The sequence below is a fragment of the Microvirga sp. HBU67558 genome (assembly GCF_018069605.1).
Taxonomy (GTDB): domain Bacteria; phylum Pseudomonadota; class Alphaproteobacteria; order Rhizobiales; family Beijerinckiaceae; genus Microvirga; species Microvirga terrae.
The window spans coordinates 1-56951 of sequence record NZ_JAGPUP010000537.1 but is presented as its reverse complement, the minus strand read 5'-3'; the positions used below and the strand labels follow the sequence as shown (position 1 = coordinate 56951).

Here is a 56951-nt window from a genome sequence, read left to right as displayed (position 1 = left end):
GATCATCTCGGCCAGCAGGCGGCCAGTGACCGGCCCGAGGGTCAGGCCGTGATGGGCGTGTCCGAAGCCGAACCACAGGTTCTTGTGCTTCGGGGCGGGACCGATGATCGGCATCATGTCCGGCGTGCAGGGCCGCATGCCCATCCACGGTTCCGGATCGACCCGCTCGCCCAGGGGAAAGAAGTCGCGCGCGATCGGCTCGGCACGCTGGAGCTGGACCGGCGTCTTCGGCGCGTCGCGGTTGGCGAATTCGGCGCCCGTGGTGAGGCGGACACCCTTCGACATGGGGGCGAGGAAATAGCCCCGGTCGAAATCCAGGGTCGGCCGGTTGAGCACCGCATTGCCCTCGGGCTTGTAGTGCATGTGGTAGCCGCGCTTGACCGCCAGGGGCAGATCGTATCCGAGCTTCGTCGTCACCACGTCCGCCCAGGCACCCAGGGCGATGACCACGGTGTCGGCGTCCACGGGCCCCTTCTCGGTCTGGATGCGCCAGCCGGTCGGCGTTTCCTCCAGCGTCCGGGCATCCCCGGAGGCGAGCTCGCCTCCGAGACGCTCGAACAGTCCGACATATCCCATGGTCAGCATGTGAGGATCGGACACCGAGGCCGGATCGGTCCAGTGGATGCCGCCCTTCGTCTCCACCTTGAGATGCGGCTCCCGCTCGGCGACGGCCCGGGGGTCGAGCGCATCGAAGTTGACGCCGAAATCGCGCTTGACCTCTTCCGCGTCCTTGAACTGCTCGTCGCGGCTCTTCTCGTCCCGGAACACCTTCATCCAGCCGGTCGGGCGGATCAGGTGCGTGGAGCCGGATTCCTCGGCCAGCGCCATATGCTCGGTGACGCTGCGCTCGATGAGCGGCGCATACATCCGGGCGATCGCCTTGTGCTGGGCGGGACGCGAATGCATCCAGTACTGCCACAGGAACGGCGCGAGCTTGGGGATCGCCGCCCAGTGGTAATGGGCGTCGATGGTGTTGTTGAGGGCATAGCGCAGCAGGGCGCCGAAATCGTGCGGAAAGCCGTAGGGGTAGACGCCCTCGCGCTGGATCAGGCCGGCATTGCCGAAGGAGGTCTCCTCGCCGGGCTTGCGCCGGTCGACCAGCAGGACCGAGCGTCCGCGCTTCTGCAGATGGACGGCAATCGACACGCCGACGATCCCGGCCCCAAGAACAACCACATCCTTACGCATGAAGGCTCTGCCCCGTTCAAAGTCGCGTCCGGCCCCGGACAGCGAGTTCGTATCCTTGTGACGAGGCCATCTTTACTCCCGTTGGATCGAGGCCGTCCATGGAATTCCTGCTGCAACCGGGCCTCTCCCCAGCCAAGTGGTCTTCAATTGGTTCGAACCGGTGGCGCGATGCCCCGTTGCGGCCGGAAAACGCCCGTGCTACCGGCGCGGCATGACACGCCCCCTTCTCATCGCCCCCTCCATCCTGGCCTCCGATTTCTCGAAGCTCGGCGAGGAGATCCGCGCCATCGACGCCTCCGGTGCGGACTGGATCCACATCGACGTGATGGACGGGCATTTCGTGCCGAACATCACCATCGGTCCCGACGTGGTGAAGGCGCTGCGTCCGCACACCTCGAAGCCTTTCGACGTCCACCTGATGATCGCGCCGGTGGATCCTTACCTCGAAGCCTTCGCCAAGGCGGGCGCGGACATCATCAGCATCCACGCCGAGGCGGGACCGCACCTGCACCGCTCTCTGCAGACCATCCGGAGCCTCGGCAAGAAGGCCGGCATCGTTCTGAACCCCGGCACGCACGAACGGGCCATCGAGCCGGTGATCGACGATGTGGACCTGATCCTCCTGATGACGGTCAATCCCGGCTTCGGCGGTCAGGCCTTCATCCCGTCCGTCTGCACCAAGCTGCGGCGGATCAAGGAGATGGTCGGCGACCGGAACATCGACATCGAGATCGACGGCGGCGTGACACCCGAGACGGCGCCCCTGGTGGCCGAAGCCGGCGCCAATGTGCTCGTTGCCGGGTCCGCCACGTTCAAGGGTGGTCCTTCCGCCTATGCGGCCAACATGGCGGCCATCCGCGAGGCGGCCGCAAAGGCACGCTGAGGCCAGCGTGCCGGGTCAGGACGTTGCTCCCGCCAGCCCGGATGCGAGCAGGCGGGTGAGGAAATCGGCCAAGCGGTCGACGAAGCTCTCGTCGACCTTCAGGTTGTGCGGCGGACGGGTGAGATACTCGTAGTCTCGGACGAAGATGAAGCCCTGATGCAGAAGCCAGAGGCTCGCCACCGCCACCTCCTCGGCGCTCGCTTCCTCGCCCAGGAACCGCCGCACCAGCCGCTCGGCGGACGTGACCAGGGAGGCGTTCTCCGACATGGCCAGATCCTGGAAGATGTCCGTCCGCTGCAGAATCTCCCAGTTCAGAATCCGGATGTAGCGGGCCAGGACCGTTCGCTTCAGGAGCGGCAGGAGCATCTGCCGCACGAAGAGCCGCAGCGCCTCCCTCGGCTCCAGAACATCCAGCCTCTCGGCATCCAGGACGTCTGATTCCTTCAGCGCCGCGAAGGCCACGCGCAGCACCTCCCGGTACAGGCCTTCCTTGCCGCCGAAGTGATAGGTGATCGCCGCCTGGTTCGCGCCGGCCTTGCGGGTGATGTCGCGGACCGACCCACCCTCGTAACCCTTCTCGGCGAACACGATGGCGGCGGCCTCGATCAGAGCCTCCCTGGTCCGTTCGGAGGCGCGGCTCATCTCAGCACGAGGTCGGCCACGGAACCGCCCCAGGACGTAACGGTCGTGAGGATCCGCCCGGGCAACGGGACGAGGCTCGGAAGGGAGACGCCCAGAATCTCGATCGACCGGCCCTCGGAGACCTCTGCAGAGGACACGGCGGCCTGCGCTGCTTGCGCCGCCTGAGCGACGACCGGGCGAGCCGGAGGAAGGATGCCGATTGCCGGAAGATGGCTGCACGCGTCGAGGCAGGCGGAGGCAACAACTTGGCGAGGCGTTGCTTGAACGGGGTTGTCCGACTTCAGGGCAACCGTTTCGTTCGACCATTCGCGTGCAAGCGGAGGCGAGTACGGGAGGTCGTCGGTCGGCCCGAAGACGGCCGCGAACTCGTCAACGCTGGCGACGCGCGCCCGGAAGCCGTCCGCAATGAAATTCGCATTTAGGAGGCTTGCGACGTGATGCGGTTCAGCGCTTGCCAGGGCCTGGGGGGCCGCGGCCTCCTCATTCCTTCCAAGGCCCAGATAAGTGTTCGTGATCGCGGCGACGCAGACCGTTGCGGTCACGGAGACGATAATCTGCAAGACGAGCTTTCCACCAGTCTCAGCAGCCTTGCCGATGATCCCTTTGAAAGCGGCACGCATACGGGCTCCTCATCTGAATTAAAACGTCTGTATGATTTTCAAACAAGCGTTTGAGGCGAATTCAAGACGAGGTCAAGCTCCGATCAGGTTGGCACCCCGCGGAGCGAGGATCTTCGGTGTGAATGCGCTTGAATTCGAGACAGGCATCCAATAGCGATCAGGCAACGATCGTCAGCCTCGATCCGACCATTCGAGCCAACCCGGCTGCCACTGCCCCTCCAAGGCTCTTGAAGGGGTGCGGCGCCCGCAGGCAGGAGAAGATTTGTGATCCCCCGTTACAGCCGTCCCGAGATGGTGGCCATCTGGTCGCCGGAGACCAAGTTCCGCATCTGGTTCGAGATCGAGGCCCATGCCACCACGGCTCTGGCCAATCTCGGCGTCGTGCCGAAGGACGCGGCGGAAACGGTCTGGCAGAAGGGCTCCAAGGCCACGTTCGACGTGGAGCGGATCGACGCGATCGAGCGCGAGGTCAAGCACGACGTCATCGCGTTCCTCACGCATCTGGCGGAGATCGTCGGACCCGAAGCCCGCTTCGTCCACCAGGGCATGACCTCCTCCGACGTGCTCGACACCACCTTCAACGTGCAGCTCTCCCGCGCCTCCGACCTGCTGCTCCGCGACCTCGACGAGCTGCTCGCCGCCATCAAGCGCCGGGCCTTCGAACACAAGATGACACCGACCATCGGCCGGTCCCACGGAATCCATGCGGAGCCCACCACGTTCGGGCTCAAGCTCGCCCAGGCCTATGCGGAATTCGAGCGCTGCAAGGTTCGGCTGATCGAGGCTAGGCGGGAGGTCTCCACCTGCGCCATCTCGGGCGCCGTCGGCACCTTCGCCAACATCGACCCGAGCGTCGAGGAATACGTGGCCGAGCAGATGGGCCTGCAGGTCGAGCCGGTCTCGACCCAGGTCATCCCCCGCGACCGGCACGCCATGTATTTTGCCACGCTCGGCGTGATCGCGTCCTCCATCGAGCGCCTGGCCACGGAGGTCCGCCACCTGCAGCGCAGCGAGGTCCTGGAGGCGGAGGAGTTCTTCTCGGCGGGCCAGAAGGGCTCGTCCGCCATGCCGCACAAGCGCAACCCGGTGCTCACCGAGAACCTCACCGGGCTTGCCCGCATGGTCCGGGCCTATGCCATGCCGGCCATGGAGAACGTGGCGCTCTGGCACGAGCGGGACATCTCGCATTCGTCCGTCGAGCGCATGATCGGACCCGACGCCACCGTGACCCTGGATTTCGCCCTGGCGCGGCTCACCAACGTCATCGACAAGCTCGTGGTCTATCCGGAGAATATGCAGAAGAACCTGGACCGCCTCGGCGGCCTCGTCCACTCGCAGCGGGTTCTCCTGGCCCTGACGCAGAAGGGCGCTTCCCGTGAGGACGCCTATCGGCTGGTCCAGCGCAACGCAATGCCCGTCTGGCGCGGCGAAGGCGACTTCCTGACCCTGCTCAAGAACGATACCGACGTGACGAAGTACCTGTCGGCGGACGAGATCGAGACCTGCTTCGACCTCGCCTACCACTTCAAGCATGTGGATACGATCTTCGCGCGGGTCTTCGGCGCAGGCGGCGCATAGCTCAGGGGCTGGAAATATTTCCACAATGAGCAACAATCCCCAGTAGAGCGACGGACCAAATAGGGGCGTCCACCTCGGGCGTCCCCTTGCGGGTTCGAGCCCTCTCTTCGTGAGCGCATCATCCGGGCGGAAAACCGGGGCAGCTTTTCGCCGACCTGGCCTTTGGGTCCGCACGATGCGCTGAGAGATCAACGGCGCGGGATTGTTGCCATGCTGTCGGAGAAGCTTCTCGATCTTGCCTTCACGCGGGCCGTGACACACGGCACCCTCGAGATGACCACGGCCAGCGGCCGGCTTTCCACCTTCGGCGACGGCTCGGAGCCCCGCGTCTCGATCCGGTTCACGGACCTCGCTGCCCAAATGGCCCTCTGCCTGCATCCTGAGCTGAAGCTCGGCGAATTGTTCGTGGATGGCCGCCTCGTCATCGAGCGGGGCACCATCCTCGACCTGCTCCAACTTCTTCTTCAGGACACTCACGGTACCCTCGACGAGCTCCCTCTTCATCGATTGCGCCGGATTCGGTCCGCCATGATGCGCCGTGCCGAGAACAATGCAGCCCGGTCCAAACGTAACGTCGCCCATCACTACGATCTCGACGGCCGGCTCTATTCCCTCTTCCTCGACGGCGACCGCCAGTATTCCTGCGCCTATTTCGACCATGCCGACGCGAGCCTCGAGGAGGCTCAGATGGCCAAGAAGCGGCACATCGCGGCCAAGCTGATGGTCGATCCGGGCCACAGCGTCCTCGACATCGGCTCGGGATGGGGCGGCATGGGCCTCTATCTGGCTCAGGTGGCCGAAGCGGGGTCGGTAAAGGGCATCACGCTCTCGCAGGAGCAGTTGGAGGCGTCGCGCAAAAGATCCGCCACCGCATGCCTCCAGGATCGCGTGCATTTCGAGCTCCAGGACTACCGGGCCGCCGAGGGGTCGTTCGACCGAATCGTCTCGGTGGGGATGTTCGAGCATGTGGGTGTGGCCTCCTACGACGCCTACTTCCAGGCGAGCCGTAAACTCCTCAAGGAGGACGGGGTCATGCTCCTCCACACCATCGGGCGCTCGGGCATGCCCTATCCGACCAATCCGTGGATCACAAAGTACATCTTCCCGGGGGGCCACCTGCCGGTCCTGTCGGAGATGATGCCCGCCATCGAGCGGGCTGGCCTGATCGTGACCGATGTCGAGATCCTGCGCCTGCACTACGCCTATACCCTTCAGGCCTGGCGCGAGCGCTTCATGGCCCATCGCGAGGAGGTGATGCGTCTTTACGACGAGCGCTTCTGCCGGATATGGGAGTGCTACCTCGCCATGTCAGAATCCGCCTTCCGTTGGCAGGACGCTGTGGTGTTCCAGCTCCAGCTCGCGCGACGCAACGACGTGGTGCCCCTCACCCGCGACTATATCGCTGAGCGCGAAGCCGCCCTGAAGGAGGCGGAGGAGAACATGGAGTTGATGCGGAGCGCTTGAACCAGCCTGTGCGGGTCTTTATCTCGATGGCATGAAAACCTCCGATTGCGACATCCTCATCGTTCCCGGCTACACGAATTCCGGCGAAGACCATTGGCAGAGCCGCTGGGAGCGCCAGCTCTCGACCGCCTGGCGCGTCGAGCAGGAGAACTGGGACGCACCCGACAAGGATGCCTGGGTCGAGCGTATCGTGCGCGATGTGGAACGGGCCGAGAAGCCGGTGGTGCTCGTCGGGCACAGCCTCGGGGTGCTGGCGGTCGCCCATGCGGCGCCGCAACTCGCCGGCGGGAAGGCTCGCGGCGCCTTCCTGGTCAGCCTGCCGGACGTGGAGAGACCCGACTTCATCCCGGCCATCGACCGGGCCTTCGCGCCGATCCCGCGCGATCCCTTCCCTTTCCCGTCCGTTCTGGTCGCCAGCAGGACCGATCCCCATTGCGACTATGCCAAGGCGGAAGACATCGCCTACGCCTGGGGGGCGGCGATCGTCGACGCGGGCGATGCCGGCCACGTCAATACGGAAAGCGGCCATGGTCCCTGGCCCGAGGGCCTGATGCGTTTCGCCGGGTTCCTGAAAAGACTCTGACGAACCCACATTGTCCACATGACGAAAAGTTCATGCGGCGGTCACCTGAGCGAGAGCAGGAGCGGAGCAATCTAATCCTATCGCCACTACGGAGGATGTCCGCATGAAGACCATCGCCACCATTGCTCTTGCTGCCCTGCTGGCCGGCACAGGCACCTATGCGATCGCGCAGCAGAGTCCTGCGCCGAACGCGCCGGCGGCGGCGCAGGATCAGGGCCGGCAGGACCGCCGTCCCCGCATGAGCCAGGACGACTTCAACCGGCTCGTGGATGCCCGTATCGCCTCCATCAAGGCCGGGCTGAAGCTCTCCGCCGACCAGGAGAGGCTCTGGGCCCCTGTCGAGACGGCAATCCGCTCCTCGGCCACCGAGCGTTACTCACGCTTCGAGCAGCGCCCGACCCGCGAACAGCGCCAGTCCATGGATTTCATGCAGCGTCTCGAGCGGCGCAGCACCATGAGGACCGAGGGCGCGCAGCGCTCGGCTGCGGTCACCGCCGCCCTGCGACCGCTCTGGGACAGCTTCAGCGAAGATCAGAAGCGGATTGCGCCGCGCCTCATGCGGGAGGCGATCGACGTCGACGGACCGCGCTGGGCCGACCGCGGAGGACGTCGGGGTCACGACCGTGACCATCACCGGATGGGCATGCATCAGGGCGGGCCGCGCGGTCCGGTTCAGCAATAGGCCCGGACGACAAAAAGGCCGCCCACAGGGCGGCCTTTCTGATTTCTAACCGGCTTTCGCGGATTAGCGCGAGTAGAACTCGATCACGAGGTTCGGTTCCATCTGGACCGGGTACGGCACTTCCGACAGAGTCGGAATGCGCGTTACGCGAGCCGTCATCTTGGAGTGATCGACCTCGATGTAGTCCGGAACGTCGCGCTCGGCGAGCTGGCTCGCCACGACGACGACTTCGAGCTGCTTGGACTTGTCCTTCACCTCGATCACGTCGCCGGCCTTCACCTGATAGCTCGGGATGTTCACGCGGCGGCCGTTGACCTTCACGTGACCATGGTTGACGAACTGACGGGCGGCGAACGGGGTCGCGACGAACTTCGCGCGGTACACGACCGCGTCGAGACGGCGCTCGAGCAGGCCAACCAGGTTCTCACCGGAGTCGCCCTTCAGGCGGATCGCCTCCGCGTAGTAGCGGCGGAACTGCTTCTCGGTGATGTTGGCGTAGTAGCCCTTGAGCTTCTGCTTGGCGCGCAGCTGCGTGCCGAAGTCGGACATCTTGCCTTTACGGCGCTGGCCGTGCTGGCCCGGACCATATTCGCGGCGATTCACAGGGCTCTTCGGGCGGCCCCAGATATTCTGACCCATGCGGCGGTCAAGCTTGTGCTTGGCCTGAATGCGCTTCGACATCGCTGTTCCTCTGTGTTGTCGAATTTGCGAGGAACGCGCCCTCCTCTTCCCATCATTCCCGAGGAGGCCCAAAGGGCCGTCTCGAGGGATGGGACGACAGGCCGACCGGAGCCGGGCCACGGGAGCGTAAAAAGTTACGCGGCCCATGAGGACCGCGTGAACGGGACGCATTTAGGCGGGAACAGCCAGAAAGTCAACCGGAGATGAGCCCGTCGTGTCAGCCCACGAGCAGCGGCATTTCCTCGATGACCACCAGCGGCAGGCCTTTGCCCTGCAGGGACCTGCGGAGCGCCGTGCCTATTCCGGCTCCGCTCGTGAACACGGCCACGGTCTCGTTCTCGTCGGCCTCGTGGCCGGGAACCGGCTCGCCGATCAGCTGGGTCACCCGGCGGGCGATGGCTGGAGCCGGGTCGATCCACGTCACCGGCCAGGGCGCCAGGGACTGGAAGCGCGGGAGGAGCAGCGGATAATGGGTGCAGCTCAGCGCTACCACGTCGGTCCGGCCACCCGCATCCTCGACGAAGCAGGGCCGAAGCTCGTCCAGGAGATCCTCGTCCGGGACGGGACTGCCCGCAAGCTCCGCCTCGGCAAACCCCGCAAGGCGGCGCGAGCCCACGAGGTTGACCTTGCAGCCGGCCGCATAGGTCTCGACGAGATCGCGGGTGTAATCCCGGGCCACGGTGCCGGGGGTGGCGAGGACCGACACGTAGCCGGTCTGAGTCATCCGGGCTGCCGGCTTGATGGCCGGAACGGTGCCGACGAACGGGATGGAGAACCGTTCGCGGAGATAGGGAAGCACGACCGTCGACGCGGTATTGCAGGCCACCACGGCGATATCGGGACTGTGAAGGGCGATCAGCCGCTCCATCACGGCCACGACCCGCTCGGCCAGAACCGCCTCGCTCAGGCGGCCGTAGGGAAATCCTGCATCGTCCGCCGCATAGACGAAGCGCGCATCCGGTCGGGCCTTGAGCACCTCGGAAAAGACTGTGAGGCCGCCGAGGCCGGAATCGAAAACGAGGATGGTGGGTACGGGGGACGGCATGACGGCAGGATTATAGGTCGCCCCTGCCAGAAGATCGACACGCATGACTAACCCTTACTAACGCAACGTGGTCACAAGTCCTAGAGGCCCTGCCTGGATCCCGGAGCCGGCATGTCGAGCCTGCGGCGCGGGCCTCGCTCCTCCTTCGCCTCCGGCGCATCCCCCTTCGGCATCTGCGCCGACAGGCGCTTGACGGGCCAGCCGTCGCTCCACGTGCTCATGTCGACGAGTTTGGGATCGCGCAGGAGCGCCGTCGCGTCCCTGCCCGCGAAGGCGGCCTCGGAAGCGATGTCGAAGGTCTTCCAGAAGGCCAGGAAATCGAGGGTATCGGTGCCGTTGTTGCCGAGCTGCTGAGTCAGGATGGTCTGCGGCCCGCTGAGTGCCATATCGGCGCTCCAGCGCCAGGTGTTCCGCTGCTTGGGATCGCGGGGCGGATCCGGGGGCAGCTTGATGGTGGAGGCGTCGTAATCGGCCTTGGGAGATCCGGGCGATGCCAGGGTCGCCGTCAGGGCCGGAAAGCCGTGATCGTCGGAGGACGCCCGCATGAACAGCTTGCGGGTCGAGGGAACGGCGCTCGCCTGCTGGAGCATCAGGCGGGAGGCCCGGTCGCTCGGCAGGTAGTCGCGATCGCCGCTCATGGCGATGATCAGGGTTGATGGGTCAACGGTCGCGAGGTCCCGCAGCAGGATTCCGCGCTCCTTCTCGTTCGACGCGATGCCCCCCGGCATGAGGCCGAAGATCAGCTTCGGCGGCGGAACCTTGCCGGAGCCCGCTCCGGCCGCGATGTTGAGCGCGATCGGCATGCCGGCCGAATGGCCGATAAGGGCCAGCCGATTCTTGTCCGGCTTGGCGTTCGGGTCGTTCTTCAGCTCCGCGAGAGCATTCTGGATCAGGTCTTCGGCGAGATTCGAGGCGTCGGCCGGTCGGGATCGGTTCACGTCCTGGAACCGGGGAAACAGAACGAGATGGCCCTTCCGGGCCAGATGTTCGATCCAGCCTCCGTAAAGCCCCGGATTCACGGCTCCCCAGGAATGCAGGAAGACCACGACGGGGCGCGGCTTCGCCGGCGTGTCGGCGCCATGGAACACGAACGTCCCGGTGCTCGCTGTTCCGAGCGCCCGCTTGACGATCTCGGTCGACCTGTAGTCGCGCCCGCCCGGCCCCTGCTCGGGTTGTTGCGGCGGCGTCGCCGCGTGAGCCCATGGTCCCGCGACCGAGACGCCAAGGAGCAGAACAGGCAGCAGGGAGCGGCGCATCGTCGTCTCGAACTCTCTTCCCAACCGGGCAGATAGGGCCCTGTCGTTATAAAGCCACGATTTGATTAAGGTTTTCTCAATCGTCTTCCTTCTGCAAGGGCACGAATCGCCCCACGCAGGGTGCGCACCTCCTGCTCGGTCATCTCGAGGCGGAGGAAGATGTCCCGCATGTTGCGGGTCATGGTCGGCTTCTTGTCTTCGGGATAGAAGTTCACCGCGTCGAGTTCCGCCTCGACATAGTCGAAAAACGACGTGACCGTCTCGCGATGCGCCGGCGGCGACTGCCGGCCGCCGTCGAAGGGCAGAGCACCGCCGGTGGCGAGCTTGTACCATTCGTACGACACGAGAAGGACCGCCTGCGCCAGATTGAGGGACGAAAACTTCGGATCGACCGGGAAAGTGACGATCGCATCGGCGAGCGACACCTCGTCATTCTCGAGTCCCGTGCGCTCGCGTCCAAACAGGATGCCGATGCCCTGCCCGGCCCCGAGCCGCTGCTGCGCGTCCTTCATGGCCTCGTCCGGCGCGAAGACCCGCTTCATCTGTCCCCGCTCGCGGGCCGTGGTCGCGAAGACGAAGTTCAGATCGGCAATGGCCTCGCGGACCGTGTCGTAAAGCCTTGCTCCCTCCAGCACATGAGTCGCGCCGGAAGCGGCGGAATGCGCCCCCTTCTTGGGCCAGCCGTTCCGAGGAGACACGAGACGCAGCTCCGACAGCCCGAAATTGGCCATCGCTCGGGCCACCATGCCGATGTTCTCGGCCAGCTGGGGCTCCACGAGGATGATGATGGGCTTCTGCGATGCATCGGTCATGGGTCGGGTCGCGGATCGGATCAGTTGGAAATGTCACGGGCGAGGGCTGCCCTCAGTCCCACCTGGAACATGGAGCCGTGGTTCTCTCCGGGATAGGCACGCTGGGTTAAGACGATATCGGGCCGGCCGGCAAGCCTTCCGAGCATTTCGGCGAGCATCGCCCGCCCCTGGAGCATCCGCGCTTTCCGCCGCTCGTCGTCGCGCGGGTCCTGCGTCACATCGTAGAGAATGACGACATCGGACTGCCCCTCTGTGCGACGCTTGGACGTCTCCTCCCTGCGCAGCATCAGCGGCGCATGCCACCACAGGGATGGGCTGACAGCGCAATAGGACCGGAAGAGGTCGGGCTGCCTGAAGAGGGCATGGATCACGAAGAGGCCACCATAGGAATGACCCCAGAGCGAGCGCCGCGCCGGATCGAGGGAGAAGTCCTTCGCCAGCTCGGGGAGTAGCCGCTCGGCCAGAAGGTCGAGGAAGATGTCCGCTCCTCCCACTTTCTCGGATGGGTCGGGATCATCCGGACCGGCGCGGTCCTCCGGAGGAACGGGCGGCGTGTAGTCCTGCGTCCGGGCGTTCACGTCATGTCGCCCGCCGGTCTCGTAGCCGATGCCGATCAGAACGGTCCCCGGCACATGATCGAGATCCGCCTGCCGGAGATCGTCGAAAGCCGCATTGCCGTCGAGCATGACGATCGCCGGCCAGCCTTCGGCGGGTGGATTGGCAAGCGGAACAGCGACGAACGCTCGATAATGGCGCAACCCGTCTGCGGAATCGAAGCGCCTCTGTGCAAAGCGATGCGTCGACGACGGGGCTTCCCAGAGCGCAGTGCCGGACCGAAGCCGCAGGTCCGGCTGCGCATGAAGAGCGGACATTCCGGCGATCAAGGAGGTCGCGGCAAGAAAGCTTCGTCGATGCATGGTCGGACCGATGGACGCGATGAGCGGTACCCTCGCTTTACGCCACCCCGGGCTGTTTGTCTCCACACCAGGGCCGGTCCAGGGATGTAGCAGGCTGACCAGGATGCGGCCGCGGTCCTGGGCCTGCGACCATGCTCCGCCGCGACCCATATGAAACCCCCTCCGGGCGGGCCCGGAGGGGTCTGTCGGCGCGGGATCGGCTTACGACCGGCGCCCTACCAGCAACCCCAGCCGCAATAGTAATGCGGACGGGAGGCCGCCCCGATGGCGGCTCCCCCGACCACACCGACCGCCGTGCCCACGGCCACCTGGCTCGCAGCCGCATTCGATTGCGCGACATTGTTGCGGTAATTCGCATTCCGGCAGCGCTCGTAGGATTTGGTACCTGGCTTCAAGCCCGATTCCATGCAGACGGAATCGTCATTGGCCATGGATTGCTCGGCCGTCTGGCAGCCGGCCAGAACCAAGGTGGCGGCCCCGAGAATGATAGCAAGACGCATGTCAGCTCCCTTTGTTGACAACACAATTCCCTCCGGCGGCACCCCCGACCCGAGGGCCTCGGATCTGATGCCTCTGAGGAGACCGCCGGAACGAAGGGATCAGAACTACGGATAAGCTTGGCTTTCCGTGCGACAGCACACGTGTCGTGGTGAATTTTCCGCCGAAGGGAACTCAGACCCGTGGATATCCCTTATTTCCTGCGACCTTAACGTCATAATATCACGCAACTCTCCCTACGTCACGGTCTATCATGTAACTGAGTTGCACTTTCTCGCGCCGCGCCTTTGCCTGATCCAGGGCCTTGCCTTGCCGGCTTATGCAGTTCCCCAGACACGCACCCCGCCCGGCGCGCCTCCCCTGTTTCATGGCAACTGGTGCGGTGTGGGCGATGCGAACCGGGCCACCCCGATCAACGCTCTAGATGGGGCCTGCCGGGCACACGACCTTTGCGATGAACAGGTCGGCCAGGGCGCCTGCATGTGAGACCGTGCCATGATGGGCGCTACGGCGGCGCTCGTGAGGAACCGGAAGGTTCCGGAGACGATCCGGAGCAAGGCGGCGACCGTCAACTCGCTGCTCAGTGCAGCCATGTGCACCGAGGTCCCGAAAATGCCACGGCAGGCGGTGAGCCGCTGAATTCCTGTCCTGTCCCCACCTTCCCCCAAGACCCTAACCGCGCTATAGCCCCCGCAACCATCCTGCCGAAGGGCAGGCATGTTCCCGTTCTTCAAGCGCAAGGTGAGATCATGGCGAAGATCAAGGTTGCCAATCCGGTCGTCGAACTCGACGGCGACGAGATGACCCGCATTATCTGGCACTTCATCAAAGAGAAGCTGATCCACCCCTATCTCGACATCGACCTCAAGTACTATGACCTCGGCGTCGAGCACCGCGACGCCACCAACGACAAGGTCACCGTCGAAGCGGCCGAGGCAATCAAGAAGTACGGGGTCGGCGTGAAGTGCGCCACCATCACCCCGGACGAGGCCCGCGTGAAGGAATTCAACCTCAAGGAAATGTGGAAGTCGCCCAACGGCACGATCCGCAACATCCTCGGCGGCGTGATCTTCCGCGAGCCCATCATCTGCAAGAACGTGCCGCGCCTCGTGCCCGGCTGGACTCAGCCGATCATCGTGGGCCGCCATGCCTTCGGCGATCAGTACCGCGCAACGGATTTCAAGATCCCCGGCAAGGGTCGCCTGACGATCAAGTTCGAGGGCGAGGACGGAACCGTCATCGAGAAGGAAGTCTTCAAGTTCCCGGATGCCGGCGTCGCCATGGCGATGTACAACCTGGACGACTCGATCCGCGAGTTCGCCCGCGCGTCGATGAACTATGGCCTGATGCGCAAGTACCCGGTCTACCTCTCCACGAAGAACACCATCCTCAAGGCCTATGACGGCCGCTTCAAGGACATCTTCGAAGAAGTCTACCAGAACGAGTTCAAGGCGAAGTTCGATGCCGCCGGCATCATCTACGAGCATCGCCTCATCGACGACATGGTCGCGTCGGCGCTCAAGTGGTCGGGCGGATACGTGTGGGCCTGCAAGAACTACGACGGCGACGTGCAGTCCGACACGGTCGCGCAGGGCTTCGGCTCGCTCGGCCTGATGACCTCCGTGCTGATGACGCCGGACGGACAGACGGTCGAGGCGGAAGCTGCCCACGGCACCGTGACGCGCCACTACCGCGAGCACCAGAAGGGCAAGGAGACCTCGACGAACTCCATCGCGTCGATCTTTGCCTGGACCCGTGGCCTTGCCCACCGCGCCAAGCTCGACGACAACGCGGAGCTCGCCAGGTTCGCCGCGACCCTGGAGAAGGTCTGCGTCGACACGGTCGAGGCTGGCTACATGACAAAGGACCTCGCCCTCCTGGTTGGCGCCGAGCAGAAGTGGCTCTCCACCACCGGCTTCCTCGACAAGATCGACGAGAACCTCAAGAAGGCGATGGCAGCGTAATCGACGCCATTCCTTGTCGAAACGAGAGAGCCCGGCCTTCGTGCCGGGCTTTTTGCTGTTTTACCCAGGCGAGCGGCGAAGCTTGACAATGTTCCCATTTTGTTCTAATGATATATCATGATGATAGGGAACGCCATGGATGCTTCGATACGCCGGTTCACGGAATGCCCTGCTGGAGATCCGCTATGACTTTGCCGTCGCCCAGCTGGAACTGCGACGGCTTCGCCTCCTGAGAGCCTGCAAGCGGTACGATCCCACAGCCGAGAGTTCCCGCCGGCGGGCCCGCTGGCGGACAATGGACAGGCGGCAACGGCGGCGGGCCACGATCGGAATACGCGCAGCTCAGACCGCGCCGAATTTCGGGATACCGCATCATCGGTGGCCGAGCGCATGCGGTCACGCCAGCCCAGGAAGCGCGCTTGGACATATCGGCCGCTCAGGCCCGCGCCTTGGTGCGCGAGGTGCAGCGGCGGGACCCGCCGTGGAAGCCCGGGCCCAGCATCTATGAAGGCGTTGAGGGGCAGATCCTGGCCAACCAATCGGAGGCACAGCAAGCGACTGCGCGGTTGCGGGAGTTGAATACAGGAGAGCCTCTTGCAAAGCCATTGCATGATATCTTCAGGCCGGGAGGACAGTTGCTTGGCTCTCGATGGAGTTGGGCTTCGGAGGGAGCGCGGACCGTCACACGACCAGGATTCAACGAGCTGCTCGAAGCTCTCGGCTCAGATGCGCAATCCGTAACACCACCCCGATCTTATGAGGGTCTTTGGTATCAGCGGCCGGATGGCTCCATTTTTGGCCTCCGGTGAAGTCGCGATAATGGCATCACGATTGATGTCATTCGCAGCAATCATCCATCTGTTCTCAATGGAGAGAAGGTACACAAGCGGTGACTGAAGAACCAAGAAGTAAGCGCTTCGGCGACACGATGAGCGATTACATCGTGCAGGTCGCCAATGAATTGCCGCTCGATGCCGTGGGCATCTGGCAGATCGTGCCGGCAGGGCGTCTGGACTTCGATCTCGAAGGCGATGCTCTGACGGACTACGTTCGGCGCTGCATCGCAGAGCTTCTGTCGCGCGGAGCCGTACCGGTCATCGGCGGCGGACCCGACGGCGGGCATCATTGGATCCTCCAGCGCCAGTATGGCTTGCGGCCTGAAGAGATCCTCGAGAACGTGATCCGCGAATGGCTGGAGAATGGCGCGCAGGACGAGGATCCAGGCGGTCTGTGATTTGCCCTCGCTAAGGATGCCTGGGCGCCGCCTTCCTGAACCGCGCGTCACGGCACGCCTCCTTCAAGGCGCGATCACGGTGAGCGGATGCTCGCCCAGCCCAATCTCGAGCGGGAGGCACCCGCCGGGATCTCCGTCGAGCTGCGCCGGCTCGCCGTCATGGCCGGTGATGCGGACCGTTTGTGCCGCAACCGTCCGATAGTCGGGCATCCGGTTGAGATGTCCCATGACCATGCCGACAATGTAGGCAAGCGTGCTGAACCGCCCGCCGCGCAGGAAGAGGCAGACTTGGAGTTCCGGCCTCCCGACGGCGGCCTGTGGGGCGAGCTGAAATTCGCCGCCATAGAGCCTGCTCTTGGCCACGATGACGGAGCTTGCCTCCAGCACCTCCGCCTCATCGATCTCGACGCGATAGAGGCGCGGCACGTTGGCCACGAGTTCGCGGAATCCCTGCACGACATAGGCCAGCTTGCCGATCCTCCTCTTCAGGCGAAGGCTGGTGCGGCTGACGATATGCGCATCCATGCCGACACCGCACATGAGCGAGAAGTGCCGCCCATTCGCACGGCCGACATAGATGGTACGGGTGGCCCCGCGGGCGAGTAGCTGTGCCAGAGCCTCCGCCTGCTGTGGAATGCGCAGATCGCGCGACAGCACATTGGTGGTGCCGATCGGGATGATCCCGAGCGCCGGCGGGTTCTCCCGCGCCATCAGGCCATTGATCGCCTCGTTGATCGTCCCGTCGCCGCCGGCCACCACGACCGCGCCGATGTCAGGCCCGCAACTCCGCGCGGCGCACTCCGCATCGCCGGCGCGTGCGGTCTCCCGCAATGTGACCGTGGCCCCTTGTCTCTCCAGTTCGTCGAGGACGGCTGCGAGCCGCCGGCGCTGGCTCCGCCCTGCAGCCGGATTGAATATCACGAGCAGCCGACGGGCCGGTGAAGCGCGGGGCTCTGAGACTGCCGCGGAACCCTTCGTCCAGATCATTTCGGCGCCCTTGAAACGTTAGCGGGCCGACAAGGCTTCGTCCTGTTCCCCAGCCCCCGGGCGACGGCGCCCCGGTATGGCCAGCGAGGGCGCCCGACGGAGGGTCGGATGGCTGATCGATCGGCAGAGAGGGCATATCATAAAGGCGCCCTGGCGTCAGTCCTGAGCGGTGGGGAGCTCCGCGGCGACCCGCAACCGGCATGCCGGCCTGGCAAAAAGTAACCATCATTTCGAGCTAGGCGTCTTAACAAGCAGAGTGGGAAACATGGTATGAGAGCGGCTATCCCGCACTGCTCTGCTGTGTTGTTGCGTGTGGGTCGTAAAATGACTAAGCCCTTGGCACAGTCAGGGTCGCGGGACCCCGTCGTGGATCGGAAGCAGCATGCCATGCAGGTGAAAACGGTACTTTTGTGCAAGAGCTTCATGCTGCGCGTCGCTCTGGAACACATGTTGGCGGGAAGCGCTTTCGCGGTTCAGAACAAAGCCGATGACGAGAGCGAGCAGGATCGGCGGTCACAACGGAGCGGCGATCATCTGTTTATCCTGGATACCGCCTCGCCCCTCGACGAGACTTTAGCCGAAGTAACTAGTCTGAAATCACAGCATCCCGGCTCCCACGTTGTGGTTGTGTCCGACTCATTCGACGAGGGCATACTGGCGCGCCTGTGTGCCGAAGGCGCGGACGGCTTCTGCCTGACATCCAGCAACGAGAACATCCTGGTCAAGGCACTTGAGCTGGTGATGCTCGGGGAAGGCTATTTTCCCTCGGCTTCCGTGCGGAATTTCCTCGATAGAAGGATGACTTCGGCCGTTTGGAACCCGCCCAATCACCACGACGGGGAAGGCCCTGTCACCGACGGCGCCCTCAAGGAGCAACTGACGAGCCGGGAAGTCGAAATCCTCGGATTTCTGATGAATGGAACGAAAAACCGGGATATTGCCGTCAGCCTCAACCTGTCGGAGGCGACGATCAAAGTCTACATCCAGGGTATCCTGAAGAAGATCGGTGCACAGAACCGCACTCAGGCTGCGATGTGGGCAACGAGCGCACTATTGCCGAAAGCATAGCCTGCATCGAGCCTGCCTGATGCTCGCAGGCTTTGGTCGATCTGCTTCCGAACGGTTTCTGCTCCCGACTTATCGATACTTTCGTCGAGGGTCGGCGAGCATTTGCTTCTATTTACATTTGCCGCTGCGCATCTACTTGGCTCTCCTGATCCGTTCGATGACATCTGTTAAGAAGCATCATTGTTCAGCTGAGAGGTGCATATGACCGACGAGGAGGTGGAAGCCGTCGCCCGTGCCTTCTACGAGAGCCTTGAGAACGCGCGTGGCTGGGCGACCGAACCCGTATTCCTGAAGGAACGCTTCCGGGAGCACGCCCGCATCGCGATAGCGGCGGTCGAACAGTACGAGGCGATAACGCAGCCCAAGATCGCGCCGCTGACCGTGGCAGTGCCACTCGAGCGAGCCAGCGGCTATCTGATGCAAGCCGCCGATGTCAGCATCTTGCCGGGGTCAACGTTCCGTGCGGTGCTCAAGGGACCAAGCCACATATACCATGAAGCAAATGCCGACTACTTCAAACTCGTCGGGCACCGGAACCTCTTCACCATGCCTGTTCGGGATGCGCTCCCGGAACTGGCCGGCCAGGGCTATTATGAACTGCTTGATCGGGTCTACACCACGAGACAGACCTTCGTCGGCCAGTTCCTGCCGATCAGCCTGCAGATGGTGCCTCTAGGCGCGTTGGAGGAGCGCCGGATCGACCTGGTCTACCGCCCGATCCAGAATCGGGGCGGAGAGATGCTCGGCCTGTTCGTCGAAGGCTGCGACCGGACGCTGTGATCCTGCAATGGCGACGGTGTCCCGGCAGGGGGCGGAGTTCGAATGGACCCGTCCGTCCCTGTGACGGAGCCGAGCGGATTGGATGGCTTTCGAATGTGAATTCTGCCTCGTTCGTCGTTCGCATTCGTCTTCGATCGCTCCGCTCCGTGGGAGGGCAACGGCCTGAGAGGGACTTGACGAACGTCTCCTCGAAGCGCCCCTCTGGCACAACCGACACAGGAGTTCATTGATGACGGACAGCAAAACATCCGCAATGACCGGCGGCTGCCAGTGCGGCGCGGTGCGTTACGCCCTCATGTCCGAGCCGACCCATGCCAGCATCTGCCACTGCCGCATGTGTCAGAAGGCCTTCGGCAATTATTTTGCGCCGCTCACTGGGGTGCCGCGAAGGGATTTGGTCTGGACCAAGGGGCGTCCTGGTATCTTCAGGAGCTCGGAGGCCGTGGAGCGTGGCTTCTGCCGGGACTGCGGGACGCCCCTCACCTTCGCCTATGTGGAGCGCGACCGGATCACCGTCTCGATCGGCAGCCTCGACGAGCCCGAGCGGGTCACACCGGAAATCCAGTATGGAGTCGAGAGCAGGCTTCCGGCCTTCGAAATGCTGCATATCCTGCCCGGGCAGCGGACGGAGGACGGTGCCACCCCGGAGGAACTGCGGAAGATGGCCTCCCGCCAGCACCCGGATCATGATTGAGGGCACTCCGAAACGGCATCACCGACCATTCGCCGGCACCCCCGCTTCCATCGGGCGCCACGCTCTTTGGATATGAATGGCCGGCACGAGGCCGGCCATGATCGTCGCTTCTAAGCGGCCGCCAGGGCCGCCTCGATAGCGGCCAGCGCCGCTTCCGCTTGGGCACCATCCGGGCCGCCGGCCTGGGCCATGTCGCGCCGTCCGCCGCCGCCTTTGCCGCCAAGCTTTTCGGAGCCGACGCGCACGAGGGCGACCGCATCCACCTTCGCGGTCAGGTCCTCGGTGACGCCGACCACGATACCGGCCTTGCCGTCCTCCGCCACGCCGACGATCGCGACGACGCCCGAGCCGAGGCGCTTCTTGCCCTCGTCGGCGAGGCTCTTGAGGTCCTTCATCTCGACGCCGGTGACCGCCCGGGCCATGAGCTTGATGCCGGCGATGTCCTTGACGGGATCGCTCTCGCCGCCACCGCCGCCCATGGCGAGCTTGCGACGGGCCTCGGACAAATCCCGCTCCAGCTTCCGGCGCTCTTCCAGAAGCGCCGTCAGGCGTGAGGAGACCTCGTCGACCGGTGCCTTGAGAAGGCCCGCCACCTCGCGCAGTCTGCGGCTCTCCTCCGCGAGGTGGCGCCGGGCGGCATCACCGGTCATGGCTTCGACGCGGCGGACACCTGCCGCAACGGCATTCTCGCCCACGATGGTGATGACGCCGATATCGCCCGTGCGGTTCACGTGCGTGCCGCCGCAGAGTTCGACCGAGAAGGCCTTGTTGGTCTCGCCCTTGCCCATGGAGACGACGCGGACCTCGTCGCCGTATTTCTCACCGAAGAGCGCGCGCGCGCCGGACTCGATCGCCTCGTCGACCGCCATGAGCTTGGTGACGACGGGCTCGTTCTGGAGCAGCACCCTGTTGGCGATCTCCTCGACGCGGGCGAGCTCCGCGTCCTCAATGGGCTTCGGATGGCTGAAGTCGAAGCGGAGGCGCTCGGGCGCCACCAGCGAACCCTTCTGGGCCACGTGATCGCCAAGCACCTGGCGCAGGGCCTCGTGCAGGAGATGGGTGGCCGAATGGTTGGAGCGCACGGCGAAGCGACGCTCGCGGTCGACGATCAGCTCCAGAGACTGATTGAGCTTCAGGGAACCGTGCTCGACGGTGACATGGTGCACGAAGAGGTCGCCGAGCTTCTTCTCGGTGCCTGTCACGAAAACCCGGGCGCCCTCGCCCTGCATGATGCCGGTGTCACCGACCTGACCGCCGGATTCCCCGTAGAACGGCGTCTGGTTGAGGACCACGAGACCGGTCTCGCCGGCCTTGAGCTCCGCCACCTCCTGTCCGTCCTTCAGGAGCGCCAGGACGATGCCTTCGGCGGTTTCCGTATCGTAGCCGAGAAACTCGGTCGCGCCGGTGCGTTCCTTGACCGAGAACCACACGGTCTCCGTCGCCGCCTCGCCTGAACCGGACCAAGCCGCCCGGGCCTTCTCGCGCTGGCGCTTCATGGCGGCGTTGAAGGCGTCCGTGTCGACGCCGATGCCCCGGGGCTTGAGCGCATCCTGGGTCAGGTCGAGCGGGAAGCCATACGTATCGTAGAGCGTGAAGGCTGTGTCGCCGGACAGGTTCTGACCCTTGCTCAGCTCACGGCTTTCCTCGTCGAGGATTGACAGGCCACGCTCCAGGGTCTTGCGGAAGCGGGTCTCCTCCAGCTTCAGGGTCTCGGTGATCAGCGCCTCGGCGCGGACAAGCTCCGGATAGGCCTGCCCCATCTCGCGCACCAGGGCGGGCACGAGGCGGTACATGATCGGATCCTTGGCTCCCAGAAGCTGCGCGTGACGCATGGCGCGACGCATGATCCGGCGGAGCACGTAACCGCGGCCCTCGTTCGACGGCAGCACGCCGTCGGCGACGAGGAAGGACGAGGCGCGCAGGTGGTCGGCGATCACCCGGTGCGAGGCCTTGCGGTCGCCCTCGGGCGCCACGCCGGTGGCATGGGCCACAGCCTCGATGAGGGTGCGGAACAGGTCCGTATCATAGTTGGAATAGACGCCCTGCATGATGGCCGAGATGCGCTCCAGGCCCATGCCGGTATCGATGGACGGCCTGGGAAGGCCGATCCGGTTGCCGGGCTCGATCTGCTCGTATTGCATGAACACGAGGTTCCAGAACTCCAGGAATCGGTCGCCATCCTCCTCCGGGCTTCCCGGCGGGCCGCCCCAGAGCTTGTCGCCCTGGTCGATGAAGATCTCCGAACATGGACCGCAGGGGCCGGTATCGCCCATCTGCCAAAAATTGTCCGAGGTCGGAATGCGGATGATCTTGGAATCCGAAAAGCCGGCGATCTTCTTCCAAAGGTTCGCCGCCTCGTCGTCGTCGTGATAGACGGTGACGAGGAGCCTGTCCTTCGGCAGGTTGAATTCCCTGGTGATCAGCCCCCAGGCAAGCTCGATGGCCTGCTCCTTGAAGTAGTCGCCGAACGAGAAGTTGCCGAGCATCTCGAAAAAGGTGTGGTGGCGCGCCGTGTAGCCCACATTGTCCAGGTCGTTGTGCTTGCCACCGGCACGGACGCATTTCTGCGAGGTGGTCGCGGTGCTGTAGGGCCGCTTCTCGACGCCGGTAAAGACGTTCTTGAACTGCACCATGCCGGCGTTCGTGAACATCAGGGTCGGATCGTTGCGCGGCACCAGGGGGCTCGAGGCCACGACCTCATGGCCGTTCTTGGCGAAGTAATCGAGAAAGGCCGACCGGATTTCGTTGACGCCGTTCATGTTCATGGGTTTTCAAACTTAAGGTAAAGGGGCTTTTGGGGCCGAAAGATCTTGGTGGTGGCTGGTTTTAGCCGTCTGCGCCCGCCCTGTCGAGGCGGCGTGTCGTCTAATCTCCCGGGTCCTGCTCCGCGATCCGGGGGCGAGATCGAGACAGATCGGAAAACGAAAAGACCGCCGCGATCTCTCGCGACGGCCTCTCTTTGCCCTTGAAGGAGAGCAAAAGCTTATTCTGCGGAACCTTCGTCCAGGTCGTCGGCGGTCGGGGTCGCCTGCTCCAGGATGCGATCGGCGAGCAGACCGGCATTCTGGCGGATGAGCGCCTCGATCTTGCCGGCCACCTCAGGATTGTCGCGCAGGAACTGCTTGGCGTTCTCGCGGCCCTGGCCCAGGCGCTGGCTGTCGTAGGAGAACCAGGCGCCGGACTTGTCGACGATGCCGGCCTTGACGCCGAGGTCGATGAGTTCGCCCACCTTGGACACGCCTTCGCCGAACATGATGTCGAACTCGACCTGCTTGAAGGGCGGAGCCACCTTGTTCTTCACGACCTTCACGCGGACCTGGTTTCCGATCGGATCGTCACGATCCTTGAGGGTCGAGACGCGACGGATGTCGAGGCGCACGGACGCGTAGAACTTCAGGGCGTTGCCGCCCGTCGTAGTCTCGGGGCTCCCGTACATGACGCCGATCTTCATGCGGATCTGGTTGATGAAGATCACCATCGTGTTCGAGCGCGAGATCGAACCGGTGAGCTTGCGCAGGGCTTGGCTCATGAGGCGGGCCTGGAGGCCCGGCTGGACCTCGCCCATCTCTCCGTCGAGTTCCGCCTTCGGGGTGAGCGCCGCAACCGAATCGATGACGAGCACGTCGACCGCGCCGGACCGGACCAGCGTATCGGCGATCTCGAGCGCCTGCTCACCCGTATCGGGCTGCGAGATCAGGAGATCGTCCAGGTTGACGCCGAGCTTGCGGGCGTAGACCGGATCCAGAGCATGCTCCGCGTCCACGAAGGCGCAGACGCCACCCTTCTTCTGAGCCTCGGCAATGGTGTGCAGGGCCAGGGTCGTCTTGCCGGAGGATTCCGGTCCATAGATCTCGATGATGCGGCCGCGGGGCAGGCCACCGACGCCAAGCGCGATGTCGAGGCCGAGAGAACCGGTCGAAACGGTCTCGATTTCCACCGGCTGCTGGCCCTTGCCGAGCCGCATGATCGAGCCTTTGCCGAAGGCGCGCTCGATCTGGGACAGCGCCGCGTCGAGAGCTTTCGATTTATCTTTATCCATTGATGAGCTTTCCACCAGTCGCAGGGAGGACTGTGACATGACCTGACATCCTTATGGCATGGAGGAGGAGTGAATCTCAACGCGGTGTTGAGAGAATATATGTACTCACTTTGTTCCCCCTTACAAGTTCTTTTTTCGTTCTCATCCGCGAATTCACAGCTCTTGGGCAGGGCACGACGCCGCAGGGTTAACAATGAGTAAAAACAGTTGGTTAGCGCACCATCACCTGCTTCACGATCTCGACCAGCTGGCGCAGGCTGAAGGGCTTGGGCAGGAAGTTGAACTCCTCCCCTTCCGGAAGGTTCTTGCGGAAGGCTTCCTCGGCATAGCCGGACACGAAGATCACCTTCAGGCCCGGGTAGAGCTTGCGCAGCTCGCCGAGCAGGGTCGGGCCGTCCATTTCCGGCATGACCACGTCGGAGACCACGAGATCGACCGGGGCGCCGCGCTCCTGGATGATCTCCAGAGCCTCGATTCCGGAGGCAGCCTCAAGCACGGTGTAGCCGCGGGCGGAGAGCGCCCGGGCGTTGACAGCGCGGACGGGGTCCTCGTCCTCGACCAGAAGAATGGTGCCCTGCCCGGTCATGTCGGCGGCCGGCTTCTTCGGCGCATCGGCCTTCGATTCCTCGGGCGCATCCTGCACGTCGGGAACATGGCGCGGCAGGTAGATGCGGAAGACCGTGCCCTGTCCGGGCGTCGAGTCCACGTCGATATAGCCGCCTGACTGCTTGACGATGCCGAAGACCGTCGAGAGGCCGAGCCCGGTTCCCTTGCCGACTTCCTTGGTAGTGAAGAACGGCTCGAAGATCTTCTCAACCACGTCGGGCGTCATGCCCGAGCCCGTATCGGACACCTCGACGACGACGTAATCGGCCGGCGGCATCGCGCTCACGTTGAGTCGGGCGGCCTCCGTGGCCGCCACATTCGCCGTGCGGATTGCGAGCTTGCCGCCGCCCTGCATCGCGTCGCGGGCGTTGACGGCGAGGTTCACCACCACCTGTTCGAACTGGTTCACGTCCGCCTTAACGAACCAAAGGTCGCGGCCGTGGCTCAAATCGAGCTCCACGCGCTCGCCCAGCAGGCGCTTGAGCAGCATGGAGAGATCATAGAGCCGGTCGTTGAGGTTCAGCACTTCCGGCCGCAGGGTCTGGCGGCGGGAGAAGGCGAGCAGCTGGCGGACGAGACTCGCGGCCCGGTTCGCGTTCTGCTTGATCTGCATGATGTCCTGGAAGGACGGATCGGTCGGCCGGTGATTGGCGAGCAGCAGGTCGCTGTAGCCGATGATCGCCTGCAGCACGTTGTTGAAGTCATGCGCGACGCCGCCGGCGAGCTGCCCGACCGCGTTCATCTTCTGAGACTGGGCGAGCTGCTCCTCCACTTTCCGGAAATCCGTCGTGTCGAGAGCGTAGAGGATCGCCGTCTCGCCTTCGGCACCAGTATCGCCAACGGGCGTGACCCAGACCCGGACGGAGCCAGCGTTCTCTCCAGTGGTCTGAAGCTCCAGGGGCGGAATGTCGCCCTTGTTCTCCGCCGCCGCCTTAAGGGCAATCTCGATGGGACCGCGCTCGCGGAACGTGTCGAGGATGGATGCCCCGGTGACACCGCCCTCACCCCCACGGATCAGCGTGCCGAACAGCTTGGAGAACGGCGCGTTCGCATGAACGATCCGGCCGGTCTGATTGACCGTCGCGATGGCGATAGGCGTGTTGTTGAAGAACCGGGCGAAGCGCACCTCGGCAGCCCGCTGTCCCTCGTCGACTTCCCCACCGGCTGAGCGATTGAGGACAAGGGTCCGGGAAGCTCCCATCCTGCCGTCCTGCCCGAAGGCAATCCGGTGGTAAAGGCGCACGGGGAGAAACTGGCCGTTGCGGCGGCGCAGGTCGAGATCGAACGTCTCCGTGCGAACGCTGCCCGGCTCGCCGGAAAACGACGTCATCATCGACACGACATCGCGAGGCACGATGTCGGCGAGGCTCAGCCCTCCCGAGCCGACCTGGGCGAGATCATAATCGAGCCATGAGGCAAGAGTGGCGTTCAGGTAGATGATCGATCCCTCGGGATCGACCGAGAGAAAGCCCGCGGGGGCGTGATCGAGGTAATCGATGGCATGCTGGAGTTCCTGGAAAACGTTCTCCTGCCGCTCGCGCTCATGGGTCACCTCGCAGATGGTCCAGAGTGCCGCAAACCGCCCGTTGGGGCGCGATACGGAGCGTACGCGCACGCGGTACCAGCCGAACTCGTGGGCACCGTTCAACGAGGGCGAAAGACGGATTTCCTCCGTGCCCGTGCGATGCTCCCGCGCGGCCTGGGCCAGCCGGTAGATCGCCTCGGAGACTTCGGGCGCCCCCATGAACAGGCGCTCGACCGGACGCACCTCTCCTCCCTGCAAGCCCGCGTAAGAGAGGTAAGATTCGTTGGCATAGGTGACGCGCCCGTCGTCCTCGATCACGACGAGGCCGTCCGTCGACGTATCGGCCATGAGCTTGGTGATATCGTTGCGCGCGGTCTGTCCTGAAAACTGCACGACCCCGATCGACATCGCGAAGAGGAAGAACACACCGGCCATCGCGAAGAACGCAAGGAGGCCGAGGATGAGAGGCTGAACTTGGTCCATGCCGAGGAAACGCAGGCTCAGGGTCGCGCCGACAAGGATCCCAGCCAGGAGCAGGACCCACCCGATATGGCCGTGGCGCTCGGAACGGTCGATGGCCGAGATTTTTGGCGTGTCGCCCTCGTAAGCCATGGAATGTCAAAATCCTCAACGGAGGCGGTGGTGCCCTATGGCGCCGGCTGCAATGTTGCAGCCAGTCGCGTGATCTCTGCCGCTCATCTTACACACGAATCGTTGATCGACCTCTAAGGCGGAGCCAGGATCCGATGCAAGGGCCGGACTGCACGGTGAACACCACCGTATGACGATTTCGCCATAGGAAATCCCTATTTTCCTTGATGAAAGGGCCAAGAGACCCATCTTGGTCCCATCGTCGAGGCCCGATCCTCATCCGCATGCCCGTTTAATGAAGCCCGGTTCCGTTAACCATTTGTTAACCTTGCGGCTGGCTTTGACGGTCAATGTGGTACAAACACCACGGAACGGGCCTGCACGGCCTGCAAACACTTGAGAGTACATCGTGTCATCTCTTTTCGGTATCGAAGCGTCACGGGCAGTCCAATTCGCGATTGCGTTCGCGATCATTCTGATCCTGCTCGTGCTCTTCGGTGTAGTCTTCCGCAAGCTGACAGGCGCCAGACTGATGATGCCCGGCAGCGACCGCGGTCGCGGCAGCCGCCAACCGAGGCTCGGCATCGTCGACGTATACGATCTCGACCGGCAGCGGCAGCTTCTCCTTCTCCGTCGTGACAATGTCGAACACCTTCTTCTCATCGGCGGGCCCAACGACGTCGTCATCGAAACCAATATCGTTCGCGTCGCCGGTGCCCGCATTCCGGCACCCTCCAACGACACAGGCGTGGAACGGTTCGAGCCGACGCTCGATCAGCCTCCCCGCCCCCCACAGGTCGAGCCCAACGGCCGCCCCTCCATCGAAACCCAGCTCGCCGCCCAGCTCGGTGCTTTCGTGCGGCGTCCTTCGGAGGAATCCGAGATCGACCAGGAACTCGCACCCGTCGCGACGGTGAGCGCTCCGGTTCCAGCTCATCCTGAGCCCGCGCTGAAACCTGATGCTGTGGCAGTCTCGGCCGCCCCTGCCATCCAAGGCCTGCGCGCCGAGGCGAGGACACCCTCGGTCCACAATGCTCAACCCGCTGCAGTTCCGCCCGTGGAGCGCCCGGAGCCGCGCCCGAGCATGGCACCTCCTCCGTTCCAGTCGCGCCCGACGCCGGTTCCCCCGCCCCCTCCTGCTCCACCGGAACCGATCCGAGAGCCGGCACCGATTGACCGTCCAGCCGTGACCGAGCGGCCCGCTCCCGGCGCAGGTCTCCTGTCGGATATGGCAAAGCAGCTCGAAGAGGCGCTGAAGCGCCCCGCGAACCCCGTCCCCCCGCCTCCGGTCGCACCAGCGCCTGAAGCCGACACATCCGAGCCTGAGGGTGTTCAGGATGAGGACGAGATCCTCGAGCCGACGCCGGCCGACACGGAGCATGTCGCCGTGTACGACCGCCGGGACGAAGACAGCCGCGCTCCGATCCCGGAGCCCGCGCCTCCGGCCAGACCAACGCCGGCCCCCGAGCCGATCCGACCGGTGCCGCCCCCTCCGCCTGTGACGGCTCCCCTCCCGCCGCAGGCGAAGGAGCCGCCCGCTGCTCCCCAGAAGCCGACGGACCCGTTTTCCGTCGAAGATATAGAGGCGGAGTTCGCCCGCCTCCTGGGACGCCCGCTCGACACCTCCAAGAAAGAGTGACGCGTCCCGACGGACGCGAGACGCAAAGAAAAAGGGCTCCGCAAGCGGAGCCCTTTCGATGTGGTGCTAAAGGATCTCAGTCGTCCCGGTAGACCCGTTCGTTGCGCTCGTGACGCTCCTGCGCCTCGAGGGACAGCGTTGCGATGGGACGCGCTTCCAGGCGCTTCAAGGAGATCGGATCCCCGGTCTCCTCGCAATAGCCGTAGCTCCCATCCTCGATCCGCGCGAGCGCGGCATCGATCTTGGCAATGAGCTTGCGCTGGCGATCCCTGGCACGAAGCTCGATGGCGCGGTCCGTTTCCGAGGAGGCGCGATCCGCGAGGTCAGGATGGTTCTCGTTCTCGCTCTGCAAGGTGGCGAGGGTTTCCTGAGCCTCTTTGAGGATATCATGCTTCCAACGGATCAGCTTGCGCCTGAAGTACTCCCTTTGCCGTTCATTCATGAAGGGCTCGTCTTCTGTCGGACGATAACCCTCATCAATCACGATGTCTGTCATGTTCAGCCGTTCTTCCCCGATGAACCGTGGCGCCCCTATATAGGCAAGCAGGGTCGGCGACAACGATATTAAGCGTCATCGATTTGTCTAAGTGGCCCGAGCACCTCTTTTGCACCTTGGAAAGGGCGGGCGCGCACGATTTGCCGCACCCATCAGGAGGAGGCCGCCTCCGCCCGGCTGATAAGCTCCCCGGCGACATCGCCGATCTTGGGAGTCTCCTCCCGGATGAACGGGAGCGGACGGCAGACGGACAGCGCTGCGAGGCCGAAGCGGGCGGTCATGAGCCCGTTCAGCACCCCCTCCCCGAGCTTGGCCGAGATTCGCGCCGCAAGGCCCAGGCCCAGCACCTGCTGCATGAGGCTGTCGCCCACGGCCATTCCTCCCGTGACAGCGAGGTGGTTGAAAGCCGCCTTGGCGAGGCGCAGGAACCCAAACAGGCCGGGCCGCCCGCCATAGATTCGCGAGAGGGTCCGCAGCAGCCGCACCGCCGCGAAGATCACGAAGGCCACATCCACGACGGCCCGGGGGCTCACCGCCGTGACGAGGGAGACCTGCTTCGCCGCTCCGGCAATGGCCCGCTTGGCCTGGACGTCGAGGGGCGCCAGCAGCTCGCGCTCGGCAATGGCAAGCCGGTCGTCCGCATCGATGATCTCGTCGGTCAGGCCGCGCAGGCGCGCGCTCCCCGGCGCCGCCGAGGCGCGGCCGCCATAGAGGCTCAGAAGATCGGCCACGATGCTCTTGGCGGCCTTGTGGTCCTTGACCGCAAGCGCATCGATAGCAGCCTCCCGTAGGCCTTCGATCTTTTGCTCGCGCCAGATCCCCGCCACCTCGCGGCCAATGATGGCCACGAACGCCAGGAGGGCGATGATCGCGAGGCCGAGCGCCACCCAGCCGAGCCACGGCGCGATGGTATAGAGCTCGACGATCAGGTTCTCGACTGCGAGCCCGAGGCCCAGAACGAGGAGGCCCGACAAGGCGGAAACCAGGATTCCGATCCAGGGGGCACGGCGCTTCTCGCCCATGGGCACCAGGACGCCGTCCGCGGCTTCGATGGCGTCGAAGGGCTCCTCCGTGACCTGCACGGCGCCGGCCGTGACGTTCGGATCGTCGAGACGATAGGCGCGAGGTTGGCGGCTCATGCGAAGCGATCCCCCAGAAGGAATTCAAGGGCCCGGTCGAGACGGATGTGAGGCATCTTGGCCATGCGGCCCGCAGCATCGACCGGCAGTTTCGGTGGGCGGAAGCGTGGAAATCGGAACGAGCCCGGAGGTATCGCGCCCTGGAACACGGCTTCGGGCGTTTCCGGCAGTTCGCCCGGGAAGATCGCGGCTTCCGCCTCGCCGTCGAAGATGTCGTCCCCCACCCGCTCGCCAGCCTCGGGAACGCCGGCCACGGCGCGCAGGGTTTCGCGGCCTTCGCGAATCGTCGTCTCGCGGGTCGCGCGCACGGAGGCGAGCGCCACCGTTCCGACCCGCGCGCCGGCAGCCTCAGTCCGACGAGAGGCGCGGTTCACGAGAAGGCGCAGGATCGCGTCCAGACGGTCGTGATCAGTGTGGTGGATGTGATCGGCCTTGGTCGCCGCGAACAGGACCCGGTCGGCCCGCGGTGAGAACAGGCGGGACAGCAGCGTGTTGCGCCCGGTCCGGAAGGCCATGAGCACCTGATCCAGCGCCTCCTCCAGTTCCGCTAGGGCCACCGGACCAGCGTCAATAGCGGCCAGAACGTCGACGAGAACGATCTGTCGGTCGATGCGCTGGAAATGGTCGCGAAAGAAGGGACGGACCACATGGGTCTTGTAGGCCTCGAAGCGTCGTTCCATGAGGGCTGCGAAGCTGCCTGGCGCGATCGGCTGCCCTTGAGGCAGGTCAAGCGGCGCGAAGGTCAGCGCGGGCGAGCCCGCGAGGTCGCCCGGCATGAGGAACCGGCCCGGCGGCGTGGTGGCGACGGCCTCCGAGCCGGCGCGCAGGGCCGTAAGATAATCCTTGAACGCCTCGCTCGCCCTCGAGGCGAGCATCTCGTCGGAAGTCCCCAAGGGATCGAGGGTTTTCAAGGTTTCGTGCCAGTTCCCGGCAACAGGGACGCGGTCACGCTTGCGGCTTGCTTCGATCGTCTGACGGGACCATTCGGCGTAGCCGGCATCGAGGAGGGCAAGGTCGAGGAGCCATTCGCCCGGGTAATCCACGATGTCGAGGGCGAGCGAAGCCGGTCCTGTCCGCCAGCCGGATTTCCGTTCGAATTCCACATCCACGCGCAACTCGCTGATCCGGTTAGTGGATTGCGGCCAACGACGGCTCTCGGTGAGGGCCTCCATGTGCTCCTCGTAGGGAAAGCGCGGTACCGCGTCATCCGGCTGATGGGCGAGATGGGCCCGCCGGATCCGTCCCTCGGCGGAAGCCCTGAAGGCAGGCAGGCTCGTGCCGCGGGTGAGGTGATGGACGAGCGCGGTGGTGAAGACCGTCTTGCCGGACCGGGCAAGCCCCGTGACACCGAGGCGGAGGGAGGGCTGGATCAGCTGCCCCGAAGCCTCCCAGAGCGATTGCGCAGCGGACCCGGCGCGGGAGGCGAAATCGGTGATGACGGACACGTAGATGAACCTAATGCTCTCAAGCCAAGCTCGAAGGTGGGGCTTGAAGTCCTAACGTGCAAGACAGCGTCAGTGCTCCACGCTCGGCACAGGTACCCGGGAGAGATCCGCTTTCCTCTCATCGGACCTCGCATTCTCCTTCAGCCTAGCGGCTGCCCGCTCGACGGCCTCTTCCACCAGATCGGGGCTGGCGCGCAGTGCCCCGAGCTCGAAGGCCGACATCGCCAACATCACATGGGTCAGGTTCGGTTGAGGCGTGCCGTCCTCGGCGAACAGCTTGAGATCGTCGGTGGGCTTCAACCCGAGACCTTCGACCATCCGGCCGGCGTAGTTGCGATGGCGCTGTTCTTCGGACGGACAAGCGGTAGCCACCTGAACCTTCTGGCTGGGCTTCGGAGCCGCCGAGGCGGTGACCGCCGATTCCGTCGCCGGTCTGCGCCGGGCGACGGCCTGCGGCGGCGCCTTCGGCTTTTCGCCCATGCCTTCGGCGATGCTCGGCACCCGGAATTGCGGCGTCCTCGCCGCCATCGGGATCACCATGGAGACCCGGCCCGGCCTGCCCCCGGGGCCGGCTTTTGCCGTATACCGCACACCGCCGCCCTTCTTGCGGCGCGAGGCGAGATACTGGGCCCGCACAGTGCCGCCGATGCCTCTGACGGCCAGCATGGCGATCCCCCCGATGCCCGTCGCGACGCCGCATTCGGCCGGGGCCCAGCGGCGGACGATATCGAGGGCGGACTTGCGGTTGAACTCCAGGTAATAGCGCCGCAGCAGGGTGGCGGCGGCGTCGGCTCCGTGGTCGGCGGAGATGAAGCCCACATGCCCCTCGCCATCTGTCGCGAGTTCGCCGTTCCAGCGAGCGCTCTTGATGCACCAGTAATTATTGAGCTTGACGCAACGGGTGACGAAGGGACGCTCGGCCTTGAGAAGGGCCGCCATGGCGACGACCGGCTTCGGCTCCAGGGCAGCCATCGCCTCCCGGCGCCAATTCGTGACTTCGCGGCGCTCCGGCTCATAGCGCGCCTGCAGGGCTTCTGCCTCCCGGACGGGCTGCGACGATGTTTCTCCCGCCCCGTGATCATCCCCGGGCAGGAGGGCGCGCACCGCAAGGGCGATCGCAAGAACCATCTGAGGCGTCATGGTAAGGATCAGCCCCCGCTTCGGCCGAAAAGAATGGAAAGGCTTTCAGGCAGAACGATGGTAGGGCTGATCGGTTCAGTCTCAATGCGTGATGCTGGTCCTTCGGCAGCAATCGAAGTCTAATGGTCCGACCGCTCGGTGAGGAGCCACCGACATCTCGCATCGACCGTTCCGCAGGGATCCATGTCCGCCACCATTACCATTCGACGTTTGCAGCACACGGACGCGTCGGCCTACCAGGAACTGCGGCTCGAAGCGCTGCAGACCAACCCGGAAGCCTTCGGCTCCAGCTACGAGGAGGAAGCGCCTCTCGCCCTCGAGGCGATCGAGGCTCGCATTTCCTCGTCGGGTCCGAACGCCATCTTCGGGGCCTTTTCCGAACGGAGGCTCGTCGGCATGGCGGGATTTGCCGTCTATGAGCGGATGAAGGCCCGCCACAAGGGCGTCCTCTGGGGCGTCTTCGTAAGACCGGAATGGCAGGGGCGGCACGTCGGGAGAGACCTGGTCCAGCGTGTGATCGACCATGCCTCCCGGCACGTGATCATGCTCGAAGCGGCTGTCGGCCTCACGAATGAGAACGCCCGGCGGACCTATCATGGTCTCGGATTCAGGCCCTACGGCATTGAGCGCAAGGCCCTCAGGGTCGGAAGCGTCTTCCACGACGAGGAACTGCTCTATCTGGATCTCCCACGGCCGGGAGACGTCTAATCGTCCTCGCCGTTCCCCAGAGATTTGGGCGTCACGAAGCGCTCCAGCGTACCGGACTTCGGCTTGATTGCGCTCCAGGCCTCAAGCGGGAAATCAATGACGGCAAGGCCGGCAGTCGGGTATTTCTGGCCGAGCCGCAGGATCCCGTCGATATCGCCTTCGCCGATGAGAAGCTTCGCGAGTTCCTCGAAGCCCGGATTGTGGCCGATCATCAGCAGGGTCCGAACCCCAGGCTCCACCTCCTGCACGACATCCAGGAGCCGCCCGACGGGAGCTTCGTAGATCCGCCCGTCGCGACGGGTTTGGATGTCGCCGAGGATGGACTGAACCCGTTCCCAGGTCTCCTCCGTGCGACGGGCCGGCGAGAGGATGACGAGATCAGGCTCCAGGCGCTCCCTCTTGAGATAGGTGCCCATAACGGGAGCCGCCTCCTGGCCCCGCTTGGCCAGAGGCCGGTCGAGGTCGAGGACACCGGAGGGCCAGGCGGCCTTGGCATGACGGAGGAGCAGGAGGCGAAGCATCAGCGCCCGTCCCGTCTGGCGATGAAAGCCAGCTTCTCGAACAGGCTCACATCCTGCTCGTTCTTCAGCAACGCCCCATGAAGCGGCGGGATGAGCTTGCGGGTGTCGCGCTCCCGCAACTGCTCGGGGCCGATGTCCTCGGAGAGCAGGAGCTTGAGCCAGTCGAGCAGCTCCGAGGTGGAGGGCTTCTTGCGCAGACCAGGAACGTCCCGCACCTCGAAGAAGATCTTCAGGGCTTCCTCGACCAGTCGGTGCTTGATGCCGGGATAGTGCACCTCGACGATCCGACCCATGGTCTCGGCGTCTGGGAACTTGATGTAATGGAAGAAGCAGCGGCGCAGGAAGGCATCCGGCAGCTCCTTCTCGTTGTTGGACGTGATGACCACGATGGGTCGCTGGGCCGCCTTCACGGTCTCGCCGGTCTCGTAGACGAAGAACTCCATGCGGTCGAGCTCGAGCAGGAGGTCGTTCGGGAATTCGATGTCGGCCTTGTCGATCTCGTCGATGAGCAGTACGGGACGCACCTCGGACGCGAAGGCCTCCCACAGTTTGCCGCGCTTGATGTAGTGACGGATATCGGACACCCGGGAATCGCCGAGCTGGCTGTCGCGCAGGCGGGACACCGCATCATACTCGTAAAGCCCCTGCTGGGCCTTGGTGGTCGACTTGATGTGCCAGGTCAGGAGCGGTGCGTTCAGGCTCCGGGCGATCTCTTCGGCCAGAACGGACTTGCCCGTTCCGGGCTCCCCCTTCACCAGGAGAGGCCGCTCCAGGGTGATGGCGGCATTGACCGCCACCGTTAGGTCCTCGGTCGCCACATAGGTCTCGGTTCCGGCAAAACGCGCCATTCTCACCATTCCTCGGTTTCATCCAGACCCTAATTCCTGCCGCTGCCTTTCGGCAATCGCCTTCATAGGGTAAGCCCATGACAAACAAACCGGGAGGATAACGACCTATGGCCAATAACCGCTACCACAAGGACCGCATCGGCAATCACAAGCTGAGGCCCGAGACCCTCATGCTGGGCTACGGGTATGATCCGACCCTGTCGGAGGGCGCAGTGAAGCCTCCGGTATTCCTCACCTCGACCTTCGTGTTCACCAGCGCCGAGCACGGCAAGGAGTTCTTCGATTACGTGGCGGGCCGCCGCGAGCCCCCGCAGGGCGAGGCCGCGGGTCTAGTCTATTCGCGCTTCAACCACCCCAACTCCGAGATCGTCGAGGACCGGCTCGCCATCTTCGAGGAGGCGGAGGCTGGCCTCCTGTTCTCCTCCGGCATGTCGGCGATCTCCACGACGATCCTGGCGTTTGCCCGGCCCGGCGACGTGATCCTTCACTCGCAGCCGCTCTACGGCGGCACCGAGACCCTGATCGCCAAGACGCTGGCCAACATGAACATAGGGGCCGTCGGTTTCGGCGACGGCGTGGACGAGACCGGCATTCGCGCGGCAGCAACCGAAGCTCAGGCCAAGGGCCGCGTCTCGGTCATCATGATCGAAACGCCCTCCAACCCGCTCAACACGCTGGTGGACATCGCCCTGATCAAGAGGATCGCCGACGAGATCGGCACCGCTCAGGGCCATCGCCCGGTGATCGTCTGCGACAACACCCTTCTCGGCCCCCTCTTCCAGAAGCCGCTCAAGGACGGGGCCGACATCTCGGTCTATTCACTGACGAAATACGTGGGCGGCCATTCGGACCTGATCGCCGGCGCGGCGCTCGGATCCAAGGACCTGATGAAGACGGTGCGCCTGCTGCGCTCGGCCATCGGCACCCAGCTCGACCCCCATTCCTGCTGGATGATTGGGCGTTCCCTCGAAACGCTCGCCCTGCGCATGAGCGCGGCGAACCGGAACGCGGAGATCGTGGCACAGTTTCTGCACGAGCACCCAAGCGTGGTGAGGGTGCACCATCTCGCCTATCTGCCCGAGGGCTCACGGGCCCGACAGGTGTACGAGGCCCAGTCCGACGCGCCCGGCTCCACCTTCTCCTTTGACGTGAAGGGCGGCGAAGCCGAGGCCTTCCGGGTCCTCAACGCGCTCCAGGTGTTCAAGCTCGCGGTGAGCCTCGGTGGCACCGAGTCGCTGATCTCGCACCCGGCTTCCACGACCCATTCCGGGGTCCCGAAGGCAACCCGGGACCGGCTCGGCGTCTCCGACGCCACGATCCGCGTCTCCATCGGCATCGAGCACCCGAACGATCTCGTGGCCGACCTGGCGCAGGCGCTGGCGACGCTGGATTAGCCATCCCCATCTTGCTTATCAGCATCCCCGGCCCTGAGCCGGGGATCCAGGTCTCCTGCTGCTTTGTGCCAAGTTGGCCGGGATCTCTCCGGCCATGACGATCAGGGGCGATCATGATGAAAACCCATGCGCTCATGTCGCGCCCACCATGCCGTCGGGAGCGGCATTAACCCCTTGCGCATCACTTGGACGTAGAAGGACAATATCTCTGACCGGAAGGAAGCAATGGCCGCTGCGATAGACCTGCACGCCTATCAGGAACCCATTCTTTTTCTGGCAACGGCAGGCATCGTCGTCCCCCTGTTTCACCGGCTCAAGGTCAGCCCGGTCCTGGGGTTCCTGGCGGCAGGCGCGTTGCTGGGGCCCTACGGTCTTGGGCGTCTCATGCCGAGCTACCCTTGGGTCGACTGGCTGACCTTCACGGACCCGGAGGGGACCTCGCGGCTGGCCGAGTTCGGCGTGGTCTTCCTCCTGTTCACCATCGGCATCGAGCTGTCCTGGCAGCGCCTGCGCCTCCTGCGGCGCATGGTGTTCGGGTTTGGCACGCTCCAGGTCGTGCTCTGCACCCTCGCCTTGAGCCTGTTCGCGTATAAGAGCGTCGCCACCGTGACGGCGGCCGCCATCATCGGCATCGCCCTGGCTTTGTCCTCCACGGCCATCGTCCTGCCGGTCCTCGCGGAACAGAGGCGCCTCAACACCTCGCCGGGACGCGCAAGCTTCTCAGCCCTGCTCTTCCAGGATCTGGCCGTGGCGCCGATCCTGCTCACCATCGCGGTCCTGGACATCCGGCAGCCGGAAGTCACCACCCTGACCCTGGTCACGTCACTTCTTCAGGCGGCGCTGGCCCTGGCCGTCATCGTGGTGCTCGGACGCATCGTCCTGCGGCCCTTCTTCCAGATGGTCTCGACGACGAAAAGCCCTGAACTGTTCATGGCGGCCTGCCTGCTCGTTGTGCTGGTCACGAGCCTCGTCGCGGCTGCGAGCGGCCTGTCCATGGCGCTGGGCGCTTTCATTGCCGGCATTCTCCTGTCGGAAACCGAGTATCGGCGCGCCGTCGACACGACGATCCAGCCCTTCAAAGGCCTGCTCTTGGGCGTCTTTTTCGTCTCGGTCGGCATGAACCTGGACGTCGTGCGGTTTCTGGAGGCGCCGCTGACAATCCTTGGGATCGCCACTCTGGTGGTCGCCGTCAAGAGTGTGATCATCTTCTGGCTGAGCCGCCCGTTCGGGCTCAATGCGGCCGAAGCCGCCGAGACGGGGCTGCTGCTCGGCCCCGGCGGCGAGTTCGCGCTGGTCATCCTCGGCAGCGCCATGGCGGCCGGACTGGTTCCCGGCGAAGCGGGCCAGAGCCTCCTGATCGTGACCACGCTCACCATGGTGGCGATTCCCTTCTTCGCCCGGCTGGGACGCCGCCTGAGCCGCCGGCTGGAGAAGAAGCGTCCCCTCGACCCGGCGATCACGGTTCCACCCCCGCCGGAGGAGCCCGGACGTGTCATAGTGGCCGGTTATGGCCGTGTCGGCCAGCTCGTCGGCGACATGCTTCAGCGGCACAAGGTGCCTTATCTCGCCATCGACCTCGACCCGGCCCGCGTGGCCGAACAACGCAGAGCCGGTAAGCCGGTCTATTTCGGGGACGGGTCCTATCCCGAGTTCCTGCGCGCCTGCGGCATCGAGCAGGCGCGCGCCCTCGTCATCACCCTTGACACTCCGAGTGCCATCGGGGCGTTGGTCGCGGCCGCCCGGCAGGAGCGGTCGGACATTACCATCGTGTCCCGCGCCCGCGACGACAAGCACGCCGCTCAGCTCTACGATCTCGGCGTCGACGATGCGGTGCCTGAGACCATTGAGGCCTCCCTGCAGCTGAGCGAGGCGGTTCTGACGGATATCGGAGTTCCGATGGGGTTGGTCATTGCCTCGATCCATGAGCGGCGCGACGAATTCCGCGAGGTTCTTAAGAAGAACACCCGCAATCCGGAGCGCATCGAATTCAGGGCCCGTCGGACGGTTGGAAAGTGAGAGCAAGGTCCGAGCCTTGGATCGGCCTTGACCTTCCTCCGCAATGCCGGACACTGGCCCGATGTTTCTGACCTTCTTCACAGAGCTGCGCGCAGCCAAGGTGCCGGTCTCCTTCCGGGAGTATCTGTCCCTGCTGGAAGCGCTCGACCGTGACCTTGCGGACAAGAGCGTCGAGGAATTCTACTATCTCTCCCGTACCTGCCTGGTGAAGGACGAACGGCATTTCGACCGTTTCGATCAGGTGTTCGCCCATGTGTTCAAGGGTATCGAGAGCATGGGCCACGCGGTCGACGAGACCGGCATTCCCGGAGAATGGCTGCGCAAGCTCGCGGAGCGCTACCTCACGGAGGAGGAGAAAAAGCAGATCGAAGCCATGGGCTGGGAAAAGCTCTGGGAGAACCTGAGGGAGCGCCTGAAGGAGCAGAAGGGCCGCCACCAGGGCGGCAACAAGTGGATTGGGACCGCCGGCACCTCCCCTTACGGCGCCTACGGCTACAACCCGGAAAGCATCCGGATCGGGCAGGACAAGAACCGCAGCTTCCGTGCCGTGAAGGTGTGGGATAAGCGAGAGTTCAAGGATTTCGACGACAGTGTCGAGCTCGGCGTCCGCAACATGCGCATCGCCCTGCGCCGTCTGCGCCGTTTCGCCCGGACCGGCTCGGCCGAGGAGCTGGACCTGGATGGGACGATTCAGGAATCGGCTCACAAGGGCTATCTCGACGTGCGCCTACGCCCCGAGCGCCGCAATGCCGTGAAGGTTCTGCTCTTCCTCGATGTGGGGGGCTCCATGGACTGGCATGTCGAAGCCGCCGAGGAGCTGTTTTCGGCCGCGCGCCTCGAGTTCAAGCATTTCGAGCACTTCTACTTCCATAACTGTGTTTACGAGAACCTCTGGAAGGACAATTGCCGCCGTTTCGACGAGGTGATCCCCACCCTCGACGTGATCCGCACCTATCCGTCCGATTACCGGTTGGTCTTCGTGGGCGACGCGTCCATGAGCCCTTATGAGGTCACCCATCCCGGCGGCTCGGTGGAGCATTGGAACGAGGAGCCCGGTCAAGCCTGGATCCGGCGCGTTCTCGACCACTTCCCGAAAGCCGTGTGGCTGAACCCGGTGCCGCAGCCGCACTGGGGTCACACGCAATCCATAACCCTGATCCGACAGCTCTTTGGGGAGCGCATGTACCCGCTCACTCTCGAAGGCATCGACCACGCGATGCGGGAACTGGTCCGCTAACGTCCCACGGCCGAGCCGGCTGGGGGGTTTGCGGAACGGATGCTGCGCCGCTAAGAAGCCGCATGACCACGACCTTTACCCACAGCCCCAAGCCCTTCGGGGGGCCGATTTCCTTCACCCTCAGGGGCGAGAAGCTCACCGTGGATTCGGGCCGCAAGGTGCATGAGGTCCAGCTCGGGGCCGTCAGCACCGTTCGCATGACGTTCGAGCCCGGCCGGCTGGCACAGAAATCATTTCGCACGAAGGTGGTCATGAAGGACGGCAAGTCCTTCACGTTCAGCTCGCTCGATTGGAAGAGCCTGGTGGAGGCCCAGGAGCTCACCCAGGAATACCGCGCCTTCGCCCAAGCCCTCTGTGAAGCCATCGCCCAGGCCAACCCGCAGGCGAAGTTCGTGGCCGGAAAACCCCTAGGGCTCTGGCTGCCCACCTCGGCGCTTGCCATCGCGTCGCTCGTCGCCATGGCGTATTTGATCTGGCAGGCTCTGCGCATGGGCGCGACGGGCGTTGCGCTGCTGGGAGGGTTGTTCGCGGTCGTGGGCGTTTGGCAGATTGAGCCGATGATCAGGCTCAACAAGCCCCGCCCGTTCCGCGCCGGGGAGCTGCCGGCGGAGCTTCTGCCTAAGGCTCCTTGAAGGATGAGAATCCCGTAATCAGCGTCGCACCGCCCTTGTGTCGACGATCTCGATCGCTCGAAGCGCCGAGCCACACAAGATCGCGGTGGCCGGACCGGCCACGACCCTGGAATGTTTGGCCTAGGCCCGCACCACCAGCACCGAGCACTTGGCGTGGCGCACGACGGTGGCGGCATTGGATCCGAGCAGGTAAGTCGCCATGGTCGGCCGATGCGAGCCGATGACGACGAGGTCGGTCCCGGTCTTTTCGGCCTCGTCCAGCACTTCGTTGTAGACGGAGCCGAGCCGGACGACGGCAGAGACGCGCTCCGCTGGAAGCGCCACCTTGGCGGCTAGGTCCGCCAGTCGCTTCTCCGCCTCGCCCTGCTGCTCCTCGTCGAAGGTCGGCGGCATGAACTCCATGTAGGTCACCGGGACGATGGCGCGCACATAGATCAGTCGCAGAGTGCCGCCCGAGGCGGTAGCGAGTTCCACCGCCTTGTCGATGGCGGGCTGCACCGCCTCCACTTCCCCGAGGTCGACAGGTACCAGGATCGTCTTGAACATCAGCTTATCTCCGGATCAACCTTGACGGGTGGGCGTGTGAACGACAAGCCCGTCAAGCTCGGGCCTGACGCGGATCTGGCATGAAAGCCGCGAGTTGGGACGCACGTCGTAGGCGAAGTCGAGCATATCCTCCTCCATGGGCTGAGGCTGACCCGTCGCCGCCTCCCATTCCTCGGCGACATAGACGTGACAGGTGGCACAGGAGCAGGCTCCCCCACATTCTGCCTCGATCCCGGGAATGCCATTGCGGATGGCCGTTTCCATCACGGTTGCGCCCTCCTCCGCCTCCACGGTGCGGGCCGTGCCTTCGGCATCGACGAACGTAATATTGATCATTGCGGACCTCTGCTTGTCGGCGCATACTTAAGACAGACTGCGCCGGAAGACGAGAGACGCATACGAAACCTGCCGTCTTTTCGCCGCAATTTTCCCCGGTAGAGCAGGTTACTAAGCCGTTAACGACGTTCATAATTGGCAGGGGACATCGGGTTTCCTTGTTTCAGATCGGCCGCTAGACTTGCTTGGTAAATGACAGATTACCGTGCGGAATTCTCTAAATGGGACTTCGCACCGGTTGGAGCCAGGCATTCACCTCGTCGTTGTAGTGAGTGAAGGCGGCTTCAACCATCATCAGTTGCGTCACGAGGGCGGATCATGGCGACCGAGAACAAGAAAATGAAGGACCCGGCCGAGGCAGCCTTGTCGGCTGTCGAGCAGGCGCTCAATCTTGAAGAGACATTCGTGATCCACACTCCAGAGCGCTCAGGCGGCAAGCCATACGAGGAGCCGAAGCTGCCGGACATCGATGATCACGACTTCACCAAGGGTCCGTTCGGGCTTGGTTCCGATTCCCTGTCCGCCCAGGCAGACGACCATGACCCCAGGCTCGACGACATGGCCCGCTCCGGCTTCATCGCCCCCGACCGGAGCTCCGTGGCCAACGACGACCGCCAGAACGTGGGCGTGATGCTGCAGGCTCTTCAGATCCGCCCCTCTCGCCGCGCCTACTGGTTGGCCGCACTCGCTTCCCTGCTCTGGCTCGGTGGCGTGGGAGCCCTCGTCTATGGGCAGGGCATCACGACTCCCGAACAACTGCTCGCCACCTTCTCGACCTCGCAGCTCGCCCTTGGTGCCGTCGGGCTCGTGGCACCGGTCTTCCTGTTCTTCATTGCGGCGATGCTCACCGTCCGCTCGCAGGAGATGAAGCTGGTCGCCCGCGCGGTCGGCGAAGTCGCCGCGCGTCTGGCCCAGCCCGAAAACTTCTCGACCGACGCGGTTCTCTCGGTCTCGCAGGCCGTGCGCCGTGAGGTCGCGGCCGTCGGCGACGGGGTCGAGCGCGCTCTCGCCCGCGCGGGAGAACTCGAAACCCTCGTGCGCAGCGAGATCTCGACGCTGGAACGCGCCTATTCCGACAACGAGATCCGCATCCGATCTCTGATCGACGAACTCGTGGCGCAGCGCGAGGCGATCGTGTCGAACGCCGAGCGCGTGCGCGGCTCGATCACGGGCGTGCACCAGAATCTGATCCAGGATCTCGACGGCGCTAGCGAACGCGTCGTTGCCGCCGTCAGCGGCGCCGGCGACAAGGTCACCGCGTCGCTGGAACAGCAGGGCGATCACATCACCCAGGCCCTCGGCCGCGCGGGGGAGCGTGTCGTCGAGGAAATGGCAAGCCGCGGCGTCGAGCTGGTGGAGCGCCTCTCGGGCTCGAGCGAAGAGATCAAGAACGGCATCTCCGAGGTCGGCACCATCATCACGGGTGCGCTCGAGAGCAAGGCGCAGGACATCACCGGCGCCTTCGAGCGCACCGGCGATCTTCTGACCCGCCACCTCCAGGAAGGCGCGAGCCAGGTCACTCGCACCCTTGCGGAAACGGGTCGCGGCGTGATCGACGCTCTCGCCCAGCAGGGCAACGACGTGCGTGAAGCCTTCGAGTCGACGGCCCGCACCCTGGAAGACAGCTTCGCCCAGCGGGGCAGCGAAATCACGGAGAAGCTGGCAGCCACCGGCGGCGTGATCGCCGACGACATCTCGGCCCGCACTGCGGAAATGCGGGATCAGATCGCCACCGCAGGCTCCGCCGTGGGCGAGGAGATCGTGACTCGTGGCGTACAGGTTCGCGAGCAGCTCGCCGCCACCGGATCCGGTGTAGTCGAGGAGATCGTGCTGCGCGGCAACGAGTTCCGTGAGCGCCTGGCGACGACCGCAGCCGACGTCACTCGTGAGATCGATCAGCGCGGTGCAGAGGTGCGCGAGCAGTTGGAGAGCGCGGTGCGCCTTGCCGACGAATCCATCGGCACCCGTGTCGAGGATCTGGCCAACCGCCTGGAGACGGCAAGCCAGCGAGTCAGCGAGTCGGTGACCGTCCAAGGTCAGGCCCTGGAGACCAGCCTCGCTCAGGCCGGCGAGCGCGTCTCGCTCCTCATGGGCAATCAGGTGGAGGAATTCCGTACATCGTTCGAGTCGCGGGGACAGGAGTTCTCCGAGGCGCTTTCCCGCCACACGGACGAAGCGCATACCCGCCTGGCCACAACCGCCAAGGACATCGTTCTCGCCATCGCGTCCCAGGGATCGCGCGTCAACGAAGTTCTCAACCGCACCGCAGAAACCCTCTCCACGACGGTCGACACCCGCACCCGCGAGATGGAAGAAACACTGGGCTCGCGCCTCACCGCCTTCGAGGGCGTCATGGCCCGCGGCGGCGAGATGGCCGAGCGCATGTCGCGCGACGTCGGCAGCCTGACGGAGACGATCAGCGGCCGCTTTGAGGAGATGGACCGCCTCATCACCGTGCAGGGCCGCACCGTAGCCGAATCCTTCGCCGAGCGCGCCCGCGAGGCGACTACGGCGATCGAGACCCAGCTTGCCGCTCTCGAGGAGCACGCCACCCGCCGCACCTCGGAGATCGCCGTCAATTTCGACACCATCGTCGAGCGGGTCGACTCGGTTCTCGGTGCCCGCTCCACCGCCCTGAACGAGGCTCTCGTCATCCGCACCGGCGAAATGGCCCGTGTCATGGCGGAGGGGGGACGCGACGTGGCGACCGCACTTCAAGCGCGCGTCGATGAGATCAGTCAGGCAATCACTGTCAAAACCAATTCGATCGCCGATACTCTGGCATCCAAAGCCGAGCAGATCAGCGAGTCCCTGGATGGCCGCATCGCCACGATCAACGAGGTTCTCGGCAGTCGCGCCGACGAGATCACGGAGACCCTCGGTACACGGGCATTCGAGATCAACCAGACCCTCGGACGCCGCGCGGAAGAGATTTCCATCGCCCTCAACCAGAGCGTCACGATGCTCGAAGACCGGGTCGTCAACCGTCTCAGCGGCGTTGCCGAGACCATCGACGAGCGGGGGCAGGCTGTTCTCGGCTCCTTGACCAGCCGCATCGACGAGATTCGCTCAATCTTCGACACGCAGGGCGCGTCCCTCGTCGAGAATCTCGGCACCCATGGAGACCTCATCGGGCGCGAAGTCACAGCCATTAGCGAGACCACCCTGCGCAACCTCGAAGAGCGCAGCACCACCCTGCTCTCCTCGCTCCAGGAGCGCACGATGGAGCTGACCGCCTCCTACGCGCAATCGACAGAAGCCATGCGCAGCGCCATTGACGAAGGCACTCAGCAGAGTGTTCAGACGCTCACCGGCACCAGCGACCGCCTGCGGGGCGAACTCACCGATGTGCTGGGTCGCCTGCAAGACGCCAATCGTCTGCTCCAGCAGGTTGCGGCCTCGGCCAGCAGCAATCTTGGCGCCGTCGAGGACGGGCTGGCCGGACGGGTCCAGCACATCGAGTCGCTTCTCTCGGAAATCGCCAGCCAGACGGGGCGTGCCTCCGATCAGGTGGCCGATCAGGTGGACGCGCTGCGCAGCGTATCGTCCGGAGCCATCCAGCAGGCGATGGAACTGGCCCAGAGCCTCGAGGAGCGCGGCCGCGCGCTCACCGACACCACCCAGGTGCAGATGCGAACCCTCACCGAAGCGACGACCGCGCTGGAGCGTGTCGAAGCGCGCATGAGCGAGGCGCTGTCCAGCCGTCAGAGTGCCCTGGACGAGCTCCTCGCCCGGATCACCGACCGTTCGCAAGAACTGGAAACCGTCACCCGATCCTTCACGACCGTCATGGAAGGTTCTCTCGAGAACGCCGATGCCAAGGCGCGGCAGCTCGGGGCGGTCCTTGCCGCCGCCGCGGAGACGACGACGAACGCCATCGGCGAGCAATTCGAGCGCATCCGCGCCACCACGGGCGAGGAAAGCACCCGCACGGCGGCCGCCCTGCGCACCAGCTACGAACAGGCAGCGGCCGAAATGACCGAGGCGCTGACCAACGCCACGACAAAGTTCCGCGACACCATGGGCGAACTGCGCGGCATGACGGGTCAAATCCAGCGAGAGCTGGAGGCCACCCGGGCGGAACTCCGCCGCGGCGTTGTCGAGCTGCCGCAGGAGACACAGGAAGCGAGCGCCAACATGCGTCGCGTCGTCGCCGATCAGATCAAGGCCCTCAACGAACTGTCGGCTCTCGTGTCCCGCTCGAACCGTCTCGTCGACGCCGCTCCGGCTCCGCAGCCCCGCAAGGCTGCGGCCAACGAGACCCCGGTTGCCGCCACTATGGCGGCCGTCGCGGCCGCGGTCGAGCAGCGCATCGCGCAGACGCCCGCCCCCGCCCCGACGATCGCCCGGCAGGCCGAACCCAAGCCTCCGGCCGCTCCGGCCCTGAGCCCTGCTCCAGTTCCGGCTTCTGCGCCGGTTCGTCAGGCTCAGCCGGCCGAACGTCCGGCTTCCCGGAGGGACGAGGCTCCCGCCCGTGATGCCGGCGGCCGCGGCGGCTGGCTCTCGGATCTCCTGAACCGGGCCTCTCGCGACGAGGCAGTGGAACCGGCCCGCACGCCGGGAAGGACCGACCGCGCCCGCACGAACAGCCTCGAGTCCCTCGATTCGATCTCGGTCGATATCGCTCGGATGATCGACCACGAGGCGGCTGTCGAGCTGTGGGACCGCTATCGCCGCGGCGAGAGCAACGTGTTCACCCGTCGTCTCTATACGCTGCAGGGGCAGCAGACCTTCGACGAGATTCGCCACAAGTACCGCCGGGATGAGGAATTCCGGCAAACCGTGGATCGATATGTCGAGGAGTTCGAGCGCCTGCTGTCAGAAGTATCCCGCGACGATCGCGACTCCATGCTGACGAAGACCTATCTGACGTCGGAGACCGGCAAGGTCTACACCATGCTGGCCCACGCGAGCGGCCGGTTCGAGTGACTGGGATCAAACTGAGACGGTAAGAGACGCGGCCCGCGGGCCGCGTTTCTGCTTTGCGGGCTCCAGGGCTTTTTTCGCGGCATCGCTGCGGCTCGACGAAAGCTTGGTGCCTATTTCGAGCTCGACCATGAGCCACGGGCTGTCGCGCCTTGCGGGATGGGAAGAGTATTCTCGGCCGTGTGAGACGTCCGACGCGACTGTGTTCTCAATTGAACGTGTAGCGGACGCCTACTCGCATCTCGTGAGCGCCGATCGACTCCATCTCCAATCCGGCACCATAATCGAAGGCGCGGGTTTTCACGTCGCCCATGCTTACATAGCGGTAGCCAAGATCGAATGTGAAATTCGATGACAACTGGTATGCGACACCAGCCATTACTGCCCATGCCAGACTGAAGTTGTCGCCGCCAGCGATCGACCTTGAGGCGCCGATCCCTGTCTCCGGATCGTAGATCGTCAGCACCTGCTGAGAGAGAACGTTGTGTGCCACGCCAAGGCCGGCGCCGACGTAAGGCGTCAGGCCCATCACCGGCCTGAAATCCAGGTAGCCATTGGCCATGATGGTCGACGATTGGAACTGACCGGAATCCGCGAGTGTGGTCGTGCCGGATATCGGCCCTGGCACGACACCTTTGAAGCGAGCGTCGAAGGTGTGATCTAGCGTGACATCCGCCCGGACATTGGCATTGAAGCGATATCCGAGGCCGGTGCCGATGACTGCAGCGTGAGCCAACCTCTCGCGGCTGAGACCATGGATATCCGGTTGAACCGCGACGTCAGCCTCAGGATGTTTATAATCGGCGTAGCCGAGCGTCCCTCGCAGGTACAACCCGCGAGAGGATTCTCTGAAGTCCCGCATTGTCGTCGGCGACGACACAAAGACGCGGGAAAGGTCTGCAGCCAAAGCAGCCGACCCGGCTGCGGCGAAAAGGCCAGTGAGGGCCGCGATCTTGATTATTTGCATAGAGGATCTTCTTCACACAGCGAGCCACACGTATTGCCGAGAGCCCTCGACAGCATTGTTATTGTGTGTCGTCGACGTAAAGAAAACGTTAAGCTTAAATTCTCGTGATGCTGGTTACGAGATGTGGAATTCATCCCCTACAATGCACGATCTCGCTGAAAGCTCTCACAATTGTAAGTCTGCCAGCTTGTCAGTTTGCGGTGCTGCTGACGCAATCTCAACGGTGAAAAGCTTACGGAGGCCCAAGTTCACGTGGCAAACACTGTCCTGGGCCATCAGGAACGATCCGTTTCCTTGCGGCTTGGCAATACCCAGTATGCAATCTCGCAAGATCTAACAGAGTTCTCGCTACGTAAGAGGCGCATGAGCACGCAGAGTGTCTATAAAGGAATATACACCTGACAACCTCCTTAAGCTTCTACAGAGAATAGTCTTTTCTTGGGCAGACGATCGTATCGCGCCATAAATATTCGTAATCGGGCGCATTCTTTGTAATGCTTGTTCCAAGATCGTCCGACGGGCGACCGGAGCAACTCCTACATTTCGGCAGTGCATCGATCACAATTCGCTATTTGTTTCGCGCTTGTAGAATGATAACAATATATCGTTATATCGCATAGACATGGCCCCGCGCATTGGTCTGGAGTCGTTTGAGACCGGGTCCACGTCCTTGCTTGAATCGCGACCGAAACGATGCATCAGCATTGGAGAAGGCCATGCGTATAGTGACGCCGCATCTGGTACGCCCCGCAAAGCCCGGTCAACCTCTGCGCACGCCGCTCGATTCAGCGAAGCCGAGCAACGACGCGGAGTTCTTCCTGCTCGGGAACCTGGAGGTCAACGCCGACATGCAGCGCCGCTTCGCCGAGGGGACGGGCATTGTCGGACCTTTTGGGCATATCATCGACTTGAAGCCGGAGAAGACCAATGTCCGCAAGAAGATCGTCAAGCCCTAAGGTTTCCCTCATTGCCTGCGCAGGGCTCCTGCCCGTGCTCGCTCTTGGCGCATGTGCGGATTACATCAAGCACAGCGACACGATCACGGCATCCGCCGGTGATGCGATAGCCTACAACAAGGTCGTGCATATCGACGACCCATGGCCGCGCGTTGCATCGGACACCCGTATCAGCAGGAATGGCCAGCGGGTCGACAAGGTGACGAAGTCCTACATCAATGGCACCGCCGCTGCGGCTCCGACTTCGCTTTCCATCAGTCTCCCGACGTCGAATGCACCTTCTCCGGACGGTTCGCCTCCGGCACAATAGTTTGCACCACCTCGTGCAGTCCCAGACGAACGGTGAATAAATCACCCAAAAGGGCTCCAGGTCTCCGGAGCCCTTTTGGGTTTTGCACTTGGCGCGCAGGCCTGTCAGGTCGGAGCTTTGTCCCTGTCGGGCACCTGCGACTGGCTGCCCAGGTCACCCGGTTCCTCGCGCCGCGGCAGCGGACTGCCGCTCACCCAGCGCACGATGTCGAGCATCACGACCGACAGGGCTTCGTCGAGGGCACGGGCGGCATTCGGCGCGTCCACGGCGCTGGCCGGGACGCTGGCGCGGAAGATGCGGCCGTTGACGATGCGACCGTTCTGGTCGCTGACGATCTTCACGGATATTTCGGCCACGGCCAGGTTGTCCGGAGTGGCGATCTCGAACCGGCGCAGCTCCGAGATGAGCTGAACGTCCGCGACGGCGCCGCTGCTCGGTCTCGAGACGCCCCGGAGCTGCGAAGCGTTCTCGAACGTGTTGATCAGGCGGGTCTGGATCAGCCGCGGGAGATTGTCCGCCCACTGCCCTCCCCCGATGAACGACACGGAGCCGCTCGCGTCCTTTACGAGGATCTGCTGGGTCGCAAGCGCTTGCAGAGCCGCGGGTTCGTTGACCAGGACCTGAACGCCAGCCGCGCCCCGGATTCGGGACGTCGGCGCCGACAGGTCGAACGTCGCCGGTGCCGGCCCTGACGAGCAGGCGCCGGTCAAGGCGGCCAGAACCAGCACCGGGGCAAGGCCCCGAAGCAGGCAGGCTCGATCTTTCAGGGGGGTTAACACGGAGGATCCACGCATACTGGTTACTTAGCGGCGTCCACTATACTCGGGGAGATTCGAACGGCCACCGAAAAGAAACTGCTGTGGATTACGCTCGATGCTCCGGACGGCGCGGCTGATGTCCCCCAGGGTGCGACGGCCCTCGACCGCCAGAGCCTCGTATTCCCGCAGTCCCGATTCCGTGAAGCGGTTGACGCCTCCGAGAATGCCCTGAATGCCTTCGGTCCGGGTGTTGAGGTCGTTGGCGAGGTCACGCACGGCCACGGCCGCCGAGCGGATCTCGTCGAAAGCTCCCTTCCCGGCCTCCCCGGACGCCGAGCCGAGGAACTTCTCGGCCCCGGCCAGAACGGCATCGATCTTGTCGGCGGACTTGTTGAGCTTTTCGGTGATCGAGCGCGCTTCCTGGATCGCCTTGTCGATATCGGGGCTGCGGCGGCTCAGGGTCTGGGTGAAGGTGTCGACGTTCTCGACCGTACGGCCAATCTTGGCCGGATCGACGGCCTTGGCGATCTCGGCGATCTCCGCCACGGCCGAATCGAGCTTCGGGGCAGTCTCGTTCAACCGGTCGATCAGGCTCGCAGCATCCTTGAGCGCCTCGCTCACGACCTGACGGTTCTCCCCGAGGGCCGCGGTGAAGTTGTCGACGTTCTCGACGATGCGGGAAACGCGCTGGCCGTCGATCGAATTGGCCACCTCTTCGACCTTGTCGACGGTGCGCCCGACCTTCGCCGGATCGATGGCTTTCGCGATATTCGAGATATCGCCGACGGCGCTGTCGAGCTTCGGGGCGGTCTCGTTGAGGCGGCCGACGAGGCTGTCCGCATTGCGCAGGGTGTTGGTGATCGCCTCCCGGCTCTCGCCCAGGGATTGGGAGAAGCCCTCGACGTTCTCGACGATGCGGGTCACGCGCTGCGGATCGACGGCACGCACCACCGCATCGACATTGGTCGCCAGCGTCTCGAGCTTCTCGGCCAGAGGCCCGACCTTTTCGGCCGCCTGTCCAATCTGGGCCAAGAAGCGGTCGATGCCCTCCGAGTTCTCGCCGAGAGCCTGGGAGAAGCGCTCCACGTTCTGGATCGTCCGGCTGATGGCACCCTCGTTGTCGGAGACGACCCGCCCCACCCGTTCGAGCACGTCATCGGCCCGGCGGGCGATGTTGCGCGCCGTTTCGATCAGATCCTGGAAGTCGGAGCGATCGGCGAAGATTGTCGGCATGGGCTGCCCGGGGCCGGCCACGAGCGGCGGGGCGCCTGGCTCGCCTCCGGACAGACCGACATTCGCCACTCCGGTCAGGCCCTGGTATTCCAGGCGGGCGCGGGTATCGGACCGGATCGGTGTGTTGCTGTTGACCGTGGCGATGGCGACCACGCGGCGGGGATCCTCCGGCAGAAGGTCGAGACTTGTCACATCGCCGACCCGCAGGCCGTTGAAGGACACGCTCGAGCCCTGCGAGAGTCCGGAGACGGAGCCGGAAAACACGATGCGGATGCTCTGGCGGGCCTGACCGCGCTCGCCACCAGAGAACCAGTAGATGAAGCCGAAGGCGGCTGCGATCACCGCCAGGGTGAAGAGGCCGATCAAGGCGTAGTTTGCACGCGTTTCCATCGTTACCCTTACGCGCCGCCGGCCATGACCGCGCGTGCCCGTTTCCCATGAAAATAAGAGCGAAGCCACGGGTGATCCGATTCCAGCATCACCTCGATGGGACCCTCCGCGAGAATTTTTCCCTCGCCGAGAGCCGCTATCCGGTCGCAGACCGAATAGAGACTGTCCAGGTCATGGGTTACCATGAATACGGTCAGGCCTAAAGTCCGCTGTAACGTCGCAATCAGGTCGTCGAACTCGCCGGCCCCGATGGGGTCGAGCCCCGAGGTCGGCTCGTCGAGGAAAACGATTTCGGGGTCGAGAGCCAGCGCCCTCGCCAGGGCGGCGCGCTTGATCATGCCGCCGGACAGCTCGGATGGCAGCTTGTCGGCCGCGTCGGGGTTCAACCCCACCATCTCGATCTTGAGCATGGCAAGCTCGTCGAGCAGGCGGTCCGACAGGTGCAGGTATTCCCGCATCGGAACCTGGATGTTCTGCTTCACGGTCAGGGCCGAGAACAGCGCGCCCTGCTGGAACAGGACGCCCCAGTGCCGCTCGAGCTGGCGGCGCTCCTCGGGAGACAGGTCGTCGAGGTTCTGACCCAGCACCTGGATGGTGCCCGCGCGCTTGGGCACGAGACCGAGGATGGCCCGTGTGAGAACCGACTTCCCCTGGCCCGAACCGCCGACGAAACCGAGGATCTCGCCGCGGTAGACGTCGAGATCGAGCCCTTTAAGGATCGTTCTCTCTCCGAAGCCGACCTCGACCCCGCGCACGCTGATGATCACGTCGCGGTTCTTGGTCAGGTCGGAAGGGCGCCGTTCGAGCATCATGTCAATAATTTATCGCTGCAAAGAACATGGCGAAGAGGCCATCGAGCACGATGACCATGAAGATGGCCTTCACCACGGAGGACGTCACGTGACGCCCCAGGGACTCGGCCGAGCCCTCGACCGCCAGGCCTTCCAGGGTGGCGATGATCCCGATCACCAGCGCCATGAAGGGAGCCTTGATCATGCCGACCAGGAAGGTGTTCAGGCTGACGGCGGCCCGGAGGCGGTTCAGGAAGATGTCCGGGCTGATGTCGCCATAGACCCAGGTGGTCAGGCCGCCGCCGACGAGCGCCGCGATCGACGCGATAAAGGTGAGGAGCGGAAGCCCGATCACCAGCGCCATGATTCGCGGCACGATGAGAACCTCGATGGGATCGAGCCCCATGACCCGCAGGGCGTCGATTTCCTCCCGCATCTTCATGGAACCGATCTCGGCCGTGAAGGCGGATCCGGAGCGGCCCGCAACCATGATCGAGGTCAGGAGGACGCCCAATTCACGCAGGACCAGGATGCCGATGAGGTCGATGACGAACGGGGTCGCGCCGAACTTCACGAGCTGGAAGATGCCCTGCTGCGAGACGATGCAGCCGACCAGGAACGAGATCAGCACGATGATCGGAACGCCCCGATAGGCGATCTGCTCCAGCTGATTGATGACCGCCGTGCCGCGGAAGCGGCGAGGATGGACGACCACGCGGATCAGCGCGGAGATGAGCTCGCCCAGGAACCCGACGCCGCCGACCATGTCCCGGCCGGCACCCGCGACGCTCTGACCGACATCCACGAGGAAGTCGACCATCCGGGAATGCCGGGGCTTCGAGGCGCCCTGGAAGTCACGGAAGGCCGCTTCGTCCAGCAGGATCTTCTGCTCCGGCGTGGCATTGGCGAAATCGACCTGCCCCTTGCCGGACAGCTCGTGCCGTGTGCGGTTGAGCGTCCAGGCGCCGAGGGTGTCGAGACGCTCGACGCCACTCAGATCAAGGGTAAGTGGGAAGGTTTCCGCGTCCGTTTCGATCTCCTGGACCAGGGATTCGATCGTCTGGGCATGGGGCGCCGTCCACGGACCGGAGAGCCGGACCGTCGTCTGCTCCCCGGCGCGGTCGATTGTGACTTCCGGCTTTCGAGCCAAGGTGCCCTGCGCCACGATCATCCCTTCGGCATTGATTCCGCTTGGTGATAGCGTGTCATTGCGCCACAAGTCGAGACGAAGTTAAGCAGAGAACGAAGAGAATGCGCACCCTCACCGTTTCCATCGACCGTTTCCCCATCGCCGGAACATTCACGATCGCCCGCGGCTCCCGCACGGAAGCCGTGGTGGTTACCGCGACGATCTCCGAGAATGGGGCGGTCGGCCATGGGGAATGCGTGCCCTACCCCCGCTACGGTGAGACGGTCGAGGGTGTGGCGGCGGCCATCGAAGCCATCCGGCCGCAGATCGAGGCGGGACTGACCCGGGAGGCGTTGCAGGATCTCATGCCGCCCGGCGCGGCTCGCAACGCGGTCGATTGCGCTCTGTGGGACCTGGACGCGAAGCGCTCCGGAATCCGCGCCCACCTGACCGCCGGGCTGACCCGCTGGCCGCCCGCGACCACGGCCTACACGATCAGCCTCGGCACGCCGGACAGCATGGCGGAAGCCGCCGCCAAGGCGGCCGACCGGCCAATCCTCAAGGTGAAGTTCGGCGCCCCCGACGGCGATATCGACCGCATCAGGGCCGTCCGCCGGGCGGCGCCCCAGGCGACCCTGATCGCCGACGCCAACGAGGGCTGGACCGAGGAGAACCTGGAGCGCCACCTCGCGGCCTGTGCCGACGAGGGCTATGCCCTGGTGGAGCAGCCCCTCCCGGCCAAGGCCGACGGGCATCTCGGCCGGATCTCGCGCCCCGTCCCGATCCTGGCCGACGAGAGCGTCCATGACCGGGCGAGCCTCGACCGGCTCATCGGCCTCTACGAGGTCGTCAACATCAAGCTCGACAAGACCGGCGGCCTGACCGAGGCCCTGGCGCTGGCCGATGCCGCGGAGGCCAGGGGCTTCTCGCTCATGATCGGCTGCATGGTCGGCACCTCGCTTGCCATGGCGCCAGCCCTGGTTCTCGCGCCGCGCGCCCGCTTCGTCGATCTCGACGGCCCTCTCCTCCTCGCGAAGGACCGGGAACCGGGCCTGCGCTACGAGGGCAGCATCGTCTATCCGCCGGAGCCGGCTCTCTGGGGCTGATATCTCTGCAGGCGGACGACCACCAGCATCAGAACGAATCCGATGGCTCCCAACGGGGCCATCGCGGCAAAGACTCCGGCGCCAGCCTCGCTGTAGATCATGCCGCTAATGATGGTGGAGGCCGCGATCGCAAGAGCCGTCAGGGAGCCGAAGACTCCCTGCGCCCGTCCTCTTGCCCGCATGGGGGCGAGCGCTGCAAGGGCCGCCATGGTGCCGATATGGGTGGCCGCGAAGGACAGGCTGTGCATGGTCTGCAGCACGACCGTGACCCCGACCCCCGGCTCCAGCGCCATGATGGTGAAGCGGATGACGGCGGCGGCCGACCCGAGCAGGATCAGTCCGACGCCCGAACTCCGCCCGACATGGCGACCCAGATAAAGGAAGACCAGGATCTCGGCGATCACTCCCGCGGCCCAGAAATAACCGATCACCTCGTCCGAGAAGCCGGCGGAGCGCCAGTAGATGCTGCCGAAGGCATTGAGCGCCCCGTGGCTCGCCTGAGTCACGGCCCCGGCGATCAGCACCAGCCACAGGATCCGGGAGAGCCGGGCCGGAGCGGTCTCGTGCGGCAGGTCGTTCGGACCCGCGGGTTCGGGAGCCTCCTTCGGAACGGCTAGGAGCGTGGCGGAGATCCCCAGAACTGGGATGAATGTCAGGGCGACGATCACGACCTCCGGCCCGAAGGCGCCCACGAGATATCCGCCCACGATGTTGGTGATGAAGAACGCGACGGAACCGGCTCCCCTGATCCGGCCGTAACTCAGGCCGGGATGCCGCTGGACCGCATTGGTCGAGACGAGGTCGTTGCCAGGGATGATGCAGGACTGGGCGACGGCGACGAGGGCCACCAGGACCATGATCGCGACGCTGCTGTCGACCAGCAGGAACAGCGGAAAGCCGACCAGCTGGCCGAGATGGCTGGCCAGAAGCAGGCGCCTTGCGCCGAACGACCGGTCCGCCAGGCTCAGGAGAGGCGCGGTCGCCAGGATCCGTACGATGATCGGGATGGCCACCACGAGTCCGATGACGGTCGGGGACAGCGCCTTGCTCTGCAGCCACAGGGGGAAGAACGGGAGATAGATTCCGTGACTGGTGAAGCTGGCGGCCTGCAATGCGCCCAGGCGGAGTTCGAGAGCTTTGAGCGGATGCATCAGGACAATGGTCTTCTGAGGTCTGTAAGCGGGGCGAAAGGAGCAAGAACGCGGTGCAAGACTACCCCTGAAGGCCTTGCAGGGGTTGAGCTTGCAGGCGGTTTGCGCACATCTGTTGGGGACAGGAATCAAACCCGGCCGAGATGGATTGCGCCACCATGCCCGATGAAGAGACCAACGTCACGTTCGGCGACCTGGATTTCGACACCATCGAAACGGCCGTCATGGAGACGGCACGCGGCCGCTGGTTCCTGAAGGAATTCGCCAGGCGCAACCGCCATGCGGACACGCAGGCCATCGTCGAGGCGCTGAGCCGTCTGAAGGAACAGCCGCTCGATCCGAGGGTCGCCGAGCCCTTCAGGGCCGTTCTCGAGAAGTTGGTCGCCCTGATCCGGCAGACCAAGGCGGAGGTCCGGTCCTTTCCGGCGCTCGACCCCGACGATCCCATGAACGGCCTCTCGGAGGCGGAACTCCAGGAAGCGGCAGAGCAGCGCATCCGGCGCTTGGTGTCGACCCTTCACGACGTGGAAAACGCCGTCCAGAGCCTGATCGATCACAGCCGCGTGGAGATCGATCGGACGGAAGTCACCCTGGAAGCCGGCCCTTTCGAGGGTGAGAAGGCCCAACATCTCCACCCGCACCCTGCCTTCCTGATGTAGAGGCAGCTAGTGATCGGAATGGGCTTTCTCGATATTGGAGAAGAACTGCCGGGCGCTTTCCTGCCAGGTGAAGGTCTCGCCATAGGCCCGACACCGCTCCCGCGGGATCGCGAGGGCCCCGAGTGCGGCCTCCCGCAGATCCGGTGAGAGAACGCCGCAGCCCGAGGCTCCGATCACGTCGAGCGGCCCGGTGACCGGAAAGGCCGCGATCGGCAGGCCGGACGCGAGAGCCTCGATCAGCACGATGCCGAACGTGTCGGTCAGGCTCGGAAACACGAAGACGTCCGAGGACGCATAGACCCGGGCCAGATCCTCGCCCGTCAGAGCCCCGAGGAACCGGGCTTCGGGATAGGTCCGTTCGAGCCCTGTGCGGGCCGGTCCGTCCCCGACGACGACCTTCGTGCCGGGCAGGTCGAGGCTCAGGAAGGCGTCGAGGTTCTTCTCCACCGCGACCCGCCCGACATAGAGGAAGATGGGCGCGGCCACGTCCAGGATCCGCTCGGTCCGGGGCCGGAACAGGCCGGTGTCGACGCCCCGCGTCCAGCGCATGATGTTCCTGAAGCCGCGCCCGGCCAGGTCCCGCTCCAGGGACGGCGTGCTGACCATCATGGCGCGGGCGGCCCCGTGGAAGCGCTTCAGAGCCCTGTAGGACCAGGCCTCCGGGATTCGGGTGCGGGCCGCGACATATTCCGGGAAGCGCGTGTGGTAGCTCGTGGTGAAAGCCCGCCCCTGGCGGGTGCAGGTCAGCCGGGTCGCAAGCCCGATGGGTCCTTCCGTGGCGATGTGGACATGGGTCGGCTGGACCTCTTCAAGAATTCCGGCGACGGATCCGGGCCTCACCAGCGAGAGCCGGATCTCCGGATAGGTCGGCATGGGGATGGAGCGGAAGCGCTCGGGCGTGAGGAACACGACCTCCGTGCCGAAGCGCGGCGCCTCCACGGCCATGTATTCCAGGGATCGGACGACCCCGTTGATCTGGGGCCGCCAGGCGTCGGTTGCGATCAGAAGGCGCATCAGGCGGCCTTCTCGCTGATGACCGGGGCGGCAAGGCCCTCTTCTCGGGTCACCTCCAGCTGGACCTCCGTCCATCGAATGAGCTGGAACGAGCCATCGTAATGCTCGACCACCGCCGTGCAGGACTCGACCCAGTCGCCCGTGTTCACGTAGGCGACCCCGAACTGATCATGCATGGTGGCATGGTGGATATGCCCGCAGATCACGCCGTCGGCCTGCTGCCGCTGGGCCTCTGCGGCGAGAAGCTCCTCGAACCGGCTGATGAAGTTCACCGCGTTCTTGACCCGCAGCTTGGCCCAGGACGACAGCGACCAGTAGGTCAGCCCGAGCCGCCGCCGGACCATGTTGAGATACGTGTTGACGAAGAGCGCCGCCGAATAGGCTCCGTCTCCGAGGAGGGCCAGCCAGCGGGCATGCCTGACGACGAGATCGAACTGGTCGCCATGGATCACGAGGTAGCGCTTGCCGTCGGCGGTTTCGTGCACCGCGTAATCGGCCAACTCGATGCCGCCCAGATTGACCCCGATATAATCGCGCAGGAACTCGTCGTGATTGCCAGGAAGGTAGACGAGGCGCGCCCCTTTCCGGACCTTGCGCAGGAGCTTCTGGACCACGTCGTTATGGGCCTGCGGCCAGTACCAGCCGGACTTCAGCTTCCAGCCGTCGACGATGTCGCCGACGAGATAGATGGTATCGGCGTCGTAGGTCTTGAGGAATTCCAGCAGGGCGTCCGCCTGGCACCCCTTCGTGCCGAGATGGAGGTCGGACAGGAACAATGTCCGTACGCGCAGAGCATTCACATCCTGAGCCATGGGCTTCTCCGGCGGGCTTGCTGGACGGCAGCCAACCGGATTCGCGTCTCGTCCCCATGACGGTTTTCCTGCAGATTTGTGACGTCAGGCCCATGATCCTCTCCCCGTCATCACCGGGCTTGTCCCGGTGATCCCGCTTCTGTAGCGCGCCGCGCTTTTCTGATCGGGATGGCCGGCACAAGGCCGGCCATGACGTGAGAGGATCTCAGGACGGCTGCGGCGATGGTGATGTCAAAGAGCAGCACCTGCAGGCCCGCAGCTTGCGCTGCGAGCCTGTCAGGATGATCGAGGGTGGCGCGAGTGGCAGCCCGGCTC

At 64.5% G+C, this 56951-nt stretch carries 52 protein-coding genes (1 of these 52 running past the window's edge); 22 read left to right on the top strand and 30 right to left on the bottom strand.

The window, feature by feature from the left end; translation table 11 throughout:
- On the bottom strand, nt 1–1188 hold the 5' portion of the coding sequence (locus KBI52_RS19735; RefSeq protein ID WP_210810779.1) for an FAD-binding oxidoreductase. The gene continues 54 nt to the left of window position 1, outside the view; 1188 of the gene's 1242 nt are visible here — the first part of the coding sequence; its start codon is at nt 1186–1188; its stop codon lies beyond the left edge, outside the window.
- Nucleotides 1189–1399: 211 nt separating this feature from the next.
- Between KBI52_RS19735 and rpe the strand changes: the two genes are divergently transcribed.
- Nucleotides 1400–2071 carry a ribulose-phosphate 3-epimerase gene (gene rpe, locus KBI52_RS19730; RefSeq protein ID WP_173949478.1) on the top strand — a complete coding sequence of 224 codons (672 nt, stop codon included), beginning with the start codon at nt 1400–1402 and terminating at the stop codon, nt 2069–2071.
- A gap of 15 nt (nt 2072–2086) precedes the next feature.
- Here the strand turns inward: rpe and KBI52_RS19725 are convergent, their stop codons facing one another.
- Together KBI52_RS19725 and KBI52_RS19720 are read right to left on the bottom strand one after the other, a co-directional pair.
- Nucleotides 2087–2713, bottom strand: coding sequence for a TetR/AcrR family transcriptional regulator (locus tag KBI52_RS19725; protein ID WP_210810778.1), 627 nt, complete (start codon nt 2711–2713; stop codon nt 2087–2089).
- The gene (locus KBI52_RS19720) at nt 2710–3333 is read right to left on the bottom strand and encodes a hypothetical protein (protein WP_210810775.1); all 624 of its coding nucleotides are present in this window, start codon (nt 3331–3333) and stop codon (nt 2710–2712) included. The genes KBI52_RS19725 and KBI52_RS19720 overlap by 4 nt, the downstream gene beginning before the upstream one ends.
- Before the next feature lie 264 nt (nt 3334–3597).
- Between KBI52_RS19720 and purB the strand changes: the two genes are divergently transcribed.
- From purB to KBI52_RS19700, 4 genes are all read left to right on the top strand, one after another.
- Complete coding sequence (purB, locus tag KBI52_RS19715; RefSeq protein WP_210810773.1) at nt 3598–4911, top strand: adenylosuccinate lyase; 1314 nt, start codon at nt 3598–3600, stop codon at nt 4909–4911.
- A gap of 210 nt (nt 4912–5121) precedes the next feature.
- The gene (locus tag KBI52_RS19710) at nt 5122–6375 is read left to right on the top strand and encodes a cyclopropane-fatty-acyl-phospholipid synthase family protein (protein WP_210810772.1); all 1254 of its coding nucleotides are present in this window, start codon (nt 5122–5124) and stop codon (nt 6373–6375) included.
- Between the two features lie 31 nt (nt 6376–6406).
- Nucleotides 6407–6958, top strand: coding sequence for an alpha/beta hydrolase (locus KBI52_RS19705; protein ID WP_173949483.1), 552 nt, complete (start codon nt 6407–6409; stop codon nt 6956–6958).
- A 103-nt stretch (nt 6959–7061) separates the two neighbouring features.
- Nucleotides 7062–7640 (top strand): Spy/CpxP family protein refolding chaperone, encoded by a 579-nt coding sequence (locus tag KBI52_RS19700; RefSeq protein WP_210810770.1) that lies wholly within the window; start codon nt 7062–7064, stop codon nt 7638–7640.
- Between the two features lie 63 nt (nt 7641–7703).
- Here the strand turns inward: KBI52_RS19700 and rpsD are convergent, their stop codons facing one another.
- The 6 genes from rpsD to KBI52_RS19670 all read right to left on the bottom strand — a co-directional run bounded on the left by rpsD (nt 7704) and on the right by KBI52_RS19670 (nt 12851).
- A complete protein-coding gene (rpsD, locus tag KBI52_RS19695) occupies nt 7704–8321 on the bottom strand; it encodes a 30S ribosomal protein S4 (RefSeq protein ID WP_009494134.1) in 618 nt (205 codons plus the stop codon).
- Between the two features lie 217 nt (nt 8322–8538).
- On the bottom strand, nt 8539–9411 hold the full coding sequence (gene murI, locus KBI52_RS19690; RefSeq protein ID WP_210810759.1) for a glutamate racemase: 873 nt from the start codon (nt 9409–9411) through the stop codon (nt 8539–8541).
- 35 nt (nt 9412–9446) lie between these two features.
- Nucleotides 9447–10622 carry an alpha/beta hydrolase gene (locus KBI52_RS19685; protein ID WP_210810758.1) on the bottom strand — a complete coding sequence of 392 codons (1176 nt, stop codon included), beginning with the start codon at nt 10620–10622 and terminating at the stop codon, nt 9447–9449.
- A 65-nt stretch (nt 10623–10687) separates the two neighbouring features.
- Nucleotides 10688–11434, bottom strand: coding sequence for an RNA methyltransferase (locus tag KBI52_RS19680; protein WP_173949487.1), 747 nt, complete (start codon nt 11432–11434; stop codon nt 10688–10690).
- A 20-nt stretch (nt 11435–11454) separates the two neighbouring features.
- Nucleotides 11455–12306 carry an alpha/beta hydrolase gene (locus tag KBI52_RS19675; RefSeq protein WP_210810757.1) on the bottom strand — a complete coding sequence of 284 codons (852 nt, stop codon included), beginning with the start codon at nt 12304–12306 and terminating at the stop codon, nt 11455–11457.
- A gap of 260 nt (nt 12307–12566) precedes the next feature.
- Nucleotides 12567–12851 carry a hypothetical protein gene (locus KBI52_RS19670; protein ID WP_210810752.1) on the bottom strand — a complete coding sequence of 95 codons (285 nt, stop codon included), beginning with the start codon at nt 12849–12851 and terminating at the stop codon, nt 12567–12569.
- 493 nt (nt 12852–13344) lie between these two features.
- On the opposite strand from KBI52_RS19670, the gene KBI52_RS19665 reads away from it, so the two are divergent.
- The 3 genes from KBI52_RS19665 (at nt 13345) to KBI52_RS19655 (ending at nt 16047) form a co-directional block, all read left to right on the top strand.
- Nucleotides 13345–13488, top strand: a complete 144-nt coding sequence (locus tag KBI52_RS19665) for a hypothetical protein (RefSeq protein WP_210810749.1) — start codon at nt 13345–13347, stop codon at nt 13486–13488.
- A gap of 110 nt (nt 13489–13598) precedes the next feature.
- Nucleotides 13599–14813, top strand: coding sequence for an NADP-dependent isocitrate dehydrogenase (locus tag KBI52_RS19660; protein ID WP_173949491.1), 1215 nt, complete (start codon nt 13599–13601; stop codon nt 14811–14813).
- A gap of 928 nt (nt 14814–15741) precedes the next feature.
- Nucleotides 15742–16047: a hypothetical protein gene (locus tag KBI52_RS19655; RefSeq protein WP_210272350.1), complete on the top strand. Its 306-nt coding sequence runs from the start codon at nt 15742–15744 to the stop codon at nt 16045–16047.
- A gap of 63 nt (nt 16048–16110) precedes the next feature.
- Here the strand turns inward: KBI52_RS19655 and KBI52_RS19650 are convergent, their stop codons facing one another.
- A complete protein-coding gene (locus KBI52_RS19650; RefSeq protein WP_210810746.1) occupies nt 16111–17034 on the bottom strand; it encodes a diacylglycerol kinase family protein in 924 nt (307 codons plus the stop codon).
- 387 nt (nt 17035–17421) lie between these two features.
- On the opposite strand from KBI52_RS19650, the gene KBI52_RS19645 reads away from it, so the two are divergent.
- From KBI52_RS19645 to KBI52_RS19635, 3 genes are all read left to right on the top strand, one after another.
- Entirely contained in the window at nt 17422–18102 is a 681-nt protein-coding gene (locus KBI52_RS19645) for a response regulator transcription factor (RefSeq protein WP_210810741.1), read from the top strand.
- 201 nt (nt 18103–18303) lie between these two features.
- Nucleotides 18304–18882, top strand: a complete 579-nt coding sequence (locus tag KBI52_RS19640) for a hypothetical protein (RefSeq protein ID WP_173949495.1) — start codon at nt 18304–18306, stop codon at nt 18880–18882.
- A gap of 229 nt (nt 18883–19111) precedes the next feature.
- Nucleotides 19112–19576, top strand: coding sequence for a GFA family protein (locus KBI52_RS19635; protein ID WP_210810739.1), 465 nt, complete (start codon nt 19112–19114; stop codon nt 19574–19576).
- A 110-nt stretch (nt 19577–19686) separates the two neighbouring features.
- Here the strand turns inward: KBI52_RS19635 and alaS are convergent, their stop codons facing one another.
- From alaS to cckA, 3 genes are all read right to left on the bottom strand, one after another.
- Entirely contained in the window at nt 19687–22335 is a 2649-nt protein-coding gene (gene alaS, locus KBI52_RS19630) for an alanine--tRNA ligase (protein ID WP_210810787.1), read from the bottom strand.
- Between the two features lie 224 nt (nt 22336–22559).
- Nucleotides 22560–23654, bottom strand: a complete 1095-nt coding sequence (recA, locus tag KBI52_RS19625) for a recombinase RecA (protein WP_173949497.1) — start codon at nt 23652–23654, stop codon at nt 22560–22562.
- Between the two features lie 172 nt (nt 23655–23826).
- Nucleotides 23827–26358: a cell cycle histidine kinase CckA gene (cckA, locus tag KBI52_RS19620; protein WP_210810738.1), complete on the bottom strand. Its 2532-nt coding sequence runs from the start codon at nt 26356–26358 to the stop codon at nt 23827–23829.
- 388 nt (nt 26359–26746) lie between these two features.
- Here cckA and KBI52_RS19615 point away from each other — a divergent pair, with 388 nt between their 5' ends.
- On the top strand, nt 26747–27976 hold the full coding sequence (locus KBI52_RS19615) for a hypothetical protein (RefSeq protein WP_210810735.1): 1230 nt from the start codon (nt 26747–26749) through the stop codon (nt 27974–27976).
- Nucleotides 27977–28052: 76 nt separating this feature from the next.
- Here the strand turns inward: KBI52_RS19615 and dksA are convergent, their stop codons facing one another.
- From dksA to KBI52_RS19595, 4 genes are all read right to left on the bottom strand, one after another.
- Nucleotides 28053–28472: an RNA polymerase-binding protein DksA gene (gene dksA, locus KBI52_RS19610; protein ID WP_009489488.1), complete on the bottom strand. Its 420-nt coding sequence runs from the start codon at nt 28470–28472 to the stop codon at nt 28053–28055.
- 152 nt (nt 28473–28624) lie between these two features.
- Nucleotides 28625–29611, bottom strand: coding sequence for a YcjF family protein (locus KBI52_RS19605; RefSeq protein ID WP_210810730.1), 987 nt, complete (start codon nt 29609–29611; stop codon nt 28625–28627).
- Nucleotides 29608–31056 carry a YcjX family protein gene (locus KBI52_RS19600; protein ID WP_173949501.1) on the bottom strand — a complete coding sequence of 483 codons (1449 nt, stop codon included), beginning with the start codon at nt 31054–31056 and terminating at the stop codon, nt 29608–29610. Before KBI52_RS19600 ends, KBI52_RS19605 begins: the two co-directional genes overlap by 4 nt.
- A gap of 69 nt (nt 31057–31125) precedes the next feature.
- On the bottom strand, nt 31126–32184 hold the full coding sequence (locus KBI52_RS19595) for a ferritin-like domain-containing protein (protein WP_210810718.1): 1059 nt from the start codon (nt 32182–32184) through the stop codon (nt 31126–31128).
- Between the two features lie 195 nt (nt 32185–32379).
- Here KBI52_RS19595 and KBI52_RS19590 point away from each other — a divergent pair, with 195 nt between their 5' ends.
- Nucleotides 32380–32904, top strand: a complete 525-nt coding sequence (locus KBI52_RS19590; RefSeq protein WP_173949503.1) for a GNAT family N-acetyltransferase — start codon at nt 32380–32382, stop codon at nt 32902–32904.
- On the opposite strand, the gene KBI52_RS19585 is transcribed toward KBI52_RS19590, so the two are convergent.
- Together KBI52_RS19585 and KBI52_RS19580 are read right to left on the bottom strand one after the other, a co-directional pair.
- Nucleotides 32901–33425 (bottom strand): histidine phosphatase family protein, encoded by a 525-nt coding sequence (locus KBI52_RS19585; RefSeq protein ID WP_173949504.1) that lies wholly within the window; start codon nt 33423–33425, stop codon nt 32901–32903. The genes KBI52_RS19590 and KBI52_RS19585 overlap by 4 nt on opposite strands.
- Nucleotides 33425–34273, bottom strand: a complete 849-nt coding sequence (locus tag KBI52_RS19580; protein WP_173949505.1) for a MoxR family ATPase — start codon at nt 34271–34273, stop codon at nt 33425–33427. The genes KBI52_RS19585 and KBI52_RS19580 overlap by 1 nt, the downstream gene beginning before the upstream one ends.
- Nucleotides 34274–34380: 107 nt before the next feature.
- On the opposite strand from KBI52_RS19580, the gene KBI52_RS19575 reads away from it, so the two are divergent.
- The 4 genes from KBI52_RS19575 (at nt 34381) to KBI52_RS19560 (ending at nt 39552) form a co-directional block, all read left to right on the top strand.
- Nucleotides 34381–35667, top strand: a complete 1287-nt coding sequence (locus tag KBI52_RS19575; RefSeq protein WP_210810717.1) for a cystathionine gamma-synthase family protein — start codon at nt 34381–34383, stop codon at nt 35665–35667.
- Nucleotides 35668–35892: 225 nt separating this feature from the next.
- Nucleotides 35893–37683, top strand: a complete 1791-nt coding sequence (locus KBI52_RS19570) for a cation:proton antiporter (RefSeq protein WP_210810716.1) — start codon at nt 35893–35895, stop codon at nt 37681–37683.
- Nucleotides 37684–37744: 61 nt separating this feature from the next.
- On the top strand, nt 37745–38920 hold the full coding sequence (locus KBI52_RS19565) for a VWA domain-containing protein (RefSeq protein ID WP_210810713.1): 1176 nt from the start codon (nt 37745–37747) through the stop codon (nt 38918–38920).
- A 62-nt stretch (nt 38921–38982) separates the two neighbouring features.
- Nucleotides 38983–39552 (top strand): hypothetical protein, encoded by a 570-nt coding sequence (locus KBI52_RS19560; RefSeq protein ID WP_173949509.1) that lies wholly within the window; start codon nt 38983–38985, stop codon nt 39550–39552.
- A gap of 120 nt (nt 39553–39672) precedes the next feature.
- Here KBI52_RS19560 and KBI52_RS19555 read toward each other — a convergent pair whose 3' ends face one another.
- Both KBI52_RS19555 and KBI52_RS19550 read right to left on the bottom strand, forming a co-directional pair.
- On the bottom strand, nt 39673–40098 hold the full coding sequence (locus KBI52_RS19555; protein ID WP_173949510.1) for a universal stress protein: 426 nt from the start codon (nt 40096–40098) through the stop codon (nt 39673–39675).
- 15 nt (nt 40099–40113) lie between these two features.
- A complete protein-coding gene (locus KBI52_RS19550) occupies nt 40114–40434 on the bottom strand; it encodes a 2Fe-2S iron-sulfur cluster-binding protein (protein WP_173949511.1) in 321 nt (106 codons plus the stop codon).
- A 318-nt stretch (nt 40435–40752) separates the two neighbouring features.
- Here KBI52_RS19550 and KBI52_RS19545 point away from each other — a divergent pair, with 318 nt between their 5' ends.
- Nucleotides 40753–45363 carry an apolipoprotein A1/A4/E family protein gene (locus KBI52_RS19545; RefSeq protein WP_173949512.1) on the top strand — a complete coding sequence of 1537 codons (4611 nt, stop codon included), beginning with the start codon at nt 40753–40755 and terminating at the stop codon, nt 45361–45363.
- A 205-nt stretch (nt 45364–45568) separates the two neighbouring features.
- Here the strand turns inward: KBI52_RS19545 and KBI52_RS19540 are convergent, their stop codons facing one another.
- Complete coding sequence (locus KBI52_RS19540; RefSeq protein ID WP_210810703.1) at nt 45569–46327, bottom strand: outer membrane protein; 759 nt, start codon at nt 46325–46327, stop codon at nt 45569–45571.
- 716 nt (nt 46328–47043) lie between these two features.
- Between KBI52_RS19540 and KBI52_RS19535 the strand changes: the two genes are divergently transcribed.
- Both KBI52_RS19535 and KBI52_RS19530 read left to right on the top strand, forming a co-directional pair.
- Entirely contained in the window at nt 47044–47283 is a 240-nt protein-coding gene (locus tag KBI52_RS19535; protein WP_210810698.1) for a hypothetical protein, read from the top strand.
- Nucleotides 47255–47593 carry a hypothetical protein gene (locus KBI52_RS19530; RefSeq protein WP_210810695.1) on the top strand — a complete coding sequence of 113 codons (339 nt, stop codon included), beginning with the start codon at nt 47255–47257 and terminating at the stop codon, nt 47591–47593. Before KBI52_RS19535 ends, KBI52_RS19530 begins: the two co-directional genes overlap by 29 nt.
- A 104-nt stretch (nt 47594–47697) precedes the next feature.
- Here the strand turns inward: KBI52_RS19530 and KBI52_RS19525 are convergent, their stop codons facing one another.
- The 4 genes from KBI52_RS19525 to KBI52_RS19510 are packed head-to-tail and all read right to left on the bottom strand — an operon-like array spanning nt 47698 to nt 51936.
- The gene (locus KBI52_RS19525; RefSeq protein WP_262265548.1) at nt 47698–48372 is read right to left on the bottom strand and encodes an ABC-type transport auxiliary lipoprotein family protein; all 675 of its coding nucleotides are present in this window, start codon (nt 48370–48372) and stop codon (nt 47698–47700) included.
- A gap of 24 nt (nt 48373–48396) precedes the next feature.
- Nucleotides 48397–49974: an MlaD family protein gene (locus KBI52_RS19520; RefSeq protein ID WP_247654508.1), complete on the bottom strand. Its 1578-nt coding sequence runs from the start codon at nt 49972–49974 to the stop codon at nt 48397–48399.
- 8 nt (nt 49975–49982) lie between these two features.
- Nucleotides 49983–50786, bottom strand: coding sequence for an ABC transporter ATP-binding protein (locus tag KBI52_RS19515; protein ID WP_173949517.1), 804 nt, complete (start codon nt 50784–50786; stop codon nt 49983–49985).
- 1 nt (nt 50787) lies between these two features.
- Nucleotides 50788–51936, bottom strand: coding sequence for an MlaE family lipid ABC transporter permease subunit (locus KBI52_RS19510; protein ID WP_173949518.1), 1149 nt, complete (start codon nt 51934–51936; stop codon nt 50788–50790).
- Nucleotides 51937–52016: 80 nt separating this feature from the next.
- Between KBI52_RS19510 and dgcA the strand changes: the two genes are divergently transcribed.
- Entirely contained in the window at nt 52017–53000 is a 984-nt protein-coding gene (gene dgcA / locus KBI52_RS19505; protein WP_210810685.1) for an N-acetyl-D-Glu racemase DgcA, read from the top strand.
- On the opposite strand, the gene KBI52_RS19500 is transcribed toward dgcA, so the two are convergent.
- Nucleotides 52970–54151 (bottom strand): MFS transporter, encoded by a 1182-nt coding sequence (locus KBI52_RS19500; RefSeq protein ID WP_210810682.1) that lies wholly within the window; start codon nt 54149–54151, stop codon nt 52970–52972. The two genes, dgcA and KBI52_RS19500, sit on opposite strands and share 31 nt — an antisense overlap.
- 158 nt (nt 54152–54309) lie before the next feature.
- On the opposite strand from KBI52_RS19500, the gene KBI52_RS19495 reads away from it, so the two are divergent.
- Complete coding sequence (locus tag KBI52_RS19495) at nt 54310–54810, top strand: hypothetical protein (RefSeq protein WP_173949521.1); 501 nt, start codon at nt 54310–54312, stop codon at nt 54808–54810.
- 6 nt (nt 54811–54816) lie between these two features.
- On the opposite strand, the gene KBI52_RS19490 is transcribed toward KBI52_RS19495, so the two are convergent.
- The 3 genes from KBI52_RS19490 to KBI52_RS19480 all read right to left on the bottom strand — a co-directional run.
- Nucleotides 54817–55824, bottom strand: a complete 1008-nt coding sequence (locus KBI52_RS19490; protein ID WP_210810677.1) for a glycosyltransferase family 1 protein — start codon at nt 55822–55824, stop codon at nt 54817–54819.
- Nucleotides 55824–56636, bottom strand: a complete 813-nt coding sequence (locus KBI52_RS19485) for a UDP-2,3-diacylglucosamine diphosphatase (protein WP_210810673.1) — start codon at nt 56634–56636, stop codon at nt 55824–55826. The genes KBI52_RS19490 and KBI52_RS19485 overlap by 1 nt, the downstream gene beginning before the upstream one ends.
- Nucleotides 56637–56746: 110 nt before the next feature.
- On the bottom strand, nt 56747–56951 hold a 205-nt coding region (locus KBI52_RS19480; protein WP_210810672.1), incomplete at its 5' end, for a hypothetical protein.

Bases quoted from the DNA above. Each gene is read 5' to 3' on its own strand.
- dgcA (WP_210810685.1), top strand. From the start codon at position 52,017: ATGCGCACCCTCACCGTTTCCATCGACCGTTTCCCCATCGCCGGAACA.
- KBI52_RS19510 (WP_173949518.1), bottom strand. From the start codon at position 51,936: ATGATCGTGGCGCAGGGCACCTTGGCTCGAAAGCCGGAAGTCACAATC.
- KBI52_RS19490 (WP_210810677.1), bottom strand. From the start codon at position 55,824: ATGCGCCTTCTGATCGCAACCGACGCCTGGCGGCCCCAGATCAACGGG.
- KBI52_RS19570 (WP_210810716.1), top strand. From the start codon at position 35,893: ATGGCCGCTGCGATAGACCTGCACGCCTATCAGGAACCCATTCTTTTT.
- KBI52_RS19585 (WP_173949504.1), bottom strand. From the start codon at position 33,425: ATGCTTCGCCTCCTGCTCCTCCGTCATGCCAAGGCCGCCTGGCCCTCC.
- KBI52_RS19545 (WP_173949512.1), top strand. From the start codon at position 40,753: ATGGCGACCGAGAACAAGAAAATGAAGGACCCGGCCGAGGCAGCCTTG.
- dksA (WP_009489488.1), bottom strand. From the start codon at position 28,472: ATGACAGACATCGTGATTGATGAGGGTTATCGTCCGACAGAAGACGAG.
- KBI52_RS19485 (WP_210810673.1), bottom strand. From the start codon at position 56,636: ATGGCTCAGGATGTGAATGCTCTGCGCGTACGGACATTGTTCCTGTCC.
- KBI52_RS19530 (WP_210810695.1), top strand. From the start codon at position 47,255: ATGTCCGCAAGAAGATCGTCAAGCCCTAAGGTTTCCCTCATTGCCTGC.
- KBI52_RS19560 (WP_173949509.1), top strand. From the start codon at position 38,983: ATGACCACGACCTTTACCCACAGCCCCAAGCCCTTCGGGGGGCCGATT.
- KBI52_RS19670 (WP_210810752.1), bottom strand. From the start codon at position 12,851: ATGCGTCTTGCTATCATTCTCGGGGCCGCCACCTTGGTTCTGGCCGGC.
- KBI52_RS19580 (WP_173949505.1), bottom strand. From the start codon at position 34,273: ATGGCGCGTTTTGCCGGAACCGAGACCTATGTGGCGACCGAGGACCTA.
- KBI52_RS19650 (WP_210810746.1), bottom strand. From the start codon at position 17,034: ATGATCTGGACGAAGGGTTCCGCGGCAGTCTCAGAGCCCCGCGCTTCA.
- KBI52_RS19595 (WP_210810718.1), bottom strand. From the start codon at position 32,184: ATGGTTCTTGCGATCGCCCTTGCGGTGCGCGCCCTCCTGCCCGGGGAT.
- KBI52_RS19540 (WP_210810703.1), bottom strand. From the start codon at position 46,327: ATGCAAATAATCAAGATCGCGGCCCTCACTGGCCTTTTCGCCGCAGCC.
- KBI52_RS19660 (WP_173949491.1), top strand. From the start codon at position 13,599: ATGGCGAAGATCAAGGTTGCCAATCCGGTCGTCGAACTCGACGGCGAC.
- KBI52_RS19705 (WP_173949483.1), top strand. From the start codon at position 6,407: ATGAAAACCTCCGATTGCGACATCCTCATCGTTCCCGGCTACACGAAT.
- KBI52_RS19700 (WP_210810770.1), top strand. From the start codon at position 7,062: ATGAAGACCATCGCCACCATTGCTCTTGCTGCCCTGCTGGCCGGCACA.
- KBI52_RS19655 (WP_210272350.1), top strand. From the start codon at position 15,742: ATGAGCGATTACATCGTGCAGGTCGCCAATGAATTGCCGCTCGATGCC.
- KBI52_RS19605 (WP_210810730.1), bottom strand. From the start codon at position 29,611: ATGAGCCGCCAACCTCGCGCCTATCGTCTCGACGATCCGAACGTCACG.
- KBI52_RS19640 (WP_173949495.1), top strand. From the start codon at position 18,304: ATGACCGACGAGGAGGTGGAAGCCGTCGCCCGTGCCTTCTACGAGAGC.
- KBI52_RS19500 (WP_210810682.1), bottom strand. From the start codon at position 54,151: ATGCATCCGCTCAAAGCTCTCGAACTCCGCCTGGGCGCATTGCAGGCC.
- cckA (WP_210810738.1), bottom strand. From the start codon at position 26,358: ATGGCTTACGAGGGCGACACGCCAAAAATCTCGGCCATCGACCGTTCC.
- recA (WP_173949497.1), bottom strand. From the start codon at position 23,654: ATGTCACAGTCCTCCCTGCGACTGGTGGAAAGCTCATCAATGGATAAA.
- KBI52_RS19565 (WP_210810713.1), top strand. From the start codon at position 37,745: ATGTTTCTGACCTTCTTCACAGAGCTGCGCGCAGCCAAGGTGCCGGTC.
- rpe (WP_173949478.1), top strand. From the start codon at position 1,400: ATGACACGCCCCCTTCTCATCGCCCCCTCCATCCTGGCCTCCGATTTC.
- KBI52_RS19685 (WP_210810758.1), bottom strand. From the start codon at position 10,622: ATGCGCCGCTCCCTGCTGCCTGTTCTGCTCCTTGGCGTCTCGGTCGCG.
- KBI52_RS19720 (WP_210810775.1), bottom strand. From the start codon at position 3,333: ATGCGTGCCGCTTTCAAAGGGATCATCGGCAAGGCTGCTGAGACTGGT.
- KBI52_RS19535 (WP_210810698.1), top strand. From the start codon at position 47,044: ATGCGTATAGTGACGCCGCATCTGGTACGCCCCGCAAAGCCCGGTCAA.
- KBI52_RS19515 (WP_173949517.1), bottom strand. From the start codon at position 50,786: ATGATGCTCGAACGGCGCCCTTCCGACCTGACCAAGAACCGCGACGTG.
- KBI52_RS19520 (WP_247654508.1), bottom strand. From the start codon at position 49,974: ATGGAAACGCGTGCAAACTACGCCTTGATCGGCCTCTTCACCCTGGCG.
- KBI52_RS19575 (WP_210810717.1), top strand. From the start codon at position 34,381: ATGGCCAATAACCGCTACCACAAGGACCGCATCGGCAATCACAAGCTG.
- KBI52_RS19590 (WP_173949503.1), top strand. From the start codon at position 32,380: ATGTCCGCCACCATTACCATTCGACGTTTGCAGCACACGGACGCGTCG.
- KBI52_RS19665 (WP_210810749.1), top strand. From the start codon at position 13,345: ATGATGGGCGCTACGGCGGCGCTCGTGAGGAACCGGAAGGTTCCGGAG.
- KBI52_RS19645 (WP_210810741.1), top strand. From the start codon at position 17,422: ATGCAGGTGAAAACGGTACTTTTGTGCAAGAGCTTCATGCTGCGCGTC.
- KBI52_RS19550 (WP_173949511.1), bottom strand. From the start codon at position 40,434: ATGATCAATATTACGTTCGTCGATGCCGAAGGCACGGCCCGCACCGTG.
- KBI52_RS19710 (WP_210810772.1), top strand. From the start codon at position 5,122: ATGCTGTCGGAGAAGCTTCTCGATCTTGCCTTCACGCGGGCCGTGACA.
- KBI52_RS19495 (WP_173949521.1), top strand. From the start codon at position 54,310: ATGCCCGATGAAGAGACCAACGTCACGTTCGGCGACCTGGATTTCGAC.
- alaS (WP_210810787.1), bottom strand. From the start codon at position 22,335: ATGAACGGCGTCAACGAAATCCGGTCGGCCTTTCTCGATTACTTCGCC.
- KBI52_RS19635 (WP_210810739.1), top strand. From the start codon at position 19,112: ATGACGGACAGCAAAACATCCGCAATGACCGGCGGCTGCCAGTGCGGC.
- KBI52_RS19675 (WP_210810757.1), bottom strand. From the start codon at position 12,306: ATGTCCGCTCTTCATGCGCAGCCGGACCTGCGGCTTCGGTCCGGCACT.
- rpsD (WP_009494134.1), bottom strand. From the start codon at position 8,321: ATGTCGAAGCGCATTCAGGCCAAGCACAAGCTTGACCGCCGCATGGGT.
- KBI52_RS19555 (WP_173949510.1), bottom strand. From the start codon at position 40,098: ATGTTCAAGACGATCCTGGTACCTGTCGACCTCGGGGAAGTGGAGGCG.
- murI (WP_210810759.1), bottom strand. From the start codon at position 9,411: ATGCGTGTCGATCTTCTGGCAGGGGCGACCTATAATCCTGCCGTCATG.
- KBI52_RS19725 (WP_210810778.1), bottom strand. From the start codon at position 2,713: ATGAGCCGCGCCTCCGAACGGACCAGGGAGGCTCTGATCGAGGCCGCC.
- KBI52_RS19680 (WP_173949487.1), bottom strand. From the start codon at position 11,434: ATGACCGATGCATCGCAGAAGCCCATCATCATCCTCGTGGAGCCCCAG.